Consider the following 57671-nt stretch of genomic DNA (forward strand, 5'->3'; position numbering starts at 1 on the left):
GTTGTACCCAAAAACCTTTGCCCAACCCTCAACGCTTGGAATAATGGCATTAATTCCATTTAAGTCAACTTCTTCTTCTACTCTACCAGTAAACTTGCTACCAATGAAACTTTCGTGTATAAAATCCTCACCCATTTTAAGTTTTCCTTTGGCGTGCCACTGCGCCATACGGGCAGATGTTCCTGTTCCACAAGGCGATCTATCGATTGCCTTATCGCCATAAAAAACTGCGTTTCTTGCAGTAGAAGTAGGATCGATTGTTTTACCAGTCCACAAAACATGGCTACAACCATTAATAGTCGAATCCAGTGGATGAACAAAAGTGTACAGTTCATTAATGCGTTTACGAATGGTTTGGCTCCAGGTAATCAACTGTGAAGCGGTGTAGTTTTCCAAACCGGGGAAATTCTCTTGAGGATCAACTATGGCATAGAAATTTCCGCCATATGCGACATCAAAAGTTAACCTTCCTAAATCAGGGCAATCGACTTCCAAATTTTCGGCAGCTAAATACGAAGCTACGTTTCTCAGTTTAACAGATTTAACTTTTTTACCCTCTTGTTTGTATTCGATTAAAACCAAACCCGCAGGTGCTTCCATCCTTATCACACCCGGAATTTTAGGTTGAATTAATCCCTCTTCTATTGCAATAGTGATGGTACCAATAGTGCCGTGGCCACACATCGGCAAACATCCACTGGTTTCGATAAACAAAACAGCAACATCGTTATTGGGATCGTGAGGCGGATAAAGAATGCTTCCCGACATCATATCATGGCCACGAGGTTCGAACATTAATCCCGTTCTTATCCAATCAAATTCCTTAAGAAAATGTTGGCGTTTTTCGCTCATGTTGGCACCAATTAATTGAGGTCCGCCGCCCGCAACTAAGCGTACCGGATTACCACAAGTATGCGCATCTACGCAAAAAAAAGTCTTACTCATGTGCGTTCGTTAATTTTTGATCAACTTTTCTGAAAATCCCCAGTGGGTTTCCGTCTTTTAACTCATCTGGCAAAAGATCTTGTTCCCAATCTTGGTAAGCCAATGGACGAACAAAACGATATACTGCATCTGTTCCAACCGAAGTAAAACGACTATCGTTGGTTGCTGGAAAAGGACCTCCATGTTGCATGGAAGCACAAACCTCTACACCAGTTGGCACGCCATTCAATATAATTCTGCCTGTTTTATCAGTAAGTTTATTAATCAGTGATTGATATTCTTTAAGCTCTTCTTTTTCGGCCATTAACGTTACCGTTAACTGTCCTTCGAGAACTGCAATAACTTCTTCTAATTCTGAAATATCTTTTGAAACCACTAAAAGTGAATATGGACCGAAAATTTCTTCACGAAGTTTAGGATTTTTGATAAAATCACTTGCTTTAACGGTGGCAATTCTGGCTTCAGACTGATTTTGAAGTTCCTCATTTTTAACTGTTGAAACCGCAAGAAGTTCAACGCCAGTTTCAGTAATTACTTCCTCAGCGAGTTTGCTGAAATTCTTTGCAATACCTGCTGTAAGCATAGTAGCAGATGGAACAATCGAAATAGCATCACTTAATACTTTCTTAAATAACTCCAGTTGAGTAGATTCGATCGCCAACATTAAACCTGGATTGGTACAAAACTGACCTGCACCAAGAGTGATTGAAGCTGCATATTTCTTCGCCAATTCCTCGGCTTGGTTTTCAATTGCCTTTGGAAGAAAAACAATGGGATTGATACTTCCCATTTCTGCAAAAACAGGAATTGGGTGTTCTCGTTCTTGAGCCAGATTTACCAATGCCATTCCACCTTTAAAAGAACCTGTAAAAGTTACCGCCTTTGTTAATGGATGTCTAACCAGTGCTGCACCGATGGCATATTCGTCATCATATAACATCGAGAAAACACCTTTAGGCATGTTCGTTTTCTCGATTGCCTTGATAATCGCACCAGCCACTAACGCACTTGTACCGTAATGTGCGGGGTGTGCTTTTACCACAACCGGGCAGCCAGATGCTAATGCAGATGCGGTATCGCCACCAGCAACTGAAAAAGCCAAAGGGAAATTACTTGCGCCAAAAACAACCACCGGACCGATAGGAATTAGCATTCTTCTGATATCCGACTTCGGCAAGGGTTGTCTTTCTGGTTGAGCGGTATCGATAATGGCATCAACCCAAGAACCTTCTGCAACCAAATTAGCGAATAACCTCAATTGCCCTGTTGTTCTACCCAATTCGCCTTGCAAACGCCCTAAAGGCAAACCGCTTTCTGCTGATGCCCGATTAACAAGTTCCTCGCCCAAAGCTGCAATTTCATCGGCAATGGTGTTTAGGAATCTGGCTTTTATATCTTTATTTAAGCTTCTATAACTTTGAAAAGCTGTTTTTGCTGCTTTTAGAGCATCATCCACTAAACTTTCATTGGCTTTCGAAAATTCGCCATCTAACAATAAACCCGTTGCCGGATTGATTGCTTTCAGATTTTTTTCACTTACATCAACCTGCTCGGCTGCTACAATATTTCTTCCGTTCATATTTGGTTTTTAAACTATTTGCCCCAACTACCTGCAGGTAATTCCGGACGAACAGCTAATGCATCGTTAATAATTTTTAATACGCGTTCACGTTCTTCGCCAACTACTGCTAAACGTGGTGCACGAACAGTTTCTGTACCCAAACCGGTAGCAGCTTCTGCCATTTTAATATATTGAACCAATTTTGGATGAATATCGAGCTCAAGAACCGGTAAAAACCAACGGTAAATAGTCAAAGCTTCAGCAATGCGATTTTCTTTAATCAACCTGAAAATTGCGACAGTTTCCTTTGGAAATGCATCAACCAAACCAGCAACCCATCCATGTGCCCCCATTACAATACTTTCCATTGCCAATGGATCAACTCCGGTAAAAATCTTAAAACGATCGCCGAAACGATTAATCAATCTGGTTATATTAGAAACATCGCGAGTTGATTCTTTAATTGCCTGAATATTATCATATTTTGTTAACACTTCGAACATGTCTAAAGTTACCTCAATTTTATAATCAACTGGATTGTTATAGATCATAATTGGCAAGCTTGTGCTCTCCGCTATCGCACCAAAGTATGCAAGTGTTTCATCAGATGAAGCATTGTAACGCATTGGTGGCAAAAGCATTAAACCTTTTGCGCCTAATGATTCTGCCTTTTGAGCAACTTCGATTCCTTTCTTAGTGGTAGATTCTGCAATGTTTAATAAAACTGGAACTCTCCCATTTACAACCGTTAAAGTGTGAGAAAGCAATTCAAATTTCTCTTCCTCTGTCAGTACGCTAGCCTCTCCTAATGATCCGCCTAAAATAATTCCCTCGGCACCAGCTTCTAACTGTGCTTCGATATTCAAGTCGAAAGTTTCAAAATCAAGCTCATCATTCGCCGTAAACTTGGTGGTTACAGCAGGGAAAACCCCAGTCCATTTTATACTCATTGTAGTCTTTTTTTTATTGATTAAGGTTAAAAATTCATTACAGAAATCGATTATCGAAAATAGTTTTCAAATCATAAAATTGCCTTGTGTGATGATTGAGGCAATTCTATTATTTTCAAAGTTAATAGATCGAGATTCGGTAATACTGTCGGATTTTAACCAATATCAACTGTAAATACACAACTTTATATATAAAATACGGTTCGTTAAAATGATTTAAATTCTATAAAATGTAACGTCTGACTGAAAACTATTTTACGTTTTTAACCTGAAGATAATACATGAATTCGATAGCAGTTTTAGTAAACAAAGAATCTTGACCTGACGATAAGTTTACTTGTTGCCAATTATTCGTAGGAAGAATTTTAACCGTTTTAACACCAGCTTTTGTAAGCGATAAAGGCAGATTGAATCCTTTAACACAATCTGTATAGCGATAGAAAGCTTTTCCATCTTTTAAGTAATATTCCAAAGTTGGAATTTGGGTTGTTCGTAAATATTGATCGAAAACTTTTGCGTAAGGGTATTTAGCAACTCTAGAAATATAATCTTCTACTTGTTTGGTAGTTACCGTTTGATGGTAAAAGTTTTTATTTAATCCTCTCAGTATAGACCTGAAAAGTTCATCGTTGTTTAAACCATGCCTAATCGAGTGCAGCATATTGCCACCTTTTGGATACATATCTCCGCTTCCTTGTGCATTTACACCGTAAGAAGGAATAATTGGCTTATCATTTTTAATTCCTTTTCTGATTCCAAAATTGTATTCATTTCCAGCTTGATTACCAAAAGTATAATCAACAAAAAGCGTTTCGCTATAATTGGTAAAACCCTCATGCACCCACATATCCGCTAAATCATTCGTGGTGATGTTATTTCCAAACCACTCGTGCCCGCTTTCGTGAATGATGATGAAATCCCACTTTAAGCCCCAACCATCGCCAGACATATCTCTGCCCATGTATCCAAATTTATATCGATTGCCATAAGAAACAGCCGATTGATGCTCCATTCCTGTGTGTGAAGCATCAATTAATTGGTAGCCGTCTTCATAAAATGGATAAGGGCCAAACCAATGCTCCATACTTTTCATCATTTTATGTACTTGATCTGGCATATAGGTTTTGGCTTTGGCGTAATTGTAATCAAGCACCCAATAATTAACATCCAGCGGACCTTTTTCGCCAGCATATGTTTCCTTAAAATTCACATATTTACCGATGTAAGGGATGATACAATAGTTGCTAATCGGGTTTACCACATTGTATTTGTAGGTTGTGGTGCCATCTTTATTAGCTTTCTTGAAAACTAATCTTCCATTTGCAATAGCGGTTAAGCTATCGGGAACCGTCATGGTTAATGATGCACCTAAATTTGGTTCATCGCTTTGATGATCCTTATTCGGGTACCAAACAGAAGCGCCAAGTCCTTGGCAGGCCACGGTCATCCACGGGCGAGAAAGTGAATCGGTAGTGAATATAAAACCACCATCCCAAGGTGCTCGCTTAGCTTGATGCACCTTTCCGTGGTAAAAAATAGCCACATTATTTTGTGCAGCTAGCTTTTGCGCTGGTACATGAACATACCAAACGCTGCCCGTGTGTTCAAATTTTAATTTCGAAGATCCATTGTAAAGTACGCTATCAATAATTAAGGGTTCTTGAAGATCGATTTGCATTTTCGTACTTCCGGTATTAGCCTTAACGACTTTATAAGCAATTGTATTTGAACCAACTATACTCTTATCCTTATAATCTGGCTTTATGTAAAGTTCGTACCGCTGAACATCCCACCACGTACGCTCCGGATTCAGACTCCCACGTAAAGTATCAGCTAAAGTGTAAGCTGGTATTTCTGTTTGTGCCTGCAATCTGTTGTTCAACGTTAGCAAAAGCAGTAATAGTGTGGTACGAATTAAGATCTTCATATTTATTTTTTAAGCTTGACTTCTGATATCTTCAATTTCTGTGGTGGTTAAGGCCAAATGTTTACCTAACATTCTACCACCATTTTCGGTAACTAGAAAATCGTCTTCTACCCTAATTCCAGTAAAATACCTAAACTGCTCCAACTTATCGTAATTGATAAATTCTGCAAATTCGTAAGTTGCTTTCCAAGGGTCGATCAATTCGGGAATGATGTAAACTCCGGGCTCAACGGTTAACACATAACCAGCTTCCAGTTCTTTGCCTAGTCTAAGAGATTTCAATCCAAATTGGGTGGTATTTTTGATTAGCTCCTCGGTGTAACCAACATATTGCTCACCTAAATCTTCCATATCATGTACATCTAAGCCCATCATGTGGCCCGTTCCGCATTGAAAAAACATGGCGTGTGCTCCTGCCGCAACAGCGTCGTCAACATTGCCTTTCATTAAACCTATATCTTTTAAACCTTGCGCCAAGGTTTTGCATGATGTAAGGTGAACATCGAGATACCTCACCCCTGGTGCTAAAAGATTTTTCGCATTGGTATAAGCCTGAAGTACAATATCGTAAACATCTTTTTGTTCTGCTGAAAATTTTTTACCTACAGGAAATGTGCGAGTTAAGTCGCCGGCGTAACCCATTTCGGTTTCCACACCAGAATCGTTTAATACCATTTGTCCATCTTTAAGCAAATTGCCATGGTTATGGTTATGCAAAATCTCTCCACGAACAGTCAGAATAGCTGGATAAGCAAGATTTCCGCCAGAAGACAAAGCGGCTTCTTGAATTTTGGCAGCCAGTTCACGCTCATACATTCCAGGTTTCGCCTGTTGCATAATCATTAAATGCATATCAGCAGATAACGACGCAGCTTTATCTAATTCAGTAATTTCCTCTATAGATTTTATGGAGCGTTGCGCCACAACAGCTTTGATAAATGGTATGGATGCAGCAGATTTTAGCTGATCAATTTTCAGGTTGAGCCAAGCAGAAAGTTTGATTTTATTTTCTGAGCGATAAGGTGGCAAAAAATGTATAGCTCTATTTTTTTGTTGATATTGAGAAAGGTAAAAAGCAAGTTTCTCAGCTGGCTGAACATTTTTTAGACCAGAATCTTCACTCTTTTCTTGCAATGTTTTTTGTCTGCCCATCCAAACGATATCATCAATTCCCATTTCGTTACCGAAGAGCATAATTTCGTCTTCATCAAGATCAATAACAGCAGCCAAGTTTGGTTCACTAATTCCAAAATAATACAAAAACGTACTATCCTGTCTAAAATGATAGGTATTATCCTTGTAATTCATCGGACTATCCTCATTACCTAAAAAAAGTAATATCCCTGAATTTAATTGTGATTTTAATGCAGCTCTTCTTTGGATGTAAACTTGTTTATCGAACATTTTTTTCTTGTGTTAGGCAAATATCCCAAAAGCAATCTTCATCTAAAAAACTTTATCATGAATGGCTAAAATATGGGTTGTATCTGCGAATTATAAGCTATGGTTATGGTATAAAAATCGCAAATATTTTCATTAGAACAGCAAATAAGGGTAAAATCTGCACAAAAGTTGCAAATTATGATACTTTCATGTTATAGGTAATTAGCTAATTTTATTTTCCTTTAATGAGAACAAAACCGAATTAAAAATGAATAAATCCCTTGCCAAAAATATCATAGCCTGCAGCTTCCTTTTTGCCTTAAGTGCGAATGCCCAAAATTATTTTCCGCAGTTTAATGATAGCAGAATAAAGGTGAAGAATACAACACCCATAAGAGCTTATGCATTTGATTTATCGCAGGTAAGCCTTTTGGAAAGCACTTTTAAAACGGCAATGAAAGCCGATGAAGCCTATTTACTTATCCTTGATTCGGATCGTTTACTGGCAGGTTTTAGAAAAAATGCTGGATTAACACCAAAAGCAGAAATTTATGGTGGATGGGAATCTGACGGTTTAGCCGGACATTCATTAGGGCATTATCTTTCAGCGATTTCCATGCAGTATGCATCTACCAAAAACCCAGTTTTTCTTCAAAAAATAAATTACATCGTCGATCAATTGGAAGAATGCCAAAAGGCACGTAAAACGGGTTACATTGGCGCCATTCCAAAAGAAGATACAATGTGGTCGGAAGTTGCTAAAGGAAATATTAAATCTGGTGGATTTGATTTAAATGGAGGTTGGTCGCCATGGTACATGGTTCATAAGATTATGGCTGGATTACTCGACGTCTATTTATACACTGGCAATAAAAAAGCACTTAACGAATGTATGGGCATGGCGAATTGGACACAAAAAACAATTGGCGGCTTGAATGATGAGCTTTTGCAAAAAATGCTATTTTGCGAATATGGTGGAATGGCTGATGCATTGGTTAATCTATTTGCCATTACTGGAGACAAGAAATTTCTCGATCTATCTTATAAATTCTACGATAAACGTATTTTAGATCCACTGGCACAGCAGCAGGATATTTTACCTGGCAAGCATTCGAATACGCAAATTCCAAAAATTATTGCAAGTGCTAGGAGACATGAAATTACGGGAGATAAAAACGACAAAGCCATTGCCGATTTCTTTTGGAAAACGGTTGTTTACCATCATTCTTATGCCACTGGCGGAAACAGTAATTACGAATATTTAAGCGAGCCTGATAAGCTAAATGACAAGCTCACTGAAAATACCACCGAAACCTGCAACACCTACAACATGCTTAAGCTTACGGGGCATTTGTTTAGCGAAAATCCATCAGCAGAATTATTTGACTATTACGAAAAAGCGCTTTATAATCACATTTTAGCCTCCCAAAATCACGATGACGGAATGACTTGCTATTTCGTGCCTTTGCGAATGGGCGGCAAGAAAGAGTATAGCGATAAGTTTAATACGTTTACCTGCTGCGTAGGAACTGGCATGGAAAACCATGTTAAGTATAATGAGAGTATTTATTTTAGAGGAAATGATGGAAGTTTATATGTCAATCTTTTTATTCCATCGGTTCTAAATTGGAAAGAAAAAGGAATAAAAGTAACGCAACAAACCGCTTTGCCACAAGGCGATCAAACGACTTTAACGCTAACACTTACTAAATCATCAACCTTTTCTATTAGGGTACGTAAGCCTAAATGGTCTGTAGAAACTACCATTGCCGTTAATGGAGAATTGCAAAAGATTACGCCAAATGAAACGGGGTATTATGTGATTAATCGCAAATGGAATAACAATGATAAGATCACTTACATAACGCCGGAGAAACTGTACACCGAATCTATGCCAGACAATGCCAACAGAAGAGCAGTGTTTTATGGTCCAGTTTTACTAGCTGGTGTTTTAGGAGCTACAGAACCTGATCCAATCAAAGGGGTTCCTGTATTTGTAAGTGCCAATAACGATCCGAAAGAATGGCTAAGTGTTGTTAACCAACAAGATCTTAGGTTTGAAACTAAAAATACTGCCCAACCTCAAGAAGTGACGATGATTCCATTTTATCAAACCAAAAACCAATATTATAGCGTTTATTGGGATGTATTCACACCGGAAAAATGGACCGTTCAGCAAAAGGTATATGACGAAGATAAACGTAAGCAGAAAGAGTTAGAAGACAAAACGACTGATATTTTTCGCTTTGGTGAAATGCAGCCAGAACGCGATCATAATTTTACTGCTGCTAAAGAATCTATGGGTGAAGAACATGGAAAAAAGTGGCGGATAGCTGGCGAAGATGGCTTTTTACAGTTCGATGTAAAGGTTGATCCGAAAGCACAAAATACTATCATTGCATCTTATTGGGGCATGGATAACCGAGGAAGAATCTTCGACGTGTTAGTGGATGGCGTGAACATTGCAACAGAAGACTTGAACAAATATAAGGAAAGTAGATTCTATGATGTTTCCTATAAAATTCCGGTGGAGCAAACGAAAGGCAAAAATAAAATAACGGTTAAATTATTGCCAAAAACAAGAAATAGCGCTGGTCCGATTTATGGAGTAAGGGTGATTAAAGAATCGTTGTAGGTTTTCCCAAAGATTTAAGGTTATTAGAATCACAGATCGACGTTCTTGTTTTTCTTCCCTGCGAGTCCAGATTTTTCATCGGATGGGGCAATCTATTTGCTATTTTCAAAGTGCAAGCAGCAATGAGGTTGTCACAAACTATGAAGAATAGTTTCTCGCAATGACGACCGCCCTAGACATCACTCAAATTGATTTTATGAAATAATTAACACTCAAATCGACACATACCTTGCTGTTTAATTTCATCTTCTTAAATCTGCGTACCTTTTCTGCAAAATCTGCGGGAAATGAATGACTATAATTGATGAATAACTAGTGTTGTTTTATGTTCAGTTGAAAGTAAAATCTCATAGGCTCCACGTTCTTTAACAACATGATCCTTAACTGAATATGTACCAACATTTTCAATTTTAGCAGGCTGAGATAACCTTAAAATTGCATTTGGTGAATATTGATTTGCCTTGCAAAGCTTCAAGCTGATTTCTTTAGTTGCAGCATTGTAACTGACTTCTTCTATTGTTCCAGCATCTAGTGTAATCCAAAGTCCTGCTGGTGCAACATATACTGAAGATTTTGCAGCAGTTGTAAGCTTAACATTAATTATCTTTCCTTTTTGAGTAAGATTACCGCCATGAGCCAACCAACCAAAATCCTTATGCTGAACTAGATATGAGGATGTATTAACAGTATAACCAAAGAAACCTGAGCCGTAATCTCCCGTTATACCGTCGTTTTTTAAAGTTGATGGGTATGCATGAAATGCCGCGGGTGCAAAACCATCTTCGGTGATATTAGAGATAGAGCCTAGCAACCCACCGTAACCCGCACGTAAGAGATAAAAATCATCAGGGTTTTTGCGATAGTCCATCAACACCGGAATCGCATTAAGTGCAGATCCATAATGGTGAATCATCCTTTCTATTCTTTGGAGTTTACCACCATAAAGGAAATCCCAATAACGACGGGCATTTCCATTATACGCCCAATGTGGGATTACTGGCATGTAGGCCAAAATCGCATCGAGGGTAACTTGTGCTTTATCCTGGTAGCCAAAATAATCCGACCAAACATATACTTCCTCCTGCCCTGTCGAATCCCATGGCATTTCGCTGCCAAAAGGATAAGCTAAGGAACGCCAATGATTGGCACGTTTTTTCATTTCGGTCTCAAGCTTTATAGCCTCCTCTGTTAAACCCTCATTTTTAAGATCTGTTAAAATCAGATAGAAAATTGTTCCCTCCATTTGGCCAAATTGCGCATAGTATGGCGCCAGTTTTACCATTGCCAAACCTGTTTGCGCGGCATTAAGCAAATGTTGCTTCCAAGAATTTTCATCAACTAAACCTTTATAATTTCTTGCCAGGCGATACATTACCCAATGTGCAGCAGCAACGTGAGGATAATTGTAAGAACGCTCCAAATTATCAGCTTCCTTTTTAGGCCAAGCCGACCAGGTTTTAAAGTTAATGTCTTTAGCATAGGTATCTTTAGGCATCGAATCTGGTGCGTAATAAAATAAACTCTTTCTTACACCATATTTTTTAGGCCCATCCTTAAGTTGAATTCTGCCAAACATTACCGTATCTACAAATTGCTGTAACTTACCTACTTCTTCCTTGTCAGGATGTACAAATTGCTTCATCATGGCCCCAAGCCAGGAACCTGCTCCACCTTCATCGCTTAAACCAGCAATCCATGCACGGTTATCTTGTGTTACTTGCTGTTGCTTATCATAATCGTAAGTAATTGGCGCAGGACTACGTTTAAAAATATCATTCGGTTGATTGAACCATTGTTCAGTAGTTAGAAAATGACCATAATTTGCAATCACCTCACTTTCGGGAGCGATAATTTTATAATTAATCGTTTGCTCCAAACCATCAATATAAGTTATGGATAACCTTGCCCTACCCCAAGTATTGCCTTTTACGGAATAGCTTTTCCAGCCATTTTTGGTGACATCACCAGCTTTGAACGTCAAGGCATTTTCAGGAAAAACAGTTATAGATTTAATCTTTTTATTATAATTGATGAATAACTTTCCATCTACATCTTTAGGCAACACATAGCCTGGAACCGACATGGCAACTGGTCTATTGTTTTCGATAAGCTCACTTTCAATATCTTTTGCCGTTCCTGATAAAATGAATTGTAGTGCATAACTTTTGATTTCACCAGGTTTTACCAAAATAGACGTTGGAGTATTCCATTGAGACGCATTTTTCCACTCATTTTCTGCGTAAGCTTTACTGGAAACCATCCATTCGTAAAAACCCTCAAAGGCAATTCCTCGTGGAGTACGATCATCATTTAAGGGATTGTAAGCTTCGAAAGGCGTATGACCTATTGGCGCAACAATCAACGATGGTGCATGTCCGCTTAATCGCGTTACTTGCAGATAACCAGCGTCGTTACCAATGTATGGGTCGTAAAAAACGTTTTTAGCATGTGCTTGCTCAAGCGTTCTTCCCTCCAAAATATTATCAAAAATCATGGGAATACCTAAAGCACCAATCTCAATTGACATATCAGATTTATTTTTCAGTTCGAAACGAAGCACTAATTTTCCTTTTTGAATCTCCCAAATTCTATTGATTTGCAAGGGAATATCGAGTGGTAAGGTTGGCGTTAAATCTGCAGCAGCTAATGTATTGGCGATAACAATACTTTTCACAGGACTTCTTTTTGCAGCGGTACTATAACTTTTCCAAGCTTGATCATCTGCAAAACGCAGTCTTAAGTTGATGTCTCCCAAATGATAAAGCCCATCAGAACTTCGAACCTTAAGGCTATCGCTTGGAACAAAATCAAAGTCCTTAACCGATTTTGGCTGTAAGCTGGCAACGGTTTGCGATGATTTCACCAGTTTTAAGTTAAATGCTCCTGCATCGAGAGTAATAAATCCATTCTCTAGCCCTAGTGTTGATGGCTTTTTTGATAATGGAACCCAAGGAGATTGAGCAAATGTTAAACCTAAGCCCAGCAACCAAAATACAATGCTAAAAATTATTATTGATTTAAATTTAATCGTTAGAGGCTTAGTAATCATAGAAATTAGGTATTGCAATGCTGATATAACGCAATACTCAAAAGTAAGCTTAAAAATTTTTAGGCCGAACCATTATTGCAAACAGGGCAAAATCGGTAAAGTATTGGCGTATTTACAGTTGGTGTTTAACGAGCATAACTAGGAGGATTACCTATTACAGGATGAAGAATCAAGAAATAAACTATCAAGAAAGCTTATTTAATTTCTTGCAGTATGCCAATTAAATAAACCCAATTGTAGCGGCAGCCCCGATTTTTTCTATCGGGCTACAGCGAAAAATGGGACTAACATTGTTTTGAAACACAGGTTTTGCTTTTCTCATAAAAATCAGAAGTTATTTGGCAAGAATAATAGCCATTAATTTTTACAACGGAAATAAATTTAGTGTAAATAGAAAATTATCAATCATTTGTGCATTTAGCATAAATATTTCAGCGCAACTACTATAAAATACCTATTACTTTCACAACATTTCACAATTTGATGTTGAATTCTTTTTGCTTAGCAGACCTTTGTAAATTTGATTGATATTAAGAATTGATACTTCAGAATATTGTATTAAACAGCCTAAACCAAAAATTATGCGTACCGGAATAATATTAACGTTTAATCTCGTTTCCCAATCTGGCGTGATTAAAGATCATAATGATCAAAAAATAAGGTTTCGAATGGAAGGATACTTTCAAAACTTTAAAAGATTTGATGTTGTACAATATGAAATTTCGATGGGTAACTCTGGATTAGTGGCTGTTGATGTTAAAATGGTTAGAGATAAACGTGGTGAAAAGGTTAATCTTTGCGCATTATCTAATTAATGAAGAAAGAGTGGATAGAATTTACGGGCAGATGGAACAAGCCTTGCCATGTTAAGGTAAGTCATTTAAAAAATATTGAGCCTTTGAAGAAAGGTACTCGGGTGACTTTAAAAAACGATGAGGTTTTAGAGTTTAAAAACGACTATGAGAGCACTGTATTTTTGTTGAGGAGCAATGGTTATCATCAGTTTTAAAAGAATAAGATTAAATATAAACCAAAAAAAAGCCATGCACCTCTGCATGGCTTATCACATTATTAAAATTTTATTATGCTTTAGCTTGAATTAAAGATTGAATTTCAGTTAATGCATTTTGAATACCATCTCTCTGTCTGTTCAATAAATCAAGATGATCGGCATGGGTTTTGGGATCTTTAAGCACCATGTCGTATTTTTCTACTGCTGCTTTCTCACCCGTTTCAATAGCTCCTAAAACCGCTGCATCTTCCTTGCTGCTTAGTGCTTCTTTAATATCAATCCACGTTCTGTGGATAGCTCCTAATATACCGCCACTTTCATTTTCTGATTCTCCACCGTGTGTAGCAACATGTGCTTTTAATTCTAGCTCATAAGCTTTACGTTCTGCCGCATATTTCAAAAAGATTGCTTTTAATTCAAAGCTGTCAGTTGTTTCGGCAGCCGATTCGTAACCTTCTTTACCGTCGTTTACAATTGACACTAAACCTTTAAGGTCGCTGATAATTTCATTATTATTTTCCATGGTATAAATTAGTTTAGTTAAAGAACCACAAAAAATTGAAAAAAGTTTGAAGTTTTACAAATTCAATACCAATCGATTAGAAAGGCTGCTAAGCTTTGGTAGAATGTAAAATACTAAAATGGACTTGTACGATGAACGTTATTTATGCAGTACAAATTGATAAAATATTAGTAACAATCAAAAAACTAAATTTATCAGGAGGATCACATCAAGAACTTCTAAAGTTTCAATTTAGTTCAGTACGACATTACACCAACAATTTAATCTTAATGGCATTGAATATCGAATCGATATGATAAAAGAAGAGGTATAGGGTAAAATTAAATCAAATGATTGTGGCTTACTACTCTATCAATTTAGCATGTGGAAGCGAAGAATAAACCTTTGACGGCCCATTTGCTTTAGGTGCTAACTGAAAAAATAACAACCAATAAGTTAGTGCCATAACCAATATACCTAGTAATGCACTGATCATATCTTTATTTCTCATAACAGCACTGTTACAAATACAATGCCGATACCCCAATTTTAGGGTATCAAATGCTAACACAATTTTGTTTACAACCCCATATACACTTTCTGTGAACATTGCATACGCAAAATGATGTTGAATATTAGTCGGGATAAATTTCATTTCTATTAAACTGATCATAAATTCTTACCTTAAGAAAAACATTTTGTATTGGATGATGTTTAAATTTCAAATCAGATAAACCTTTATGACAAACAATTTACCGCTAACTGTTAAAAGATCTATTGAGCTGCTTGGGCTCATGGCCATAGTTGCCGTAATGGTAATCGCCAGAGATATTATTATGCCAATGTTAATGGCTTTTTTCATTAGCATTATGTTATTACCTGTTTATCGTTTTTTAAAAAGAAGAAAAGTTCAAGAAACACTATCCATCATACTGCCGATACTATTGGTTGCATTATTTGTGGGCTTAATTGTTTGGTTTTTTTCCAATCAGATTGGCATTTTGGTAAAGGATTTCCCACAGATAAAGGCAAACGTTACCCAGCACATTAACTCGTTAAGTGATTGGATTAGCCGAATTACCCATTACGATGATAAAGAACAAAAAGCTTTCATTCAAGATAAGAGTGATGATTTGATGAACATGGGCACATCATTGGCGGGCGGGGCTGCTGTTACCTTAAGTGGCATATTTGTGTTCATTGGCCTGTTACCAATCTATATTTATTTAATGCTTTTCTATAAGGATATTTTACTGCGTTTTATATTTATGTGGTTTAAAACCGATGATCACCCAAAAGTGAAAGAGGCGATTTACGAAACTGAATCAATCATTAAAAGTTACCTAATTGGCCTATTGATACAAATAACGTACATGACTATTTTATTGGGCGGTATTTTGATGTTAATAGGCATAAAACACGCTTTACTAATTGGTGTAATCTTCGCCATCTTAAATTTGATTCCTTATGTTGGTGCATTAATAGGAAACCTGATAGGTGTTTTGCTAACGTTAACATCATCTCAAGAGTTATGGCCAGTAATTACCGTTTTATGTGTTATCGCTTTTGTACAGTTTTTAGATAATAATATATTGATGCCAAGAATTGTAGGCTCGAAGGTAAAAATAAATGCCTTATTTGCTATTCTTGGCGTATTTATTGGCGGAAGTATTGCCGGAGTGTCTGGTATGTTCCTCGCTCTGCCTATAGTTGCGGTTTTGAAAATTATTTTCGATCGTACAGAAATGTTTAAACAATGGGGTGTTTTGTTGGGTGATGAACGCCCAGCCAGAAGCCCAATGACATTTCCAATTTTCAGGAAAAAGAAACCCGTAGCAGTAAAAGCTGGAACAGAAAAAGGATAAATTGGATTGTATTACCTTTCACTACCACTCGATTTATAAAAAATAATTTAATAATGATAAAAACAAAAACATTACTGATTTGCTCTACCCTGTTTTTAGCAGCATGCAGTTCATCAAGTAAGGTATCGGATAAAACAAACACTGTAGATTCCTCCGGTAACGCATCAGCTCAAGTTATAGATCAAAGCACTATGGTAGGCAAACTGTCTTCACCAAAAAACGTTAAACTGGGCGAGCCTATTAATGTCAAATTTTCTGTACACAATACTGCCGATACTTCAGCAAAATTTTGCAAATGGCATACCCCTTTTGAGCGATTGATGAGTAAGTATTTAGATGTTACTTTAAGCGATGGAACTGAAGTGGATTATAAAGGGCCAATGGCTAAAAGAATTATGCCGCCTCCCGCTGATAGTTATATTTCACTTAAAGCTAAAGATAGCACAAGCGTAGACTTTAATCTTCTTGATGCTTATTCCATATCAAAAGCTGGAACTTATACCGTTAAATACAATTCGAGCAATATTAGCGGAGTAGTAGTAAAGGATAGTATAATGATCACTGTAGGAAATTAACACAAAATTGTTGTAACTAAAACCTTTAGCCTAAATCTAATGTTATATTAACAAATAAAATTGATAAGAAAATGGGATTTTTAAAAACAGCAATGATAGGCGCAGCGATTTATGCGGGCGTTAAATATATCACCAAAAAAGATCCGATCACAGGAAGATCGGTTGTAGATGACATAAAGGACAAAGCACCTGAATGGATGGAAAAAGCGAAAGATTACAAACGCGAATTTGAAACCAAGGCAACTTATGCCAAGGAAGATCTTGGAATTTAGTTATTAGTCATTAAGATAGAATGCAAAAAGCATCATCGGTTAAAACCGATGATGCTTTTTTTATTGAATCCATAAAGAGCATTATTCTTTATTATTGATTAAAATTACTTGATAAGGATGTCGTACGCAAATCTTAGAATTGTTCCGAAAACAACGATAAGAAAAAATACCCTAACAAATTTGTTGCCTTTCAACAGCGCAAGTTTGGTACCGAAATAAGCACCACCAACATTAAAAATAGCCATTGGGATTGCGTATTGAAAGAGAATATGGCCTGTAGAACTGAAGTAAATAATGGCAGCTAAATTAGTCGCGATGTTTACAATTTTGGCATGTGCACTTGCGCCAATAAAATCGAAGCCCAAAACAGCAATAAAAACTAAGATCAGAAAAGAACCAGTTCCTGGGCCAATCAATCCATCATAAAAACCAATTAGCAATCCAAATAGCGCAGCCATTAAAACCTGCTTTTTTACAGAATGATTTTTCTCTTGATGAATACCGAATTGTTTATTGAAATAGGTATAAAGTGCCACCAAAATCAGCACCACCAAAATAACTGGCTTTATTACGGCATTATCAATTCGGCTGACCAAAAAAGCACCCAAAAGTGCGGTACAAAATGCAGCACTTGCACAAGCAATCAGTATCTTAAAATTAAACTTAACTTGCTTGGAATATTTAAATGCAGCCAAAGATGTTCCTGCGATAGAGGGGATTTTGGTAGTCCCTAAAAGTGTGGCAACTGGATAATGTGGCAAAATGAGTAAGGTGGCAGGCGTTTGCAATAAACCACCGCCACCAACAATAGCATCTATAAAACCTGCTGCGAACGCAACAAGGCAAAGTAAAACCAACTCGTACATTAAGGAATAGAATTTATAGGATGGTCGGATTTCAAGATCATATCATTAAAAAAACCTAATTGAAAAGCACCATCTTCCATCATCCATTTTCCATGCAACCTTACATTCTTTCCGGAGAAGTAATTCCTAATATCAGCATCCCTGCATTTAAAACATCTGCTGTTTTCTTACTTAAATTTAAACGAAACTGTTTCTCATCACCAGCTTCTGTTTTAACAATTGGCGGAACCTCATGGTAAAATTTGTTAAAAAGCTTAGCCAGCTCATATATATAATTGGCCAAACTCGCCGGACTGTCAGCTTTAGCAGCTATTGCAATTTCTGATGGATATTTAGCCAAAAGAAGAATGATTTCCAGTTCAACTTCAGATATGCCTGAGAACTGCTCGCTGTTAGGTGCAAACTGATAATCGGCTTTGCTCAGTAAAGATTTAATCCTAGCATGTGTGTATTGAATAAACGGACCTGTATTTCCTTGAAAATCGATACTCTCAGCAGGATTAAACAGTAAACGTTTCTTAGGCTCAACTTTCAATAAGAAATATTTTAATGCTCCTAAGCCGATGTTTTTATATAATTCCTCTTTTTCCTCTTCAGTAAAATCATTGGTTTTACCCAATTCTTCCGTTTTCTCACGGGCAGTGGTAATCATACTTTCGATCAGTTCATCAGCATCTACAACAGTTCCCTCGCGGCTTTTCATTTTTCCGTTAGGCAAATCAACCATCCCGTACGATAAATGATAAAGTCCTTTTGCCCAGCTTTTACCTAATTTTTCAAGAATTAAAAACAGCACCTTAAAGTGATAATCCTGTTCATTTCCAACCACATAAATCGACTCATCCATATCGAAATCGTCGTGTTTCATTTCTGCAGTTCCTAAATCTTGTGTAATGTAAACGGAAGTTCCATCAGCACGAAGCACCAATTTTTGGTCTAAGCCATCAGCCGTTAAGTCAATCCACACCGAACCATCATCTTTCTTGAAGAAAACACCGCTTGCCAAACCTTCTTCAACCGTTCCCTTACCCAATAAATAGGTGTTGCTTTCGTAATAATATTTATCAAAATCAACCCCAAGGTTTTTATAAGTTACCGCAAACCCATCATAAACCCAGCCATTCATTTTGGTCCAGAGAGAAATAACATCTACATCGCCGGCTTCCCAATTTTGCAACATATTCTGCGCTTCCTTAATTAAAGGCGCATTTTTCTTGGCTTCATCTTCAGTTTGCCCCTCTGCTTTTAAAGCCTCAATTTCCTTTTTGTATTCCTTATCAAAAATCACATAGTACTTTCCAACAAGGTGGTCACCTTTTAAACCTGTGCTTTCCGGTGTTTCGTCATTACCCCATTTTTGCCAAGCCAGCATCGATTTACAAATGTGGATTCCCCTATCATTTACCAAATTAACTTTAACCACATCGTAGCCATAAGCTTTTAGCAACTCAGAAACGGAGTAACCCAATAAATTATTACGAACATGACCTAAATGTAAAGGCTTGTTGGTATTTGGAGAAGAATATTCTACCATTACCTTTTTTCCATTCGATGGATAAACGCCGAAATCAGTAGCTAAGATTTCTTTATTAAATTGGTTTAAGAAATAACTTTCCGCAATGCTTAAGTTTAAAAAGCCCTTTACAACGTTAAATTTAGTTATATCCTCAACGTTGGCGACCAAATATGCGCCAATTTCACTGGCAGTTTGCTCAGGCGATTTTTTCGAAATCTTTGTAATCGGAAAAACAACAATCGTTGCTTGGCCTTCAAATTCTTTACGGGTATCTTGTATGTTAATGACACTTTCGGCAACTTCTTCCTTGTAAAGTTCAAGAATGGCTTTCTGTGTTTCGGCAATAATAAAATTCATGGCGTAAAAATAGGGAAAAAGTCCGAAAGTCAGGAGTCAGAGGTCTGAAGTTCAATTCTCGATTATATTTTATAAGTGCGATGACACCATCTTGATACATAGTTGATAGTTTTTAGTGTAATCCGGATTTCCAATACATCGTTTTGATTAGGCTCAACATCTTCTGACTTCGGTCTTCGGACATCGGACTTTTAAAAAATTCTAATAGCTTTGTATCACTAACTTATTTATGAGCGGAGAAAATCAAAATTTTAAAGTCAACGTAAAGACCGAAATCGGCAGGTTGCGTAAGTTGTTAATCCACAGTCCAGATAGTGGTTTGGGCAAAGTAGTACCATCGAAAGCACAAGATTGGCTTTTTGAGGATATTGTGCATTTAGATACCATCCGTAAAGGCGAATACGATTATTATATTAAGTTATTGATGTACTTTCTTGATCCTGAAAAAATAAAAGGAAAGTTGGCTAAGATAGATTCCGAAGAAGATAATCGAAATTTCTACAAACCGAATCATCCAGATTTTCATAATTCAACTTCGGTAATCGAGATTCAAAATCTTTTAAGCGAAATGCTGGAGAATGAATCTATCCGTAAGAAATTAGTAGCGGCGGTTTGCGCAATTGAGGGCTGTACTTATAAGGTACAAATGGAGTTGACCAATACCGACCCAAAACAATTGGCAGAGATTTTCATTTCAGGAACGCTGGCAAACGATACCATGATTTTTGCGCCAATCCCGAATTTAATTTTTACCCGTGATGTAGGAACGACAATTAATAATCATATTTTATTAAACAAGCCCGCAAAAAAAGCCCGCGTTCGCGAAACCCTTTTAATGCGTTATATTTTCTTCAATCACCCCCTATTCGAAAATTACAGAAATAACATTCTGGAAATACCTGATGTTACCATGCACTTTTTACGCCCCGGAGATGAACCAGCTTTTAGCACCACTTTAGAAGGTGGCGATGTAATGATGGTAAGTCCGAACCATGTATTAATAGGCTGTAGTGAGCGAACATCAGAACATGGGGCAAACGAGGCCATAAAATTGTTGTTCGATAATGATGTGGTGGAGAAAGTAACTGTAGTTAAAATTCCGAGCAAACGCGATTACATGCACTTAGATACAGTTTTTACGCAGGTTAAACGCAATACTTGGGTAATCTTAAACTCAATTGCCCATTCACCAAAATACAACCCTTACGAACCAATTAACTTTTTAAAGGAACCAGAAAGATTAGAATCAACTACGGCCATTCAGTTTACAAAAGCAAATCCTGGGGAGCCAAAACACTTTGAACATGTAGAGGCTTTGTTAAACGACATTAGTCAGAATGATTTAAAAAGCAGTGAGCCTACTAAAATTATCTACAGTGGAAACAATCAGTTCCCTTACGATTCGAGAGAACAATGGACAGATTCTTGCAACCTCCTTGCCATTAAAGAAGGTGTGGTTTTAGGATATGATAGAAACGATAAAACGGTTGATGCCTTTAAAGATGCAGGTTTTACAATTGTGGATGTAAAAGATCTAATTCAGGATTTAGAAAGTGGAAAAGCAAATACCGAAACCATTACCGATACTTTAATTTTAATGCCATCGGCAGAATTATCTCGTGCCCGTGGTGGTTTCCATTGTATGAGTTTACCGATTTTAAGAGATGATTTGTAAATGTGAAATGTAAGATGGTTGATGGATAATGGTGAACTGGCCATTTAAATCTTGATACTTGATACTAAATACTTGATACTAAAATGCAAATAACCAATCACATCCTAATGATTCGCCCAGTTGATTTCAAATTCAATGAGCAAACAGCAGGCAATAATAAATTTCAAGTTGCATCAACCGAGAGCGATGTACAAACACAAGCATTAAAAGAGTTTGACGGCTTCGTTACTTTGCTTGAGGAAAATGGAGTTGATGTAACCGTTGTTGACGATACTTTGCATCCCGAAACACCAGATTCTATTTTCCCAAACAATTGGGTTTCTTTTCATGAAGATGGTTCTGTTTTTCTTTATCCGATGTTTTCTGAGAACCGCAGATTAGAGCGTAGAAAAGAAATATTGGATGGCTTAAAAGATAAATTTGAGGTGAGCCATATAAGCGATTTGAGTTTTTACGAAATGCAATATGCTTTTTTAGAAGGCACTGGAAGCATGGTTTTAGATCGTACAAATAAAATTGCGTACGCATGCTTAAGCGTTCGAACAGATGAAGAGGTATTGAATAATTTCTGTATGCTCACAGGTTATCAGCCCGTAGCATTTCAAGCGGTAGATAATACAAATTTCCCCATATACCACACCAATGTAATGATGTGCATTGGCGATAAATTCGCTGTGATTTGTTTAGATAGCATCAAAAACTCGAAAGAAAGAGAACAGGTGGCTTTGAACTTAATCGACAGCGGAAAAGAAATTATAGAAATTAGCTTGGATCAGATGAATCATTTCGCTGGGAATATGTTACAGGTTTCGAATGCAAGCAGTGAAAGTTTATTGGTAATGTCTGAGCAAGCCTATTTGTCTTTAGCCGAAGAACAAGTAATTAAACTGAAAATATACAACAGAATTATTTATGCACCGCTTTACACCATTGAAAAAAATGGTGGCGGTAGCGCAAGGTGCATGCTTGCAGAAATTCATTTGCCCATGAGATAGTTATATGCTAAAGCCAATCGGAATGACATAAGATCAAATTTTAAAACACTTTGCATAACGCTACAAGATTTACAGAAAAAGGAATTACAGTTAGCGGGTTTCATGAGGGAAATTTCAGAATACTGCTATTCAGCTGGATGGATGTTGAATTTAGAATACGCATTGTGGGATGCCTTACTGAATGGAAAAAGAAAATATGGACAATCCATTATCTCGGAAATTGATATTGAAATCCTGATCAAACTCTAAACTGATGCTGACGCTTGGATCATATTTGATGACCAGAGAGAAGAAACGACAATAAGCTTAAAAAATTGGAATGAAAAGTTTGAAAATGAACTACAGAAAGACAAAAGGATTATTAATGGTTAATCCAACGGCTGGTTGGTGAACCATCAACCATGGAATCCACTATTATTCGCACATGCCATTTCTTTACCGTCGGTTTCAACCGAGGATTTATTAAAGTGTTTTGCAATTAAAACATAAATAGTAGCGTATACAGATTTATTTAAACCTGATGGATTGAGCACAAATCCCGATTTTTCAATCGGGAGAAGTAAAACGGACAGCAGGACGAACATAAATCGAAATACAGGTCTCCTATCAGCTGGTGTCCTCACTCGCCGAAATATTCGCCCAACCACAATTTATCCAATCTACACGTCACAATTTATTCCGAATAGTTTTCTTACTTTCGCCAAAAACCAAGCAGTTTATATGTCTTTAGCACAAGAATTACAATCACGATCGGGTAACAAATGCGAATTGTGCACTTCGGAGATTGCACTAGTTATTTACGAAGTACCTCCAATGAGCAATGCGAATAGCGATAATAGCATTTTGGTTTGTAAAACTTGCTTAGATCAGATTGAAAAAACAGAACAACTTAACGCTGACCACTGGGAAATATTGATCGAAACCATGTGGTCTGAATTTTCTCCTGTACAGGTTGTTGCTTGGAGAATGTTAAGTAGATTGAGAAGTGAAGGGTGGGCAGCTGATAGTTTAGATATTTTATATCTTGAAGATGAAACACTAGAATGGGCTAAAAAAACCGGCGACCATGAACAAGATGGAACAGTAGAATTCCATCAAGACTGTAATGGAACACGTTTATATGAAGGAGACACGGTTGTATTAGTAAAAACATTAGATATTAAAGGCTCAACTTTGAGCGCAAAGCTAGGAACTGTTGTCAAAAACATTCGATTGGTGCAAGACAATGTCGAACAAATTGAAGGCAAGGTAGACGGACAAACAATTGTAATTTTGACTAAATACCTAAGAAAGGGTTAGCATTTGTTTTAATCAAGTCGGTATCCCGAATTTATTTTGGCCTCAAGGAAAGAAAAACATTAAATTAAACATATTCCCCTAATTTAATATTACTAAGCTGATGGGGCATAAAAATTCCTCAAATTTTCGCAGTTAAATCCAAACTTTGTTAGCAAGGAAACCGCATCGCCGATTTTATCAAGGCTAGAATCTATCCTTAGAATTTTATCAGCTTCTGTTAGATCTACACTCCAAGTTGCTCCCAAAAGCAAATTATTTAAATGTTTAGCAATTTTATTAAGCTCCACTCTTGTTTGAATATTGGTTTTAAAAAAAGAAATCATGGGAAAATTTTTAAGGTTTCTATAGTTTAAGACGAATGAACGTTAGAATTACTTTAAATAACTTTAGGAAATCAATTTAGTTTGATTATAGCTAAATAAATACAATTGTTTATCTTAATATGTTGTTGTGGTTGAGTCCAGATGAGCCTCATCGCTATCCAAAATCTTTAATAGCTGCAAAAACAGTATTGATTAAACCCGATGGAAGTGAGCACGTTGCCGATTTTCTCGGCTTCGTAAAATGGACAGCGGGGCCAGAGTAACCGATATCTATTGGACCCTGCTTTTCAAATAAAAAACCATTCTGATATCTAAATTTATAACGAAAACAATTTCTACAAAAAATTTGTCTTTAGCCCAAGCGTTTCTCTACAGTAAAAATATTTTCAATAAAGATTAATTCTCGATTTAAAATTACATTTTTGCAAAAAATATTTAATAAGTAAATGCAGAGTTACTCAGAATTTCTTGATCTAAGTGTTGGCTTTCCACAGGAAGGTTTTGATGTTATAGATGATGAATTATATTTTCAGGATTTGAACCTGATGGAAATGATAGAAACGTATGGTACTCCTCTGCGTTTCACGTACTTACCAATGGTAAGCAAGAAAATTCAACAAGCGAAGATTCTTTTCCAAACTGCCATTTTAAAGAATAATTATCGTGGCGATTACAAGTATTGCTATTGTACGAAAAGTTCGCACTTTAAACACATTGTAGAAGAAGCACTTAAGAACAATATTCACCTTGAAACTTCATCGGCTTTCGACATGCCGATGATTGAGGCACTTGAGAAAAAAGGTGTTTTAAGTAAAGACACAACCATTATTTGTAATGGTTTTAAAACCTATCAATACAAGCAATATATTATTGATATGTTGCATGATGGTTATACGAATATCATCCCTGTATTGGATAACAAAGAGGAATTTAACCTTTTTGATGATGAAGTTGACATTGATACGCCCTGTAACTTAGGTATACGCATTGCAGCTGAGGAACAACCAGACTCGCAATTTTATACTTCGCGGTTGGGCGTTCGTATGGAAGATATTATCGATTTTTATAACAATAAAATCGTCCATAATCCGAATTTCAGGGTGAAATTACTGCATTTCTTTATCAACTCGGGTATTACCGATTCGCCATATTATTGGAACGAATTAGAGAAATATGTAACGCTTTATTGCAAGTTCAAAAAGATAAATCCTGATTTAGATACTTTGGATATTGGTGGTGGTATGCCATTTAAAGATTCGTTGGTTTTCGATTTCGATTACGAGTATATGGTAAACGAAATTGTAAAACGAATTAAGGAAATTTGTGCCATCCATGATGTTATGGAGCCAGATATTATTACCGAATTTGGAAAATATACAGTTGCTGAAGCTTCTGGAATTTTATACAAGGTTTTAGGCCGTAAGCAACAGAACGATCGTGAGCGTTGGTTAATGTTAGATGGTTCTTTCATTACGAATTTACCTGATGTTTGGGCTTTGAACCAAAAATACATTTTATTGCCAATAAATAATTGGGATGCTGAATACGAACGTGTAAACTTAGGTGGTATCACTTGCGATGGTCAGGATTATTACAACCAAGAGGCACACATGAACAGTGTATTTATGCCTAAAACACGTAAAGTACAATACTTAGGATTTTTCCATACCGGTGCTTATCAGGAGGTTTTGAGTGGTTACGGAGGTATTCATCACTGTTTATTACCTAGCCCGAAACACGTTTTAATTCGCAGAAATAGAGATGAGAGTTTTAATTTCGAGGTTTTTGGTGAAGAGCAGAATAGTAAGCAAGTGCTGAAAATATTGGGCTATTAAGTTTTCTAGTTTTAACCGCAAAGAACGCTATTTTTTTAACTACGAAGACGCAAAGAACACAAAGGTGGCCGCTTAGAATAGGTTTTACAACGAACGCTAAGAGTAGTTTAACCGCAAAAAACGCTAAGCATATTTAACCACTAATACGCAAAGAACACAAAGTTAGGCGCTTAGTTTTTTGGAGAAATCTTCATTCCTTCTATTCAAGGAGAGGGACAATAAATAATTTGCCAAACCACAAACTTTAATATGATGAGGTTTTATAACGAACGCTAAGAAATAAAGCAAAATGCAATATTTCTTAGCGTTTTTTACGTTCGTAATTGAACAGCCTGCCTCGACTTTTCGCGAAAGCAATTTTCAACGTTGGGTTTAAAGCGATGGCATTAAGATTACTTCATGCTTTTTAATTAGTGGATTTTGCAAAATATTTTCTTTGTGTTTCTTTGCGAAATTTTCTTTGCTAACTTAGCGGTTAGTTAAAGAACTTGATATGCAATTCGGTAAAGTAGAAGACCCATCGATTATAGATTTCACACTTCCTGCAGATGCTCCTGAAACTGCAGGCATATTGGCAAAAAACAAACCTAAGCAAGATTTTCAGGCTTTTGTTGGTTGCGCCAAGTGGAATAAAGCCGATTTAAAGGGGTTTTATCCGAAAGGAACAAAAGATGAGCTGACCTACTATTCCACGCAGTTCAATTCAATTGAATTAAATGCAACTTTTTACGGGATGCCAAGCAGCGAACAGGTAATTACCTGGACAAACAAAACACCTGCTGATTTTAAGTTCTTTCCTAAACTAACCAATACAATTAGTCATTTTAAAAGATTAATTAACGTTAAGGAGCCTATTGAACAATACTGTGATGCCATTAGTAACTTCGAGGATAAACTTGGAATGGCTTTTCTTCAGCTGCATGATAACTTTAAACCAAAGGATTTTGAAAGGCTAAAAATCGTTGTTCAAGAATTCCCGAAAGTAATTCCATTGGGGGTTGAGGTAAGAAATGAAGAATGGTTTTCCAATCCTACAATTGCAAATGAATTCGCTAATTTATTTGAAGATAAAGGCATTGCGAATATAATTGTAGATACTGCTGGTCGCAGAGATATGCTACACATGAGGTTAACTACGCCAACTGCTTTTATTCGCTATGTTGGCGCAAATCATGAAAGTGATTATGCTCGTTTAGATAAGTGGATTGATAGAATTGTTAAGTGGAAAGAACAAGGTTTGCAAAATCTATATTTCTTTGTTCACCAAAATGTAGAACTGGCTTCGCCCTTATTATCTGCGTATTTTATAGAGAAATTAAATAAGGCTGTAGGCACAGATTTGGATATTCCAGTGATGGCTAGTGGCAATACTCCGCAAACCTTATTTTAAGAATATTATCATTTTGAGCTTGTCAGATAGTTTAAAAAAGCAGTTTCGACGAGCTCAAATGGCTATATTACTCTGGTCAGTATGGTTTCTAGTGCTTTTGTTTCTTCTTCACCAGGCATGATATTATAAGCTAAAAAGACAATCTCATCATTACTAATAATCTGCAGTTCGGTACGCCAGCCAAAAAGCTGATCGCCATATTCGGGATTTCCCCAAGATCCTAAAATGGAAAAGCCATTTTCAGTTGCATCACCTGTTGCCTGCATAATCTGCGTGCCCATGTGGAAACTATCTATCCAGCTAAAAGTAAATTTCTGATAAGGAATATCGAAACCAATAATCATTTTACCCGCTAAAGGCTTCCTTTCTAAGCTACTTCGATAATCGTAAGAAATAAATCGACAATCTAAAATTGATGAAATTTCTGCTTCTGTTGGAGATTCATCAACTAAAACATCTTTCTCAAACCAAGTTTTAGAAGTTCCTTTCCAACTACCTACCAAACTTTTAATTTGCTGATGAGCACCATCTTCTAGTGATTGCTCGAATTTGCTTTTTGCCATACTCAAACTTATAAAAATTTAAACTGGTTTGAAAACTGATAATTGACAAGTGTAAATTTATTTACTTATCTTGTTTTATGCTAAAAACGCTAGACCTTAGTCAAGTAATTGTGCTCGATATAGAAACTGTTCCACAGTATTCATGCTATGATGATGTACCTCCCTATTTGCAAGAGCTTTGGGAACATAAAACTTATTTTCAAAGAAAACCAGATCAAGGAGCGGATGAATTTTATGAAAGAGCTGGGATATTTGCAGAATTTGGTAAGATCATTTGTATCAGCTTGGGCATTTTTAGCTATCAAAATAAATCTTATTCACTTCGAATCAAATCAATAGCGGGGCACGATGAAAGAGAAATTTTACAACAATTCTCAAATTTAATGGATAAACAAATTCCGACATTAAAGTTTTGCGCACATAATGGAAAAGAATTCGACTATCCTTATTTATGTCGAAGACTAATTGTTAATGGAATTGAAATACCTATCCAATTGCAAATATCAGGTAAAAAGCCATGGGAAATAAATCATTTAGACACTATGGAACTTTGGAAATTTGGCGACTATAAAAATTTCACCTCGCTAAATCTTTTGGCGGCAATATTAAACATCCCTACTCCAAAGGATGATATAGATGGTGGCCAGGTTAGGCAAGTTTATTACGAAGAACAAAATTTAGATCGCATTGTAACTTACTGTCAAAAAGATGTAGTAACTACAGCACAAGTGCTGCTAAAATTTAAGGGAATGGAAATAATTCCAGTAGAAAACATTACCATTGTATCCTGATGCTAAACGTTGAAAACTTAACTATCGATTTCTATAATCAAGATGAAAAAACTTGGTTTAAAGCTGTAAAACAGATCAGTTTTAATGTTAAAAAAGGTACGGTTTTAGGTATTGTTGGTGAATCTGGTTCAGGAAAATCGGTAACTTCCTTTTCCATTATGCGTTTGCATGATGAAAGATCGGCAAAAATTACTGGCGATATTGATTTTGAGGACATCAGTCTTCTAAAATTAAGTTCAAACGAAATTCGTCAAATTAGAGGAAACCAAATCTCGATGATTTTTCAGGAGCCCATGACCTCACTCAATCCTGTTTTTACATGTGGCGAGCAAGTAGCAGAAGCCATCATTTTGCATCAAAAAGTTGATAAACAAACGGCCAAACAAAAAACCATTGAGCTTTTTAATGAAGTTCAACTTCCTCGGCCTGAAAAGATATTTGATAGCTATCCACATCAAATTTCAGGGGGACAAAAACAAAGGGTAATGATTGCGATGGCTTTAAGCTGCAACCCGAAACTATTAATTGCCGATGAGCCTACAACTGCACTCGATGTAACCGTTCAAAAAACCATTCTTCAATTGCTTTTAAAGTTGAAGGAAGAGCGTAATATGGCGATGATCTTTATCTCACACGATTTAGGTGTGGTAAATGAAATTGCCGATGAAGTTGCGGTAATGTATAAAGGTGAAATTGTAGAGCAAGGGCCTGCAAAATCCATATTCGAAAATCCTCAACATCCATACACAAAAGGATTGCTCGCTTGTCGCCCATCGCCAAGTCTGCAATTGAAAAAGCTACCAGTTGTAGCAGATTTTTTGACAGGAAAGATTGATGATGCATCGGCTCATCTACAGGCATCGAATCGATTAACGGCAGAAGAAATCGCATCACGAAGAGAATTGCTTTATGCCCAAAAGCCATTATTACAAATTAAGGATTTATGCACATGGTATCCTATAAACAATGGTTTATTTGGTAAAACGAAAGATTATGTAAAAGCTGTTGATCAAATTAATTTTGATGTTTTTCCAGGAGAAACACTCGGCTTAGTTGGCGAATCTGGTTGCGGTAAAACAACGCTTGGAAGAACAATTTTAAGGTTAATCCAACCCACAGTAGGAAGTATAATTTTTAACGATGAGAATATCACGAACATCAGCAGAGCTGAATTAAGAAAGCTGAGAAAAGATATACAAATCATTTTTCAAGATCCATATGCTTCACTAAACCCAAAACTTAGTATTGGTCAATCCATCTTGGAGCCTTTACAAGTTCACAATCTATTTAAAAATGATGCTGAACGAAAGCAAAAGGTTTTAGAATTGCTTAATAAGGTAGGTTTAAAAAAAGAACATTTCAATCGCTATCCTCACGAATTTAGCGGTGGCCAAAGGCAGCGGGTGGTAATTGCTCGAGCGCTAGCATTGGAGCCTAAATTCATCATCTGTGATGAATCGGTTTCAGCCTTAGATGTTTCTGTTCAAGCTCAGGTTTTAAACCTCCTTAAAGATCTTCAACGCGAATTTGGGCTAACATACATTTTCATCTCTCACGATTTAGCCGTGGTGAAACACATTTCCGATCGTATCTTGGTAATGAATAAAGGCAAGATTGAAGAAGAGGGATTTCCAGAACAGATATTTTATGCTCCAAAAGCTGAATACACCAAGAAGTTAATCGAAGCTATTCCAAGCTCTTGATGGAAAATGTATTGATGTAAGATGGATAATGGATATCGTTTTCCTTTCATCTATTTCACCTATCAATCTTAAATTTTCATCTTATTATAGTCATTCATCAACCATCTCACATTATCCATTTTACCTATTCCCTCTCCCATCCTTCTCCTTCATTCATCATCCATTTTCCATCTTAAATTAACCATCCTTTACATCTTTTCTGTATCTTCGATAAATTCAGTTTTAGCGTATGGCAAAGAAAAAATCTGCAAATATAAAATCGGTTCTAAATCAATTGGTTAGTGGTGTATTTGAGAAAAATGATAATCAAGCACTTAATTACAAGCAAGTTTCTGCCAAGTTAAACCTGAACGATCAGGAATCGAGAGATACCATTCTCGAAATTTTAAAAGATGGAAAAGGTGCCGGCGTTTATCTGGAACCAGAAAAGGGAAAATTCAAACTTAAGGATCTTCAAACATTTATTGTTGGCAGAGTTGATATGACTGCTGATGGTTCTGCCTATATCATCCCTGATGATGAATTTGAGAAAGACATTCGTGTTGCTCCTCGCAAACTTAAAAATGCGCTTCATGGCGATACCGTTAAAGTGTATGTATTTGCAAAGAAAAATGGCAGTAAAAGAGATGGTGAGGTTTTAGAGATTATTAAAAGAGCTAAATCAGATTTTACTGGTGTGATCAAAATATCCGATCGTTTTGCATTTGTTATCGCAGATGATAAGAAAATGATGCATGATATTTTTGTTCCACTTTCAGATACGCTTAATGCAAAAAACGGTCAGCGTGTGTTGGTCACCCTATCCGATTGGCCTGAAAGTGCAAAAAACCCAATTGGGATTGTGAAACATGTGCTTGGAAATCAAGGCGAAAATAATACCGAGATGAATGCTATTTTAGCTCAATTCGGTTTTCCTTTAGAATTTCCTCCGCAAGTAGAAAAAGAGGCAAACGCTATTCCAGAGGAAATTCCAGCTGCAGAAATTGCTAAACGAAAGGATTTTAGAAATATATTGACTTTTACCATCGATCCAGCGGATGCTAAGGATTTTGATGATGCCATCTCCTATCAAAAACTTCCAAGTGGAAACTATGAGATAGGCGTTCACATTGCGGATGTTTCACATTATGTAATCCAGGGAACCGAATTAGATAAGGAAGCCTACAGTCGGGCTACTTCCGTTTATTTGGTAGATCGTGTGATCCCGATGTTACCAGAACGATTAAGTAATGGCGTTTGCTCACTTCGCCCTCACGAAGATAAGTTGTGTTTCGCTGCCGTATTCGAATTGGATGAGCAAGCAAATATAGTTAATGAATGGTATGGCAGAACTGTAATCCATTCTGACAGAAGGTTTAGTTATGAAGAAGCTCAAGAGGTTATTGAAAATAAAGCTGGCGATTACGCTACTGAAATATTAAAGCTAAACGAGTTGGCCAATATTTTACGTGATCGTAAATTTAAAAATGGCGCCATCAGTTTCGAAAGTACCGAGGTTAAATTTAAGTTAGATGAATCTGGCAAACCAATCGGCGTTTATGTTAAGGAACGTAAGGATGCACATAAATTGATTGAGGATTACATGCTTTTAGCCAACCGAAAAGTGGCCGAATATGTAGCCAAAAAGGTTAAAGGAGAAAAGAAACTCACGTTTGTATATCGGGCACATGATTCTCCAAACATGGAAAATCTAAATTCTTTTGCAACTTTTGCTTCCCGGTTTGGCTATAAGATTAATACAAAATCTGATAAGGAAATCGCAAAATCATTAAACTATTTAATGGCAGATGTTGAAGGCAAAAAAGAACAGAATATATTAACTTCATTAGCTATTCGCTCTATGGCGAAAGCTATTTATTCTACTAAGAAAACAAGTCACTACGGCTTGGCTTTCGAATACTATACGCATTTTACCTCTCCTATTCGTCGCTATCCAGATGTAATGGCACATAGGTTGTTGCAAACATATCTAGATGGTGGCAAATCAGCAGATGCAGAATTTTACGAGGTGGCTTCGGTACATTCTTCTGCTATGGAGAAAAGAGCGGCAGATGCCGAAAGGGCATCAATTAAGTACAAACAGGCAGAATATTTAGAAAATAACATTGGCACCGAATACAAGGGTATCATTTCTGGTGTTACAGAATGGGGCATGTATGTAGAAATAGAGGAGAATAAATGTGAGGGAATGATTCGTTTACGCGATATCTCTGATGATTTTTACGTACTTGATGAGAAGAACTACTGCATCGTTGGACAAAGAAAAAAGAAAAAATATCAACTCGGAGATGAAGTGATGATTAGGGTTAAGAAAGTAGATCTTTCTAAACGTCAAATTGATTTTACACTAATTCCCGATTAAAAATTAAGACATTTGTGCCCTAAACACATTGTTTACGTAAAACATGCATACAACAGAACAACTACAACAAATTCTAGATAAAGCAATACAAAACTTAAGATTTCCAGATCAGCCTAAACAGCTTTACGATCCGATAACTTATATCATTAATCTTGGCGGAAAACGTATTCGTCCGCTATTGGTTTTAATGGCTACTGAATTATTTGGCAAGGATGCACATGATTCCATCCATGCGGCTATGGCAATTGAGGTTTTCCATAACTTTACGCTGGTGCATGATGATATTATGGATAATGCGCCTTTACGTAGGGGAAAAGCAACTGTTCATGAAAAATGGAGTACAAACACGGCCATTTTAAGTGGCGATGTAATGATGGTTGAGGCGAATAAAAACCTTGCAATGGTAAATCCAATCTTCCTTAAAGATGTTTTAGATACGTTTAATGCGACTGCCCAAGGCGTTTGTGAGGGTCAGCAACTCGATATGGAATTCGAGGATCGTGATGATGTGAGCATTGAAGAATACATCAACATGATCAGGTTAAAAACTGCTGTTTTATTGGGAGGTGCATTGAAATTGGGTGCCATCATTGCAGGTGCATCAGAAAAAGACGCTGACCTTATTTATCAATTTGGAGTGAATATTGGCATCGCTTTCCAACTTCAAGATGATATTCTAGATGTTTACGCAGACCCAGAAAAGTTCGGCAAACAAGTTGGCGGAGATATTATTGCCAATAAGAAAACATTTTTGTTATTGAAAGCATTCGAATTGGCTGATGGTGAAACAAAAGAATCATTAGATACCTGGACCAGTTATAAAAACTTCGACATTAAGGAAAAGGTAGAAACGGTGAGATCGGTTTATGATATCTTGGATATTCAAAATATCGCAAAAGAAAGTATGAATAAATACCTGAATATGGCATTGAGTGTATTTGCACAAATCAATGCCAGTGAAGAACGAAAATCAAATCTTTTAACGCTTACCAATCAATTAATGGCGAGGGAATATTAGCATCATTAAAGAGATCATTGCGAGGCATGAAGTAACCCTAATACTTTAGAGTTCTAGAATAGTTCAGAAAGATTGCTTAGCAACTTCGCAACAACAAATTTAAAAAAGCTAATGCTACGCATTAGCTTTTTTAGCTAACCGAAAAAATCAGGGCATAAAAAAAGTCCCGATAAAATCGGGACTTTTAAATATTGAGTAATACTAATTATTCTGCTGGTGCAGCTTCTTCAGTAGTTTCTTCTTTTTTTGCAGCTGCTTTTTTAGCTTTTGCTGGAGCTGGAGTAGCTTCAACTTCTTCTACTAAAACTTCTTTAGCTTCAGCTTCTTTTTTAGCAGATGGCTTTTTAGCAAGTAATGCATCAATTTCAGCATCTGTAATAGGAAGTATAGAAACATAAGATTTGTTATCTTGTTTCTTTTTGAAAACTACAGTACCATCAACTAAAGCGAATAAAGTATGATCTTTACCAATACCAACACCTTTATCTGGGTGATGTTTTGTACCACGTTGACGTACTAAAATGTTTCCAGCGATAGCTAACTGACCACCGAAAATTTTAATACCTAAACGCTTACTATGCGATTCACGTCCGTTTTTCGAACTACCGGCTCCTTTTTTGTGTGCCATGATTTTATATTTTGTAACCTACTAAAAGCAAGTTATTGGGTTAAAGATTAATTATAACGTGATATCAGAGATCTGAATTTTTGTGAAAAACTGGCGGTGACCATTTTTCTTTTTGTAACCTTTTCTACGTTTTTTGTGGAAAATAATTACTTTATCACCTTTTAAATGAGATACGATAGTAGCTGAAACTTTAGCACCCTTAACTGCAGGAGCCCCTACAGTGATTGCACCACCATTATCAACCAACAATACATTATCAAATTCAATACTAGCGCCTTCATCTCCTTGTAACCTGTGTACAAAAAGGTGCTGGTCTTTAGCAACTTTAAATTGCTGCCCTGCTATATTTACTATTGCGTACATTGTTTAAATATTAGTTTTTTAATTTTTATTTAACGAGGTGCAAATATAGAACAAATTCAATTAACTCACAAACACATATCGAAAATATTTTTTACTAAAATCCTCCGTCACCAGGATTTTAAGAATTTATAAATTTACAGATCAATGCGCCGTACTTTTTTATGATTATTTGAAAAGAAAGGCTTGATAGTTCTTGGACAACACCTACCCTGCTATCCATTACTCCGATGAAAAATCGGGATTCATTTCCATCAGGTTTATTTAACGCAGGCTGGTATTTCAAACTGGTGTTAGCTTCCCTCAAATTTAACATACTATTTTTTTAAATGTGGCTGCTTTAGAAAGCAAGCCTTTGTTTATAAACCCGATTGCAGTGGAAGCCGCCGCTTTTTCTGCGGCGCTTATAACGGAAAGCGGGACTGAAAAATCAAAAAGGTTACAGAACGCTCATTTTCAAAGGAAACAAACGGTAAGCATTGCATTTTATTCCTTAAAAGCTGACTTGTCTATTTATTACGAATCTATCGCAAATACGAAAACATCAGAAATAGAAAAAGACTTTAACAATGTACTATCGCTAGCTAATTATTTAAAGTCTATCGATAATTAATCTTGCTTATCTATTTACCCGATCGCTTTTCTACTTGTATCAAGGTTTCTTGTATAATCTTTCTCATTTGCATTGCTGCATCCAATAATTTCGGGTTGCCATCGAAATCTCCATAAACTACTACGTGCTTAGATTTTTCCTTATAATTAAAAGTCATATCGTAACGAGGAACAGCTTTAGATTTATCACTCTTTTTGCCAATGGTATCAGGAAAGTTCCAGAGCCCAATTTCATTTGCCTTTCTATGTAAATACAAAATATCATCGCTCTTTAAAAAAACCTTTTTCCTTAAAACAGAATCCTTACTATTTACATATTGGTATGCTCCTGTGGCAGAATTGTAACTATTTTCCAAGGTATCTTTTAAACCGTAGCTAAACTGCATGCTCACAAAATCAGCTTTTCTAAAGGGCGCATTTTGTATAATTGGCTTATAATAGATGTAACAATAAATAATCATCGGGAGGATGATGGTAATGGCTAAGAATATCTTTTTTCCTTTAGTTGACACTTTATTTAATTATTGAATGAATGATTTGTTGAATGAGAGAATGATAAAGTAAAACCTATAAACGCCGCAAAGTTTATATTTTTTTCAGAAAATCCAAACATCCCAAAATCATATAATCACTTAACTTTACTATTGTTTACAGACTTACGAGTCTTTTAATTCTCCCTCCCACTTACTTACTACAGCCGTAGCGATACTATTTCCAACAACATTGGTTGCAGAACGGCCCATATCTAACAAGGGATCTATACCAATTAATAAAGCTAATCCAGCCTCGGGAATATTGAAACTTGCAATTGTACCAGCAATAACCACAAGCGATGCTCTTGGAACACCAGCAATGCCTTTACTGGTGAGCATTAAGATTAAGAGCATAGAAATTTGTTGCTCGAAACCTAAATGTATGCCATAAGCCTGGGCAATAAACAAGGATGCAAATGTCATATACATCATTGAACCATCTAAATTAAACGAGTAACCTAATGGTAAAACGAAACTCACAATCTTATCCTTGCAACCAAAACGTTCTAGCAGCATCATCGTTTTTGGATAGGCAGCCTCACTACTTGCCGTACTAAAGGCGAGAATAGCCGGCTCTTTCATATCGCTTACTAATCTAAATACGCGTTTTTTAAGGATTAGGAAACCAATAAAAATTAACATTGCCCAAAGTATGGCAAGGCCGAAATAAAACTCGCCTATAAATATTGCATAGGTATTTAAAACATTTAAACCTTGTTTAGCCACAATAGCAGTCATGGCACCAAACACTGCTAAAGGGGCAAAATTCATTACATAACCAGTCATTTTTAAAATTACGTGAGCAATTGCATCAAAAGCCTTGATTACGACTTGCCCCATATCCCCAATTGCAGCAGTTGCCACACCGAAGAATAACGAAAAAACTACAATCTGCAGAATCTCATTAGTAGCCATTGATTCGGCAATACTTTTAGGAAAAACATGGGCAATAAAATCTTTAACGCTCATGGCTGCCTTTTGTATGCCAGTATTAACCAATTGATCGGGCAAGGTTAGGTTCATGTGCTTTCCTGGTTCGAAGAGGTTCACCAAGATTAACCCAAGCACTAAGGACATCAACGACATGGCCATAAACCAGCCTAATGTTTTTCCGCCAATTCTACCTACAGCCTTAATATCGCCAACTTTTGCAACGCCTACAACCAACGTAGTAAATACTAAAGGCGCTACAATCATCTTAATCAAACGGAGAAAAATATCACTCAATAAGGTGAAGTATTCTAGCTTTTTCTCTCGAATATCCTCATTGGTTTTTTTGATAGCTGCATTCACTTTTCTATCAGCCTTAAGTTGTGTAAAAACCGCCGAGGTTGTATCAGCAGTTTTCTTAATGCTAACCTCTATGCTTTTTACCTTTGCATCGGCATTCAGAATATTCTGATTATAGGCGTCTATTGAGTTAACATTTAAAATATAGCCCAGTGCAATACCAGCAATCAGCGCTATAAAAATAAAAAGCGTGAGTTTGTTTTTCTTCATGAATATAAAAAGTTTTTGGCGTTGTTAATTTGGTAAAACTACGATATTTACGGAGTGTAACAAATTTAGATTTTGGCCATGATAAATTTATGCTAATTTTGAATCTCCTTGTAACAAAAAAAGCACAACTCCATCTAAAAAACAACTACGCAATCGTAAATGGAACAAAAAGACAAGTTATTTAAGCAGATCTTCGATTCAAATTCCAAAAAGATATTCCATTTATGTTATGGTTATACTGGCGATACCGATTCCGCCAATGATCTTTTACAAGAAACGTTTTTAAAGGTCTGGCAAAACTTAGATAAATTCAGAAACAAATCACTTATATCAACTTGGATTTATAGAATTGCCGTTAATACCTGCTTAACTTATTTGAGATCTGAAAAAAGACAGGCAAAGGATGAATTAACAGACAACATTATCGAGAATAAGATCGAGGAATTTTCGGAAAAGAATGAGCAGGTAGCATTACTTTATACATGTATCTCCAAACTAGAGGAGAACGATCGTTTGATTATAACCATGGTTTTAGATGAACTTCCATATCATGAAATTGCTGATATCTCCGGCATAAGCGAGGGCAACTTGAGGGTAAAAATTCATCGTATTAAACAAAAATTAACAGAACTATATACACAGTATGCAAGCGTTTGATCAAATACAGGAGTTGTGGCAAAAGCACGAGGTAGAAGTTAAGGTATCTGCTGATGAAATGTTGCAACAAGTTAAAAAAGAGGTAAATGGTTTGAAACTCAAATCGGCTTTGAATATTTTGGGTATGCTTACCTCATTTATCGCCATTGCTGCTTTATGGGTTTTTTATCATTTTGAATCATGGACAACCCACGTTGGTATTAGCATTACGCTGATTGCCATTGGTGTTTATACCTTAATATTATATCGCGACCACAGATTAATTTCTAAAAGTGATTATACCGTTCATCCAAACGAATATTTAAACAACTTAAAAACCTACCAATTAAATCGTTACAAGCTTTATAATTCTCTTTATTGGTTTTATACCGTTGCGCTTTCATTAGGTATCATTTTCTACTTTGTTGAAATTCTTGCTCATTTCAATTTCATTCAACAGGTAATTGCTATTGGACTTACAGCACTATGGATTATTTTTTGTTCTACCATCTTAAGAAAGGCAGTTATCAAAAGAGAAAAAGAAAGAATTGCGTTATTAATTGAGAAGTTTGAACGCATAAGCGGACAGATTTCTACCAGGAATTAAATTTTAGGCACGGTTTTTTCATTGGTAAAAATACTAATGAGAAGACTGATTATACCCATCCTTTTTTTGCTAGCCTTGCCACCTACGCTTGCCTTTAAACAAGACTTTACTGAGCCAGTTCAATTGGATTGGGAAACCTATTTTAAAGGCAAGCCAGATATGAATTCTCCATTTTATGCCTTAACGGCCATGACTTGGAAATACAGCTACGAATCTACCACCTACCGAAATCGTGTTGTCATAAACCTGAAGAATGAGGTTACCATAGACAAAAATAGATCATGGGTAAAATGGGATAAAATTAAAGATCCGGAGGTTAGGGCAAGTCTTTTACACCACGAACAAGGCCATGCAAATATTCAATACATTTTACTTTCTGAGGCAGAAAGGGTTTTAAAGAATAGAAATTATTCAGTAAAAAACTATAAAGCACAAATCTCTCAATTAGCGAACGAGATAAGTGATTATTTCGATACCATGCAACGTAATTATGATGAAGAGACCGAGCATGGTAGCAACCATAAAATGCAGGGCAGATGGGATAAAATTATTGAGGATAAAATGACGGAATCTAGAGCAGCAATGTTAGAGACGCAAAAGTAATTTTGGGATAAAAACAATTGCTCCGACTGCAATAGCCAAAAATGCCGCAATTAAAACAGCGGCAGCAGCTAAATCCTTTACTACTTTAATTTTTGGATGATAATCAGGATAAATTACATCGGCCAATTTCTCTATAGCAGAATTTATTATTTCGGCAACCATTACTGCAGCGATAACGCTAAGAATTGCAATCCATTCGAGGTTAGATAGTTTTAAGTAAAAAGATAATGCAATCGCTGCTATTGCGGCAAAAAGATGAACTCTTCCATTGTGATCATTAGCAAAAAACAATCTCAATCCATTAAAAGCATACTTGAAACTTTTAATTCGATCCAAAACTGAAAATTTCTTTTCTTCTTCCATCAGTTATTCCTCAGTTAGATTATGAAATAAGCTCGATAACTTCAACTGGACATGTTAAAGCTTTATTCTTGCTTAATTTCATCAGTAGAAAAGTTATTTCCACTTAATTTATATTGATAGGTTTTTGTGATTTTTTTAGCACTGTCGGCTAAATCTCTTATAGGAAAAGACCTAAATAAATCACCATTTTTGATAAAAAATTTATCGTTACCAGAATATATTTTTTTCTGAGCAGCATTTAATGAAGGGAAACTAATTTTATTAAAATCACCACCAGAATATTCAAAAACGTTAAGATCGGAAACATTCATTTTACTTACCAATTGAATGTATAATTTGGATTTCCATCGTTATCTAAATCCATATTCCAAGCATCGCTGATGATCCCTTTACGATCAATTGCCACTGAGCGATAATTATTCTTAACAGAATCCGACATCAGAATTTGATATCCTCCAATAGAATCTACTCCCTTTCCCCAACTTAAAATTTCGAAATTTAGTCCTGGTCGTATTTCAATATCCTTATAAAAAGGAAAAGGATTTTTTTCACCCTTTACGCTTTCTATTTTTACTTCTGCGGTTTTTTCTTCAGTGCAGGCAAAACAAAACAGCATCCCTGTTATCAACAAAAGATGCTGTAGTGTATATCTCGATATTTTCATTGCGGTTTGGGAAATTTTTTGTTTGTCCCAATTTAATGATTTTAGCTATCGAAAGCAAGCTATTTTATTTCTTTGCTTCTGGTTTAGTATCTGGAGCGCCATTATTTAATATAGTTTCGGTGGTAACACTTCTTCTGCCACTAGGTGCAATAACTATGGTTTTCATCACACGTTTTTCTCCTTGAGGAACTATAACCTTAATTGGAGCTGAATATAGAAACGCATTTTCCGATGGACGAGATCCATCAAGCGAATAATAAATTTTACCACCAGAAATTGGAACTTTCAAATCAATTGTAAAATCTCCACCTGTAAGTGGCTTATCGCTTTGCCCGATTGGCGTTGGCACCCACAAATTAACATTCATTTTATCTAAACGAGCAAGATGGTTTGGTAAGCGTTCTTCTGTAAAGTTTTTTAAATTCTTACGTTCCACAGGCGACCAAGCAATTTCTGCCAAGGCTAATAAACGTGGAAAGGCTTGATTTTCGCCTTTTTCTGGCGTTTTAACGTATTCTGTCCACAAGTTTGCCTGTACACCTTTTACATATTTTCTTTGATCAGCCGTTAGCACTTTTGGAATTGGATCGTAAGCATATATTTTTTGGTAAGGTGCTAAACCACCAATGGTTACCGGTTCATCGGGCGACATAGATTGTCTTTGATCGATATATAAACCCATAGAACCTGGTGTCATAATCACATCATGATTTTGTTGAGCCGCAGCAATACCGCCCTCCTCTCCACGCCAGCTCATTACCGTTGCATTTGGCGCTAATCCACCCTCTAAAATCTCGTCCCAACCTATAATTGATCTTCCTTTTTCGTTCAAATGTTTTTCTATTCGTTGGATAAAATAACTTTGCAATTCATGCTCATCTTTTAAGCCCTTTTCTTTCATCAAAGCTTGGCAAAATGGAGATTCTTTCCAGTATGTTTTCGGAGCCTCATCTCCACCAATATGGATATATTTTGATGGAAAAATAGCCACAACCTCATCTAAAATATTCTCTAAAAATATAAATGTGTTATCACTAGGAACAAAAATATCGTCGAAAACGCCCCAAGTTTGCTGAACCTGTTTGCCTTTTTTTGTCCCTGCCCACGGAGTTTTGTCACTCACAAAAGTATCACGAGCTGGGAAACAACTCAACTCCGGGTAAGCCGCAATTGCTGCTGATGCATGTCCGGGCAATTCTATTTCAGGAATAACTGTGATGTAACGATCTGCAGCATATTTTACAATTTCCTTGGCTTCCTCTTGAGTGTAAAAACCTTTAACCTCAGTTAAATAGTTTCCGCTACCAGGATAATTACCAATAATAGATCCATTTCTCGTCGATCCTACGGTTGTTAATTTAGGATATTTTTTAATTTCCAATCTCCAACCTTGATCATCAGTTAAATGCCAATGAAAGGTATTAATTTTATAATAGGCTAATTGATCTATGTACTTTTTAATAAATGGGATTGGAAAGAAATGGCGACAGACATCAAGCATGGTTCCGCGGTAATTGAATCGAGGATAATCTTTAATATCAACAGCTGGAATGGTAATTTTATCAGCAACTTTGTCGGGCATCATCTGCATAGCCGATTGAACAGCGTAGAAAAGCCCTGCCCCTTTTCCAGTTAAAATGATTTGAGTGGATGTAACCTTAATGGTATATCCTTCGGCTGGTAATTTATCTGCTCCAACAGATGTTAAAATTATTGCTTTCTGATTTGCCTGAGTAACCTTGGTTTCCCTTAAGGCAAAGCCTGCCTTAGTAACGATAAAAGCGTTTAATAAATCTGCAATCTTTGCGCCGTCGATGCTTTGATTTACTAAAACTGTCGTCTTATCTAAAATGAAATTTCCATTCGCCCTGGTAATGGCTACAGGTGCTGGTATAATTCCCATGTTGGAATCTCCTTGCGCAAATGCACTCGTACTGATTAATACTCCAATAAAAATCGATAATGCCTTGTTCATGTTTAAAATTGTTGGTTTTAAATAAAATTTAATATTATTTGAACCAAGATAAAGATTAAACCATTATTAAGATACCTACATTCTTGTTACAATGATTAACAAACGTTTGATTTAGTATTTATAAAACATTTTTATTCGGCATTTAATTGCTTTTCGGTTTTTAGGGGAAACCGCAACTAAGGATTACTTGAGAAGTAATTTAAACAGGATTGGAGTGATATACTTTTTTGTTATCTACCGCTGTTATTTTTGCTGGCTTCGATAAAAAAGATAAAACGGAAAGCCAGACTGCTGCGACCGATATGGATAGTACCTGCCTTTACAAAAAAAGAGAAACCATATTATGATTTCTCTTTTTAAAAACATGAAATAAGGATTTTAGGCTTCTACTGGATGTTCTTTAGCAGCTAAATATCTTTCTGCATCCAACGCAGCCATACAACCCGAACCAGCAGCCGTAACTGCCTGACGGTAGTACATATCCTGAACATCGCCGCAGGCAAAAACGCCCTCGATATTGGTTAAGGTAGAACCTGGCTTAGTTAATAAATAACCGGTTTCATCCATATTCAACTGTCCTTTAAAAATATCGGTGTTAGGCTTATGGCCAATAGCTACAAAGAAACCCTCAACATCAATATCGGTTTCAACATTAGTTTTATTATTTAGAACCTTAACAGCTGTTACATTTTTACCGTTTCCTAAAATCTCTTGGGTTTCGGTATTGTAATGCACAACAATATTTGGGGTAGCTAAAACTCGTGCAACCATTGTTTTTGAGGCCCTAAATTCATCACGACGAACCAATAAATGCACCGTTTTACAAAGCTTAGCTAAGTAAGTTGCTTCCTCAGCAGCGGTATCTCCAGCACCTACGATGGCAACATCTTGTCCTTTAAAAAAGAAACCATCGCAAACAGCACAGGCAGAAACACCAAAACCATTGTACAGTTGCTCACTTGGTAAGCCCAACCATTTTGCGGTAGCACCTGTTGCAATAATTACCGTATCGGCAGTGATGGTCTTAATTTCATCAACAACAATTTTATGGGGTGTTGATGAAAAATCTACTGAACTGATGTATCCAAAACGAATATCCGTGCCAAAGCGCTCTGCTTGCTTACGGAAATCTTCCATCATTTCGGGACCCATAATTCCTTGCGGATAACCGGGGAAATTTTCTACATCGGTAGTTTGTGTTAACTGACCACCAGCTTGCATGCCAGTGTACATAATTGGTTTTAAATCGGCTCTTGCTGCATAAATTGCTGCTGTGTAACCTGCAGGACCAGAACCTATAATTAAACACTGGACGTGTTCGTTTTCTTGTGACATTATGATGTGTGTTTGAAATTCATTTATCGTAGCGCAAATTTAATGCATTAAATAATTGTTAGCAAATGCGCATTGTCAACATAGTTTACTTATTAACATTGCAATTTACCGTCATTGCGAAGCTCGAAGCAATCTTAGTGCTTTTTTTTTAAATCAGGCTATTTCCCTTTATTCTCCCGAATCAACCTTACCACATTACCACCAAGAATTTTCTTGATATCGGTTTTTGAATAGCCATTTTTAATTAATTCTGCTGTAATTTTTGGATAATCGGCTACACTATTCATTCCCAAAGGAAAAGATTCGGCACCATCAAAATCGGCACCCAAACCAACATGGTCTAATCCGATTAATTTCACCACGTGATTAATGTGTTTTACCAATAAGGAAATTGGCGGACGAGTTGCATCAGCATCGGCCTGATGATTTGCTATTAAAGTATCAATAGCATTACTTCTACGGTATTTATCTGAAAGCGATTTTAATTCAGCATCATATTTAGCAAAAAAAGTTTTCTGTTTATTATTGAAAGTTGAATCTAAAAAGCCGCTATAAAAGTTGATGCAAACTACACCCCCATTTTTACCAACAGCCTTAATTTGTTCATCCTTTAAATTTCGGGGAACAGGATTTAAACTGTAAGCACAACTGTGCGAAACAATTATTGGTTTAGAACTTGCAGCAATGGCATCGTAGAAAGTTTTTTCACCTACGTGAGATAAATCAACCATCACGCCCAGCTTGTTCAATCTTTGCACAACCTGTTTTCCAAACGCACTTAAACCTGCATTTTCAGGTTTCACTTTTCCTGATGTCTCGTCGGCAGCAGAACTCGACCAAGGTGTACTGTTATTCCATGTAAGCGTAAGATAAGCCATTCCGCGTTTGGTCAGGCTATCGATATAATCTAAGCGATTTTCTATCATATGGCCACCCTCAACGCCAATCATTGCAGCCAATTTTTGTTGCTTAACTGCTTTTTCTAAATCAGCAGCCGTTCTTACTAACTGAATTTTATTCGGGTACCTTTTGATCAGACTATATAACGAATCTATCTCCCTGTTAGCCACCACATAACTGCCTGTTTCATCGCACCAGATGGAAAAAAACTGAACATCTAATCCACCCTCTTTTGCCCGAACCAAATCGAAATTTCCTTTTGGTTGTAACTTTCCAATATCAATTCCCGATTTAATTTGATTGAAAAGTATATCGCCATGCGTATCGATTACAATAGCATCTTCATGAATTTTGCTTGGAGTTTGAGCGAAGAGATTGAGTTGCAGAAAGGCAAGAAGAGCGAACAAAGGAAGAATTTTCATGAAATAAATTTAAGCATTTATCAGAAATATAAATCTGATAAATGCTTAAATCTTCATACTTTATTACTTAATCTTTGTTGCGTAACTGCCCGCTCCTGCAATACTTGAAATGGCTTTACCATTTTTGTTTGGACTTGATTTATAGGTAACACCACAATCAGCCCCATGAATACGAATTACTTTTACACTTTGTGCTTTCACTTTTATTGCTGCTCCGGTCACAATTATTGTATTACAATTTCCAATAATTACTACATTAATGTCGCTACCTTCAATATTAATATTTTCATTTCCAGTGGCCTCAATGGTTCTGGTAATTCCGCTACCAGCAACGTTGATTGTTTCAGCAGTTTCTTTATTTGTTTTTTGAGCAACGGAAACAAATGGTAGGGCAAATAAAAATACAAGGGTTAATAATGAAGTGATTTTTTTTAAATTTTTCATATTCTTAGAATTAAGTCTTCAAAATTTACCCAAATATCATACCATTAGGGTTTTATGTTTGGATTACCCCAACATTGAATCTCTTTGTAATCGGAGATTGATTCGCTGCTTCAATCCCCATAGAAATTACCTTTCTTGTTTCTAACGGGTCGATAATTCCATCAACCCAAAGTCGTGATGCTGCATAATAAGGTGTGGTTTGACTATCATATTTATCGGTAATTTCTTTCAGCATATCGGCTTCTTTTTCCGGTGTAATTACCTCTCCCCTTGCTTTCAAAGATGCTTCTTGGATTTGCAATAAGGTTTTAGCTGCTTGAGAACCACCCATAACCGCAATTTTTGCTGTTGGCCAGGCGTAAATTAATCTTGGGTCGTAAGCTTTACCGCACATGGCATAATTGCCTGCACCATAAGAGTTGCCCATAACAATAGTAAATTTTGGAACGACCGAATTGGCCACAGCATTCACCATTTTAGCACCGTCTTTAATGATACCACCATGTTCCGAGCGACTGCCGACCATAAAGCCTGTTACATCTTGTAAGAAAACTAATGGGATTTTCTTTTGGTTACAGTTCATAATGAAACGCGTCGCTTTATCAGCACTATCAGAATAGATTACACCACCAAATTGCATCTCCCCTTTTTTGGATTTTACAACTTTACGCTGATTAGCCACAATGCCAACCGCCCAACCATCAATACGACCTAAGCCACAAACGATGCTTTGTCCGTAGCCTTGTTTGTATTCTTCAAATTCAGAGTCATCAACCAAACGATTAATGACATCCATAATTTCGTACTGCTTATCCCTGTTTTCAGGAATAATGCCATATAATTCTTCTTCATTTTCTTTGGGCTTGACGGGTTTAATTCTATCAAATCCAGCATTTTGTGGTGCTCCCAACATGCTCATTATATTGCGAATACTATCCAAGCAAGCTTCATCATTAGGATGTTTGTAATCGGTAACGCCAGAAATTTCACAATGTGTGGTTGCGCCGCCTAAAGTTTCGTTGTCAACTTCTTCGCCAATGGCAGATTTTACCAAATAAGAACCCGCTAAAAAGACCGAGCCAGTTTTATCTACAATCATCGCCTCATCACTCATAATCGGCAAATAAGCGCCACCCGCAACACATGCGCCCATGATTGCTGAAATCTGTACAATTCCCTCTGATGACATCATTGCGTTATTTCTAAACATTCTTCCAAAATGTTCTTTATCAGGAAAGATTTCATCTTGCATCGGCAAATAAACACCTGCGCTATCTACCAAATAGATTACTGGCAAAAGGTTTTCCATGGCGATTTCCTGCGCCCGAAGATTTTTCTTGGCGGTCATCGGGAACCAGGCGCCTGCTTTTACTGTCGCGTCATTAGCTACAATCATACATTGCCTGCCACTTACATAACCAATTCCGCAAACTACTCCTGCCGATGGACAGCCACCTTGTTCGGCATACATTCCATCTGCTGTAAATGCCCCGACCTCTAAAAAATCGGAGTCTTTATCAATTAAATAAGCAACACGTTCACGAGCTAATAATTTGCCTTTTGCTTTTTGTTTGGCCGCGTTTTTTTCGCCACCACCTAAATATATTTTTTTGAGTTTGGTTTTCAGCTCATATACAAGCTGTTTATTCACATCCTCGTTTTTGTTGAATTCGATATTCATGGAGGCAATTTAAATTTATTTTTATAAAAAGCGTGGAGACCAAATTGGTTTCTGGTCTACCTTGGATTTTAACCGCAAAGAACGCAGAGAAAATATCGCAAAGTCCGCAAAGAATTTAATCGCCTAGGGTACAAAGAAAACAAAGAGGGCATTGAGGAAATATTTGATGGTAATATCAAGAACCTTATCTATTAAAGTTAGTAGTAATTGTTCTTTATTGCAGTCCCTCTCCTTGAAGAAAGGGAAACAAAGACAGTTTTAACCACAGAGTACACAGAGAAAAAATCACAGAGAGAACAGAGAAATTAGTCGCCTAACTTTGTGTTGCTCTGTGAAAATCTTCGTGTATCGTAGGAAAATAAACCTCACCCTGTTAAAGTTAGCAGTAATTGTCATGCTATCGCAATCCCTCTCCTTGAAGAGAGGGAAACAAAGATAGTTTTAACCACAGAGTACAAGGAGAAAAAATCACAGAGAGAACAGAGTAATTAGTAACCCGACTCTGTTTTTCTCTGTGAAAACTTTGTGTGCGCTGTGGTTAATATTTAATAACTAATCTAAGCACCCAGCTTTGAACTCTTTGCGAAAAACTTAGTGCCCTTTGCGGTTAAAACCATTTAAAATAATAATTTTGGATAAACCACCCAAAATGGAACTAACCGTAAACATCCCTGCATTATTATTTCCTGCAATCAGCTTAATTATGCTGGCTTATACCAACCGTTTTTTGGCATTGGCAGCTTTAGTTAGAAGTTTGAAAGCGAAGTACGAAGAGGGCGAGAAAAATGTCGGCTTACAAAATCAGATTAAAAACCTAAGATATCGATTGAGGCTCATTAAAAACATGCAGGCTTTTGGCGTTTTAAGTTTTTGTCTTTGCCTTTTCTGCATGTTTTTTATCTATCTGCAATGGAATGTTGTTGCTGAAATACTTTTCGCTTTAAGTTTGATTTTCTTTACCATCTCTTTAATTATCTCCTTAATTGAAATTCAAATTAGTACGAAAGCACTCGAATTAGAATTAAGCACCTTAGAAGATTTGGAAGATGAATCGCTTGGTGGATTCATCAAAAAGAAATTCAGAAAAGATTAGTTTTGAATTTAATCGGTTATGAAGTGATATAAGAAAACGACCTCGCCTGTGAATGCAGGTTTCTTTTCGTTTTCTATTTCCATTTCAATGCCCATGTGTACTTTGGTAACACCACGCAAATTAACAATTGAGGCCAATTTTGCTTTCAATCTAATCTTGCTATTTACTTTTACGGGCTGCGCAAACCTTAAACTTTCTATCCCATAATTGATTTCCATTTTCAGGTTTTGGATATCAACAATTTCTTTCCATAAATAAGGAATTAACGCAAGTGTTAAATAACCATGAGCAATAGTAGAACCAAAAGGTCCCTCATTTTTTGCCCTTTCTTCATCGGTATGAATCCATTGATAATCTAAGGTTGCGTCGGCAAATTTGTTGATTTGTTCTTGCGTAATGGTGTGCCAAGAAGAAACACCAAGCTCCTTACCTAAATGTTGTTCAAATTCTGCGTGAGAAGAAATAATTTGCATTGTAATTTTTTTTATTGCTAAACTGTTTTATTGTTAAATTGTTGACTATCGAAATTAAAATTATAAGACTAAATTAAATTTCTTTCTCTAAACCAAACTTCGTCTGGAATAGCTGAGAAATTATCCATTTTGTCGATTAAAGTCTCTGCATCTGCCTCGTTGAAAACCAAATCGCGATTTGCAGGTTTTAGGAATTTACTTTGAACCATCATTTCCATTTGTGCAAACAATGGGTCGTAAAAGCCATTTACATTTAAAACACCGATTGGTTTGTTATGCAGGCCTAGCTGTAACCAGGTAAGCACTTCGAAAAATTCCTCTAAAGTTCCAAAACCGCCAGGCAAAATAACGAAACCGTCACTTAAGTCGGCCATTTTTTGTTTACGCTGATGCATGTTCTCGGTAATCAGCATCTCCGTAACACCTTTGTGCCCAACTTCTTTATCCATCAAAAATTGAGGAATTACACCGGTAACTAAACCGCCAAGTTCCAAAACATCGTTGGCTAAAACACCCATTACGCCAACGCTTCCACCACCGTAAACCAATCTAATTTCTTGTCTTACAAGTGTTTCCGCCAATTCTTTTATGGCTTTACGTAATTGCACATCGCCATTAAAGTTTGAGCCGCAATACACGCAAACCGATTTAAGCTTATTCATTTAAATAAAAATTTACCGAAGTTAATATTTTATCGGCTTTTAGTAAATTTTAATTCTGCACAAACCTGTTACAGTAACATTTTTTATGGTTTGGAAAGCAATAACAGTAGTTTATTTTAAGGTTCGTCCTTTTATCTCTTCAAGTCCTCGCCCCCGAGAAAACCTGTGAAACAAGCAAGCACACAATAAAAAACAAATATTAGTGCTTAAATCGGGGACTGCGGGCTTTCCGTTCTACAAGGTTTATACAGTTTGGCCGGCAAAAGAAACAATGGCTGGGGTAAAATAGACCTGATGGCAGTGAAATACTTTTTGTTAGCAGCAACCCTGAATTCACTGTCTTGCTGAGGTACGAAGCATCTGCAACCGATGAAACAGATGCTTCGTACCTCAGCATGATAGAATCTCAAAAAAGATTGAACGTACAGCAGGACTAATGCAACCGAAAAGTACAGGACCTTGCTCTTCTAAAAAACCTTTCAATTGAGGCAAAACAAAAAGCGCCGAATAAATCCGACGCTTTTTAACCAAATATAAGAGAGAAAAAAAATTAATTTAGAAAGAGAATCTTAATGTTGCGCCGTAAGTTCTTGGGTCGCCGAGTACACCTGCATATAAGCCGGAGTTACCTGCGGCTGCTTGCAACTGCTCGTAGTAATTCTTGTTTCCAATGTTTCTGCTCCAAACGAATGCAGAGAATTTTTCGGACCTAAAACCTAATCTGGCATTAAATAACGAATAACCTGCAACATTTAAAACAGCTGATGGTGTAGCATTCGAAGAATAATCAGAACGGTAACTTGCATCGCCAGCAATGAAATAGCGACCAGGTTTTGTAGCTAAACTTCCCGCAGTGCTTAATTCTGCTCCGCCTGAAATGTTCCATTTAGAAATACCTGGCAAACGTCCGCCAGAGGCATCTTTAAATGCCACTTGCGTGGCTACACCATTAATTGTTTCTGTATGTCCTGTTTCTTCTAGCGGCAAAGGTGCATTTGTAAACGTTACATATTTGCCATCTAAATAAGAAAGCGCAGCGTTCAACGATAAAAATCTTTCTAATTGATAAGTTCCGTCAATTTCCAAACCCCTTACTTTAACTTTTTCTGCATTGGCTAAATAGCCTCTATTTACACCCAATTGTGGCGATTGAACATTCGTTTGGTAATCTTTAATATCGGTATTAAAAGCCGTGATGTTCAATATTGCACCTTTGAAAGGTTTTGTTTTAACACCTAATTCATAATGCTCAACATATTCTGGTTTTACTACCGCTAAAGATAAATCTGCCTGTCCGTTTGCTAAAGTTGGCAAACCACCAACATTCACACCTACGGGCTTGTAGGCCGTAGAAAAAGTTCCGTAAAGATTTAACTTAGGCGTTGGACGGTAAGAAACCGTAAAATTTCCTGATAAATTATTGTTATCTACGTTAGTTGCAAATTGTTGATTCGCATAAACAGCTGCTTTTAGTGCAAGCAAGGCAGCATCTGTTGTTTGCAAACCGCCATAGGTTGCCCTATCATAATCCACATCCTTTTTATCATAAGTGTATCTTAAACCGGGTAAAACGTGAAGATTTTTAAGAACTTCCCAATCTACCTGACCGAAAACAGCCGCACTTAATGATTTGATTGTAGAGTTAGTTTTGATACCAAAACCATCTAACAAACCTGGAGTAGAATATAATGCCTGAGCTCCTGTTGCACTCGTTTGCACGAAACGCCATTGGTCTTTACCTACCTCTTCGGTTTGGTCGAGTCCTTGCAAATTCTGACCAAGTACGAACACGCCAACAACCCCACTTAATTTTTCGGTGATATTACCAGCATATCTAATCTCCTGCGAATATTGGTCGTGGCGGGAGTTACCCTGCGATTTTGTTAAAGCCGCTAACTCAGAGAAATCTCTGTCGTTTGTCGGGTCCCAATTCCAGAATCTCCATGCCGTTGTTGAAGTTAAAGTTCCATTTCCAATTTTATAATCAACATTTACCGAAACGCCACCAATAGATTGATTATGCCTCCATGGTGTGTTAGTATTGATTTCTCTTGCAAACGGGTCGATGTTTGGTTGTTGATAACCTAAAGCGGAAACAATAGTTGAGTATTGGCGATAAGCACTTCTTTCCGTTTGAGTTACACCAGCGATTACCAACGGATAACCTGCAGGATGTTGCACACTCACATCGCCACTTAATAGAATCTGCAATCTATCTGATGGTGTATAATGCAACTGCCCTTTGAAACCAAGATTGTTTTGTCCGCTATATTTGCGCTCTTCTCTGGTGTTCCAGATTGTTCCATCGCGTTGCGTTCCTGATAAGGAGATTTTTGCCGCAAGGTTTTTCGCTAAGCCACCCGAGACAGATGCTTTAGCCTGAAGAAAATTATAATTGCCTACACTCATTTCTACTTTTGCAGTTGGTGTTTGCGTGGGTTTAGTTGTGATAATGTTAAATGCACCAGCAGTGGTGTTCTTGCCAAATAATGTTCCTTGCGGACCGCGGATAACTTCTATTCGTTCAATATCAAGGAAATCGGTAGAGGTTGCAGCAGGACGGGCATGATAAACGCCATCTACATAAAAACCAACTCCGGGGTCGATACCATCGTTAGTTAAACCAAAAGTTGAACCCAAACCACGGATGTTAAGCGTGGTATTACGAGCATTTGAAGCATATAGTTGAACGGATGGTACTAATTCCTTTAAACGGTTTACATTAAAAGCGCCAGCATTTTCTGCTGCTTGTCCGCCAATAACTGTGATTGGGATTGGCACATCCTGTAAAACTTCAGAACGTCTTCTTGAGGTTACTACGATTTCATCAAGCTGAGTATCTTCCACTAAATTGAGCTCGATTGGGGTTTCCTGTAATTTCAGAATCTGAAAATCCTGAGGTTTATAGCCAACATAACTGATACGGATATAAAAAGGAGGTTGTTGTTTGGCATCGATAGTAAAAGAACCGCTAGCATCACTGGTTATTACAATATTTGTACCTCTTACGCTTATTGTTGCGCCGGGTATTGTGGTATTGTTTGCACCTTTTACTACACCAGTCACCGTATTTTGAGCGAATAATGCACCGGCTGAAAGTATTAAAGAAAATAAAATAAGTAAACTTTGTTTCATGATTGTATTAATGTGTTTGGGTTAGATTTTTAATTATATCCTCGTTCGGAATGGCTTTAAATTATTGTTTGAGTGACAACAACAGCATGTTTTCTTATTCATATTGATTTGCTTCATGATTAATTATATAAATCCTATAGATTTAGTCGACAAATATATTAAAAAAAAGTATTTGCCAAATTTTATTTTGTGAAAAAATTAAAATGATAGAAAGCCATGGTATAAATACCCATTTTTATTATATTTGCGCATCACTCCCTATTGACGCTCATATCCCATAAATCGAAAGTTTTAGATTTTTATTTTCATGGGAAAGTTCTGTGCTCTTTTTTTTATTTTTTGTTTTGTTTTTGTTGATGCCTTTTCACAAATTGGCTGTGCAGTTGGGGGAACACTATACACCTCACGAAGAGGTATGAGTAGAAATTTTGATGATACACCAAGTCAAACACTAGCTTTAGGATGTTATTTTACATATACTTCGGGGAGTAATAACTGCACGGTAAAAAGTTCACCTGACTTACCTGGCTTCTTAGTTGATTCGATCGAATGCCCTATTGACGAAAGCTATGCATTACTTGGCTTTGGAATATTAATCTCTGTTGTATCGCTAAAAAAAAATAAAATCATCCAAGCGGAAGTCATCAAAAATTTGACCTTAATTAATACTTTATTACTATCAATCCTATCGGTTGGTGTCTCACCGACCGACTATTTGCCTTTTATTTTTTTAAAACTCGAGAAATAGATAAGACACAATTCATCAAAATAGTCTTTCACGCCTAGGCGGAAATCTTTAAGCGGTTTTTCAAAAACCCAAAGTTTCAAGATTCCCTATCAAGAAAGGAACGACGAGGTGTATATCTTTCCAGTGTTCAAGACAAATAATAAAAAAACAGGGCTATCGTAAACAATGCCCTGCTTTTCTATTTAATAAGATTGCTTCGTGCCTCGCAATGACGATGGAGCAAAGGCCTATCTCGTATAATTCGGAGCTTCTTTAGTAATTGTAATATCATGCGGATGACTTTCACGCATACCCGCAGCCGTGATTTGTACAAATTGTGCTTCTTGTAAAGCTTCGATATTTGCTGCACCACAATAGCCCATACTTGCTCTTAAACCGCCAATGTATTGGTACATTACTTCTGCTAAAGTACCTTTAAAAGGTACACGACCAACAATTCCCTCTGGAACTAATTTCTTGATATCATCTTCTACATCCTGGAAATAACGGTCTTTAGAACCTTGCTCCATTGCTTCGATAGAACCCATTCCACGGTAAGATTTAAACTTACGTCCTTCGTAGATAATGGTTTCGCCTGGTGATTCTTCAACTCCTGCGAATAATGAACCTGCCATAACCGTGCTTGCGCCAGATGCAATTGCTTTTGCGATATCGCCTGTGTGTTTAATACCACCATCGGCAATAACCGGAACGCCCGTACCTTTTAATGCTTTGGCACATTCGTAAACGGCATATAATTGAGGAACACCAACACCAGCGATAATTCTGGTGGTACAAATTGAACCCGGACCAATACCAACCTTAACCGCATCCGCACCTGCATCTGCTAAAAATTTAGCAGCGGCACCAGTTGCGATGTTACCAACAATCACTTGTAAATCAGGATATTTTGCTTTAACTTCTTTTAATTTATCAACCACACCTTTAGAGTGTCCGTGAGCAGTATCGATTGTAATCACATCCACTCCTGCATGAACCAAAGCATCCACACGTTGAAGTGTATCTGCAGTTACACCAACTGCAGCACCAACGCGTAAACGACCACGTTCATCTTTACAAGCTGCCGGATAATCCTTAACTTTTGAAATATCCTTGAAAGTAATTAATCCACTTAAATAGCCATCCTTGCTAACTACAGGCAATTTTTCGATTTTATAATTTTGGAGAATTTCTTCTGCTTGAACTAGTGTTGTTCCCTCAGGTGCTATGATTAAATTTTCTTTCGTCATTACCTCCACAATCGGCCTTTTCATATCCTTTTGGAAACGTAAATCGCGATTGGTAATAATACCTACTAATTTATTGTCGCTGCTAACCACTGGAATACCACCAATTTTATGCTCTTTCATTATCTTGAAAGCATCGGCAACAACAGCAGTTTCTAATAAAGTAACGGGGTCCTGAATCATTCCGCTTTCCGAACGTTTCACTTTACGAACTTCTTCTGCTTGTCTGTCGATCGTCATGTTTTTGTGCAGCATACCAATACCGCCGTTTTGCGCAATGGCAATGGCAAGTTCAGCTTCTGTTACCGTATCCATAGCAGCAGAAATCAACGGAACGTTAAGCTTAATTTTTTTTGTTAAGAAAGTGGCTGTATTTACATCACGGGGCAGAATTTCCGAATATGCGGGTACTAAAAGTACGTCGTCATAAGTTAAACCTGTAGCAATAAATTTTGTGGAGTCGAGTTGCATAGCAAATAAATTACGATTTATTATTTGCCAGGCAAAGATACAATAAAACCAGGGAAATAAAAGTGCAAAGCTGAATATGCTTAAATATTAATGTTAGCTGACAAAAAGAAATTTTATTTAGAAGATTCTTGATTCAAGCAAAGCTTAACTATTATTGCGGTATTAAAAACTAAAAACATGATCAGTGAAAACATATACTTCGATGGAAATGTAAAATCCTTAGGCTACGAAACTGTTGAGGGGAAATCTACCATAGGCATTATTAATCCTGGTGAATATGAATTCGGCACAGCCCAAAAAGAAATTATGAATATTGTTGAGGGAGAATTATCTGCCATGCTGCCCAACCAAAAAGAATGGCAAATATTTTCTGCCGGAACCAGCTTTGAAGTGCCGGCCAACTCATCTTTCAAAGTAAAAAAAGAAATCCAGACGGCATATCTTTGTCAGTACAGATAAAAAAAACGAGCAGAAAATATCTTTCTGCTCGTTTAAATATTAATTGCAATTTGAAACTACTTCTTCCCTACCACAACTTCAGTAAAATCATCAACTGCTAAATATTTATGAGCGAGATCCTTTATTTCTTCAGCAGTAATTGTTTTTACCTTTTGGATATAGTTGGAATAATAATCGTAGTCTAAACCTGCGAAATAAATATTCTTAAATTTATCGGCATGGGAGAATACATTTTCCAAGCTTCCCAACATCGAGCCTAACATATAATTTCTGACCAGATTTAATTCTTCCTCACCAACCAATTCATTTTTCAACAAATCAATTTCCTTATAAATTTCTACCAAGGCAGCAGCGCAAACATCGGCACCAACTTCGGTGGCAATGTATAAATAGCCAGCATTTTGCAGCGAGGAAATTCCAGATCCGATTCCATAAGTGTAACCCTTATCTTCACGGATATTGTTCATCAATCTCGAGCCAAAATAACCACCCAAAAGCGTATTTAAAATCTGCAGGCCAGGAAAATCCTTATGCTTACGATTAACTGCAATTTTCCCCATTCTTATTGCAGATTGAAGTGCTTCGGGTTTTTCCTTGTAAACAAATTGCTGTGGCGTAGGCGAAAAACTAAAACTGTTTTTTACTGAAGTGCTTTTCTCCCAGTTTTTACCGAACTCTTCATTTAATAACTCAAAACTATCATCCTCAAACTTTCCAGAAACCACAATGGTACAGTTGTTTGGTGCATAAGCTGCTTTAAAATAAGCTACTAAATCATCACGCTTTAAAGCATCGTAATGTTTTGCCTGAATATCAACTCCGTAAGCGGTGTTACCAAATAAAGCATGCGCAAACTCTTTTCGAGCAAGAATATCGTTCTTTTTTAAGTTTACCTGTAACTTTTGTTTTTGATTCTGGATGTAAATGTCTAGCTCTTCCTGTGGGATTTGGCTGTTGGATAAAACATCTTTAACGATTGGTAAAACCGATGCCAAATGTTTATTCAAAGTATATAGCGTAACCGAGGATTGATCTTGTGCATATTCAGTTTGAAAAAACGCACCATAAAAATCGATTTGCTCTGCAATCTGCTTTGAGGTTAATTTAATGGTCCCGCTGTTTAACAGTGCACTAACCGCAATGGCTTGTAAGGGTTTTTCGAGATCCCAATTTACATTATCGAAAATAAATTCGATGCGCACCAAATCTTGTTCACCAGAATAAATGGTAAAAACCGGAACGCCATTGGTTAATGTCTTTTTATCGGGATGAATAAAATTTATGGTGGAAACCTGCTTAAAATCAGGTGCCTGTTGTCTATTGAGCATTTTCTTCGGTTAAATAATACAATGTTGATGATGAATTTTGGCTGAAAGTTTCATTAGAAATCCTTTTAATATCTTCAGCCGTCACTTTTAAAAATTCTTCAGCTTCCTGATTTAGCAATTGTGCATCACCCAATAATTCGTAATAAGCTAAATTCATAGCCTTATCCAGTAAACTCATTTCTGAAAAAACGAGAACAGATTCTACCTTATTTTTCACTTTCGTAAGTTCGTTATCCGTTACTAATACTGATTTTAATTTATCCAACTCCGCCCAAATTGCCTTTTCTGCAGCTTCTATTGTTATACCCTCAACCAGTTTTCCTTCTATAATAAATAAGCCTGGATCTAAACTACTCGATATGTAAGCATTAATATCGCTGAATAATTTTTGCTCTTTCAACAGACTGTTATGTAATCTGGATGATTTTCCGCTAGATAAAATATCCGACAGTAAATCAAATGCATAATAATCAGAACTTAATCTCCCTGGCATTTTAAAGGCTACATAAATCGCATTTAAGGGCACATTTGCTTTAATTGTTTCTTCACGTGCCTCAGTTTGCGGCTCTTCCTGCACCAAATCTCTTACGTATTTATCTCCTGCGGGAATTGGCTCGAACCACTTTTCGGCAAGTTTTTTAACAGCCTCCGTATTCACATTGCCACCAACAACCAAAATTGCATTCTGTGGCGTATAATGTTTCTTAAAAAACGCCTTTACATCACCCATGGTAGCATGTTCAATGTGAGAAAGTTCCTTACCGATGGTTGCCCAACGATAGGAATGCTTTTTATAAGCCAGCGGGCGTAATTTTAGCCAAACATCGCCATAAGGCTGATTAAGGTAACGTTGCTTAAACTCTTCGCTCACCACATTTCTTTGTGTATCCAAACTTTTCTCTGAGAAAGCCAAACTTAACATGCGATCGCTTTCCAACCAGAATGCAGTTTCGATATTTTCTGCCGGCAAAGTGATGTAATAGTTAGTAATATCATTGCTTGTGAAAGCATTGTTCTCTCCTCCTACACGTTGCAAAGGTTCATCATAATTGGGAACATTTACAGATCCGCCGAACATTAAATGCTCAAACAAATGCGCAAAACCTGTTTTTTCTGGGTCCTCATCGCGAGCACCAACATCATATAAAATATTTAAAACCGCCATTGGAGTTGTTGCATCTTCATGCACCAAAACCTTTAATCCATTGGCAAGTGTAAAACGATTAAAATCTACCATATTATTTTTTAGAACCGTAAAGATATTATTTTAAGGGATAAGGTACGATGGAAAATGTAAGATGTAAGAAACAAATTTAATGGGATTTGGGATAGTTTATTTTGAACTGTAATTGTTTGACCAAAGACTGACGACTTTAGACTTTGGACTTAGGACTTTTACCTATATTTGTACTATGAATACAGCCGATTTACTGCAACGGGCACT

General features: G+C 36.8%; 53 protein-coding genes (2 of these 53 running past the window's edge). 24 read left to right on the forward strand and 29 right to left on the reverse strand.

What is annotated here, in order from left to right; genetic code table 11:
• The 5 genes from EZ449_RS09225 to EZ449_RS09245 form a co-directional block, all read right to left on the reverse strand.
• Nucleotides 1–945, reverse strand: partial view of a 4-hydroxyproline epimerase gene (locus EZ449_RS09225; RefSeq protein ID WP_131557945.1) — the 5' portion only. Its footprint begins 57 nt before the window's first position; 945 of the gene's 1002 nt are visible here — the first part of the coding sequence; its start codon is at nt 943–945; the stop codon falls past the left edge of the window.
• Nucleotides 938–2524 carry an aldehyde dehydrogenase (NADP(+)) gene (locus tag EZ449_RS09230; protein WP_131557948.1) on the reverse strand — a complete coding sequence of 529 codons (1587 nt, stop codon included), beginning with the start codon at nt 2522–2524 and terminating at the stop codon, nt 938–940. Before EZ449_RS09230 ends, EZ449_RS09225 begins: the two co-directional genes overlap by 8 nt.
• 14 nt (nt 2525–2538) lie before the next feature.
• The gene (locus tag EZ449_RS09235; protein ID WP_131557950.1) at nt 2539–3456 is read right to left on the reverse strand and encodes a dihydrodipicolinate synthase family protein; all 918 of its coding nucleotides are present in this window, start codon (nt 3454–3456) and stop codon (nt 2539–2541) included.
• 250 nt (nt 3457–3706) lie between these two features.
• Nucleotides 3707–5383, reverse strand: a complete 1677-nt coding sequence (locus EZ449_RS09240; RefSeq protein ID WP_131557952.1) for a M1 family metallopeptidase — start codon at nt 5381–5383, stop codon at nt 3707–3709.
• A 9-nt stretch (nt 5384–5392) separates the two neighbouring features.
• Nucleotides 5393–6787 (reverse strand): aminopeptidase P family protein, encoded by a 1395-nt coding sequence (locus EZ449_RS09245; protein WP_131557954.1) that lies wholly within the window; start codon nt 6785–6787, stop codon nt 5393–5395.
• A 247-nt stretch (nt 6788–7034) separates the two neighbouring features.
• On the opposite strand from EZ449_RS09245, the gene EZ449_RS09250 reads away from it, so the two are divergent.
• Nucleotides 7035–9401 carry a glycoside hydrolase family 127 protein gene (locus EZ449_RS09250; protein WP_131557957.1) on the forward strand — a complete coding sequence of 789 codons (2367 nt, stop codon included), beginning with the start codon at nt 7035–7037 and terminating at the stop codon, nt 9399–9401.
• Between the two features lie 295 nt (nt 9402–9696).
• Here EZ449_RS09250 and EZ449_RS09255 read toward each other — a convergent pair whose 3' ends face one another.
• Nucleotides 9697–12450, reverse strand: a complete 2754-nt coding sequence (locus EZ449_RS09255; RefSeq protein ID WP_131557959.1) for a DUF5695 domain-containing protein — start codon at nt 12448–12450, stop codon at nt 9697–9699.
• Between the two features lie 668 nt (nt 12451–13118).
• Here EZ449_RS09255 and EZ449_RS23030 point away from each other — a divergent pair.
• Both EZ449_RS23030 and EZ449_RS09265 read left to right on the forward strand, forming a co-directional pair.
• Nucleotides 13119–13265 carry a hypothetical protein gene (locus EZ449_RS23030; RefSeq protein ID WP_225872275.1) on the forward strand — a complete coding sequence of 49 codons (147 nt, stop codon included), beginning with the start codon at nt 13119–13121 and terminating at the stop codon, nt 13263–13265.
• On the forward strand, nt 13265–13459 hold the full coding sequence (locus tag EZ449_RS09265) for a hypothetical protein (protein ID WP_131557963.1): 195 nt from the start codon (nt 13265–13267) through the stop codon (nt 13457–13459). The genes EZ449_RS23030 and EZ449_RS09265 overlap by 1 nt, the downstream gene beginning before the upstream one ends.
• A gap of 73 nt (nt 13460–13532) precedes the next feature.
• Here the strand turns inward: EZ449_RS09265 and EZ449_RS09270 are convergent, their stop codons facing one another.
• On the reverse strand, nt 13533–13985 hold the full coding sequence (locus EZ449_RS09270) for a ferritin-like domain-containing protein (protein WP_131557965.1): 453 nt from the start codon (nt 13983–13985) through the stop codon (nt 13533–13535).
• Nucleotides 13986–14704: 719 nt separating this feature from the next.
• Between EZ449_RS09270 and EZ449_RS09275 the strand changes: the two genes are divergently transcribed.
• The 3 genes from EZ449_RS09275 to EZ449_RS09285 all read left to right on the forward strand — a co-directional run bounded on the left by EZ449_RS09275 (nt 14705) and on the right by EZ449_RS09285 (nt 16676).
• Nucleotides 14705–15829, forward strand: a complete 1125-nt coding sequence (locus tag EZ449_RS09275; protein WP_131557967.1) for an AI-2E family transporter — start codon at nt 14705–14707, stop codon at nt 15827–15829.
• A 53-nt stretch (nt 15830–15882) separates the two neighbouring features.
• On the forward strand, nt 15883–16404 hold the full coding sequence (locus tag EZ449_RS09280) for a protease (protein WP_131557969.1): 522 nt from the start codon (nt 15883–15885) through the stop codon (nt 16402–16404).
• A gap of 71 nt (nt 16405–16475) precedes the next feature.
• Nucleotides 16476–16676: a YtxH domain-containing protein gene (locus EZ449_RS09285; RefSeq protein WP_131557971.1), complete on the forward strand. Its 201-nt coding sequence runs from the start codon at nt 16476–16478 to the stop codon at nt 16674–16676.
• A 104-nt stretch (nt 16677–16780) separates the two neighbouring features.
• On the opposite strand, the gene EZ449_RS09290 is transcribed toward EZ449_RS09285, so the two are convergent.
• A complete protein-coding gene (locus tag EZ449_RS09290) occupies nt 16781–17542 on the reverse strand; it encodes a sulfite exporter TauE/SafE family protein (RefSeq protein WP_131557973.1) in 762 nt (253 codons plus the stop codon).
• Between the two features lie 100 nt (nt 17543–17642).
• Nucleotides 17643–19415 (reverse strand): arginine--tRNA ligase, encoded by a 1773-nt coding sequence (gene argS, locus EZ449_RS09295; protein ID WP_131557975.1) that lies wholly within the window; start codon nt 19413–19415, stop codon nt 17643–17645.
• 229 nt (nt 19416–19644) lie between these two features.
• Here argS and EZ449_RS09300 point away from each other — a divergent pair, with 229 nt between their 5' ends.
• The 4 genes from EZ449_RS09300 to EZ449_RS09310 all read left to right on the forward strand — a co-directional run bounded on the left by EZ449_RS09300 (nt 19645) and on the right by EZ449_RS09310 (nt 23384).
• A complete protein-coding gene (locus tag EZ449_RS09300; RefSeq protein WP_131557977.1) occupies nt 19645–21090 on the forward strand; it encodes an arginine deiminase family protein in 1446 nt (481 codons plus the stop codon).
• An 83-nt stretch (nt 21091–21173) separates the two neighbouring features.
• Entirely contained in the window at nt 21174–22085 is a 912-nt protein-coding gene (gene ctlX, locus EZ449_RS09305) for a citrulline utilization hydrolase CtlX (RefSeq protein ID WP_131557979.1), read from the forward strand.
• Nucleotides 22086–22187: 102 nt separating this feature from the next.
• A complete protein-coding gene (locus tag EZ449_RS22635) occupies nt 22188–22334 on the forward strand; it encodes a hypothetical protein (RefSeq protein WP_165499728.1) in 147 nt (48 codons plus the stop codon).
• Between the two features lie 276 nt (nt 22335–22610).
• On the forward strand, nt 22611–23384 hold the full coding sequence (locus EZ449_RS09310; protein ID WP_225872276.1) for a PhnA domain-containing protein: 774 nt from the start codon (nt 22611–22613) through the stop codon (nt 23382–23384).
• A 92-nt stretch (nt 23385–23476) separates the two neighbouring features.
• Here EZ449_RS09310 and EZ449_RS09315 read toward each other — a convergent pair whose 3' ends face one another.
• Nucleotides 23477–23707, reverse strand: coding sequence for a hypothetical protein (locus tag EZ449_RS09315; RefSeq protein ID WP_131557981.1), 231 nt, complete (start codon nt 23705–23707; stop codon nt 23477–23479).
• Nucleotides 23708–24153: 446 nt separating this feature from the next.
• Here EZ449_RS09315 and EZ449_RS09320 point away from each other — a divergent pair, with 446 nt between their 5' ends.
• Both EZ449_RS09320 and EZ449_RS09325 read left to right on the forward strand, forming a co-directional pair.
• Nucleotides 24154–25542 carry an arginine decarboxylase gene (locus EZ449_RS09320; protein ID WP_131557983.1) on the forward strand — a complete coding sequence of 463 codons (1389 nt, stop codon included), beginning with the start codon at nt 24154–24156 and terminating at the stop codon, nt 25540–25542.
• A gap of 493 nt (nt 25543–26035) precedes the next feature.
• Complete coding sequence (locus EZ449_RS09325) at nt 26036–26932, forward strand: DUF72 domain-containing protein (RefSeq protein ID WP_131557985.1); 897 nt, start codon at nt 26036–26038, stop codon at nt 26930–26932.
• Between the two features lie 62 nt (nt 26933–26994).
• Here EZ449_RS09325 and EZ449_RS09330 read toward each other — a convergent pair whose 3' ends face one another.
• Nucleotides 26995–27495, reverse strand: a complete 501-nt coding sequence (locus EZ449_RS09330) for a DUF1579 family protein (RefSeq protein ID WP_131557987.1) — start codon at nt 27493–27495, stop codon at nt 26995–26997.
• 77 nt (nt 27496–27572) lie between these two features.
• Between EZ449_RS09330 and EZ449_RS09335 the strand changes: the two genes are divergently transcribed.
• From EZ449_RS09335 to EZ449_RS09350, 4 genes are all read left to right on the forward strand, one after another.
• Complete coding sequence (locus EZ449_RS09335) at nt 27573–28286, forward strand: 3'-5' exonuclease (protein WP_131557989.1); 714 nt, start codon at nt 27573–27575, stop codon at nt 28284–28286.
• Nucleotides 28286–29989, forward strand: a complete 1704-nt coding sequence (locus EZ449_RS09340) for an ABC transporter ATP-binding protein (protein ID WP_131557991.1) — start codon at nt 28286–28288, stop codon at nt 29987–29989. Before EZ449_RS09335 ends, EZ449_RS09340 begins: the two co-directional genes overlap by 1 nt.
• A 229-nt stretch (nt 29990–30218) precedes the next feature.
• Complete coding sequence (rnr, locus tag EZ449_RS09345; protein ID WP_131557993.1) at nt 30219–32351, forward strand: ribonuclease R; 2133 nt, start codon at nt 30219–30221, stop codon at nt 32349–32351.
• 43 nt (nt 32352–32394) lie between these two features.
• Complete coding sequence (locus tag EZ449_RS09350) at nt 32395–33369, forward strand: polyprenyl synthetase family protein (RefSeq protein ID WP_131557995.1); 975 nt, start codon at nt 32395–32397, stop codon at nt 33367–33369.
• Nucleotides 33370–33574: 205 nt separating this feature from the next.
• On the opposite strand, the gene rpmA is transcribed toward EZ449_RS09350, so the two are convergent.
• Together rpmA and rplU are read right to left on the reverse strand one after the other, a co-directional pair.
• Nucleotides 33575–33997, reverse strand: coding sequence for a 50S ribosomal protein L27 (gene rpmA / locus EZ449_RS09355; protein ID WP_131557998.1), 423 nt, complete (start codon nt 33995–33997; stop codon nt 33575–33577).
• Between the two features lie 51 nt (nt 33998–34048).
• Nucleotides 34049–34360: a 50S ribosomal protein L21 gene (gene rplU, locus EZ449_RS09360; protein WP_056090270.1), complete on the reverse strand. Its 312-nt coding sequence runs from the start codon at nt 34358–34360 to the stop codon at nt 34049–34051.
• Nucleotides 34361–34688: 328 nt separating this feature from the next.
• Here rplU and EZ449_RS09365 point away from each other — a divergent pair, with 328 nt between their 5' ends.
• On the forward strand, nt 34689–34970 hold the full coding sequence (locus EZ449_RS09365) for a hypothetical protein (protein WP_131558001.1): 282 nt from the start codon (nt 34689–34691) through the stop codon (nt 34968–34970).
• A 10-nt stretch (nt 34971–34980) separates the two neighbouring features.
• On the opposite strand, the gene EZ449_RS09370 is transcribed toward EZ449_RS09365, so the two are convergent.
• Both EZ449_RS09370 and EZ449_RS09375 read right to left on the reverse strand, forming a co-directional pair.
• Nucleotides 34981–35481, reverse strand: a complete 501-nt coding sequence (locus EZ449_RS09370) for a hypothetical protein (protein WP_131558003.1) — start codon at nt 35479–35481, stop codon at nt 34981–34983.
• Between the two features lie 144 nt (nt 35482–35625).
• On the reverse strand, nt 35626–37002 hold the full coding sequence (locus EZ449_RS09375) for a dicarboxylate/amino acid:cation symporter (RefSeq protein ID WP_131558005.1): 1377 nt from the start codon (nt 37000–37002) through the stop codon (nt 35626–35628).
• A 159-nt stretch (nt 37003–37161) separates the two neighbouring features.
• Here EZ449_RS09375 and EZ449_RS09380 point away from each other — a divergent pair, with 159 nt between their 5' ends.
• From EZ449_RS09380 to EZ449_RS09390, 3 genes are read left to right on the forward strand one after another with little or no spacing between them, the layout of a single operon-like run.
• Nucleotides 37162–37659, forward strand: a complete 498-nt coding sequence (locus EZ449_RS09380; protein ID WP_131558007.1) for an RNA polymerase sigma factor — start codon at nt 37162–37164, stop codon at nt 37657–37659.
• On the forward strand, nt 37646–38245 hold the full coding sequence (locus EZ449_RS09385; RefSeq protein ID WP_131558009.1) for a hypothetical protein: 600 nt from the start codon (nt 37646–37648) through the stop codon (nt 38243–38245). Before EZ449_RS09380 ends, EZ449_RS09385 begins: the two co-directional genes overlap by 14 nt.
• 36 nt (nt 38246–38281) lie before the next feature.
• Entirely contained in the window at nt 38282–38848 is a 567-nt protein-coding gene (locus EZ449_RS09390) for a DUF922 domain-containing protein (RefSeq protein ID WP_131558011.1), read from the forward strand.
• On the opposite strand, the gene EZ449_RS09395 is transcribed toward EZ449_RS09390, so the two are convergent.
• From EZ449_RS09395 to EZ449_RS09425, 8 genes are all read right to left on the reverse strand, one after another.
• A complete protein-coding gene (locus EZ449_RS09395) occupies nt 38831–39211 on the reverse strand; it encodes a diacylglycerol kinase family protein (RefSeq protein WP_131558014.1) in 381 nt (126 codons plus the stop codon). The genes EZ449_RS09390 and EZ449_RS09395 overlap by 18 nt on opposite strands.
• Nucleotides 39212–39273: 62 nt before the next feature.
• The gene (locus EZ449_RS23035; RefSeq protein ID WP_225872277.1) at nt 39274–39522 is read right to left on the reverse strand and encodes a hypothetical protein; all 249 of its coding nucleotides are present in this window, start codon (nt 39520–39522) and stop codon (nt 39274–39276) included.
• A gap of 5 nt (nt 39523–39527) precedes the next feature.
• On the reverse strand, nt 39528–39875 hold the full coding sequence (locus EZ449_RS23040; protein ID WP_225872278.1) for a hypothetical protein: 348 nt from the start codon (nt 39873–39875) through the stop codon (nt 39528–39530).
• Between the two features lie 64 nt (nt 39876–39939).
• Entirely contained in the window at nt 39940–41850 is a 1911-nt protein-coding gene (locus EZ449_RS09405; protein WP_131558016.1) for a beta-N-acetylhexosaminidase, read from the reverse strand.
• Nucleotides 41851–42228: 378 nt separating this feature from the next.
• On the reverse strand, nt 42229–43185 hold the full coding sequence (gene trxB, locus EZ449_RS09410) for a thioredoxin-disulfide reductase (RefSeq protein ID WP_131558018.1): 957 nt from the start codon (nt 43183–43185) through the stop codon (nt 42229–42231).
• 158 nt (nt 43186–43343) lie between these two features.
• Nucleotides 43344–44507: a dipeptidase gene (locus tag EZ449_RS09415; RefSeq protein ID WP_131558020.1), complete on the reverse strand. Its 1164-nt coding sequence runs from the start codon at nt 44505–44507 to the stop codon at nt 43344–43346.
• Between the two features lie 63 nt (nt 44508–44570).
• Nucleotides 44571–44951: a DUF3060 domain-containing protein gene (locus EZ449_RS09420; RefSeq protein ID WP_131558023.1), complete on the reverse strand. Its 381-nt coding sequence runs from the start codon at nt 44949–44951 to the stop codon at nt 44571–44573.
• Nucleotides 44952–45003: 52 nt separating this feature from the next.
• The gene (locus tag EZ449_RS09425; protein WP_131558025.1) at nt 45004–46632 is read right to left on the reverse strand and encodes an acyl-CoA carboxylase subunit beta; all 1629 of its coding nucleotides are present in this window, start codon (nt 46630–46632) and stop codon (nt 45004–45006) included.
• Nucleotides 46633–47281: 649 nt separating this feature from the next.
• Here EZ449_RS09425 and EZ449_RS09430 point away from each other — a divergent pair.
• A complete protein-coding gene (locus EZ449_RS09430) occupies nt 47282–47725 on the forward strand; it encodes a DUF2721 domain-containing protein (protein ID WP_131558027.1) in 444 nt (147 codons plus the stop codon).
• A gap of 8 nt (nt 47726–47733) precedes the next feature.
• Here the strand turns inward: EZ449_RS09430 and EZ449_RS09435 are convergent, their stop codons facing one another.
• The 3 genes from EZ449_RS09435 to EZ449_RS09445 all read right to left on the reverse strand — a co-directional run bounded on the left by EZ449_RS09435 (nt 47734) and on the right by EZ449_RS09445 (nt 51995).
• Nucleotides 47734–48198: a MaoC family dehydratase gene (locus tag EZ449_RS09435; protein ID WP_205942975.1), complete on the reverse strand. Its 465-nt coding sequence runs from the start codon at nt 48196–48198 to the stop codon at nt 47734–47736.
• Nucleotides 48199–48266: 68 nt separating this feature from the next.
• The gene (locus tag EZ449_RS09440) at nt 48267–48860 is read right to left on the reverse strand and encodes an LOG family protein (RefSeq protein ID WP_131558031.1); all 594 of its coding nucleotides are present in this window, start codon (nt 48858–48860) and stop codon (nt 48267–48269) included.
• Nucleotides 48861–49415: 555 nt separating this feature from the next.
• On the reverse strand, nt 49416–51995 hold the full coding sequence (locus EZ449_RS09445) for a TonB-dependent receptor (protein ID WP_131558033.1): 2580 nt from the start codon (nt 51993–51995) through the stop codon (nt 49416–49418).
• Nucleotides 51996–52302: 307 nt separating this feature from the next.
• Between EZ449_RS09445 and EZ449_RS09450 the strand changes: the two genes are divergently transcribed.
• Complete coding sequence (locus tag EZ449_RS09450; RefSeq protein WP_131558035.1) at nt 52303–52743, forward strand: hypothetical protein; 441 nt, start codon at nt 52303–52305, stop codon at nt 52741–52743.
• A gap of 227 nt (nt 52744–52970) precedes the next feature.
• Here the strand turns inward: EZ449_RS09450 and guaB are convergent, their stop codons facing one another.
• Nucleotides 52971–54440 (reverse strand): IMP dehydrogenase, encoded by a 1470-nt coding sequence (gene guaB, locus EZ449_RS09455; protein ID WP_131558037.1) that lies wholly within the window; start codon nt 54438–54440, stop codon nt 52971–52973.
• Nucleotides 54441–54617: 177 nt separating this feature from the next.
• On the opposite strand from guaB, the gene ppnP reads away from it, so the two are divergent.
• Entirely contained in the window at nt 54618–54899 is a 282-nt protein-coding gene (ppnP, locus tag EZ449_RS09460) for a pyrimidine/purine nucleoside phosphorylase (protein ID WP_131558039.1), read from the forward strand.
• Between the two features lie 56 nt (nt 54900–54955).
• Here ppnP and EZ449_RS09465 read toward each other — a convergent pair whose 3' ends face one another.
• Nucleotides 54956–56227, reverse strand: a complete 1272-nt coding sequence (locus tag EZ449_RS09465) for a M16 family metallopeptidase (protein WP_131558041.1) — start codon at nt 56225–56227, stop codon at nt 54956–54958.
• Nucleotides 56217–57464 carry a M16 family metallopeptidase gene (locus EZ449_RS09470; protein WP_131558043.1) on the reverse strand — a complete coding sequence of 416 codons (1248 nt, stop codon included), beginning with the start codon at nt 57462–57464 and terminating at the stop codon, nt 56217–56219. Before EZ449_RS09470 ends, EZ449_RS09465 begins: the two co-directional genes overlap by 11 nt.
• 175 nt (nt 57465–57639) lie before the next feature.
• Between EZ449_RS09470 and mqnC the strand changes: the two genes are divergently transcribed.
• Nucleotides 57640–57671, forward strand: partial view of a cyclic dehypoxanthinyl futalosine synthase gene (gene mqnC, locus EZ449_RS09475; RefSeq protein WP_131558045.1) — the beginning only. The gene runs 1093 nt beyond the window's last position; the window shows 32 of its 1125 coding nt (coding positions 1–32); it begins with the start codon at nt 57640–57642; the stop codon falls past the right edge of the window.

The sequence above is a fragment of the Pedobacter frigidisoli genome (genome assembly GCF_004331675.1).
GTDB classification, from domain to species: domain Bacteria; phylum Bacteroidota; class Bacteroidia; order Sphingobacteriales; family Sphingobacteriaceae; genus Pedobacter; species Pedobacter frigidisoli.

Bases quoted from the DNA above. Each gene is read 5' to 3' on its own strand.
- EZ449_RS09230 (WP_131557948.1), bottom strand. From the start codon at position 2,524: ATGAACGGAAGAAATATTGTAGCAGCCGAGCAGGTTGATGTAAGTGAA.
- EZ449_RS09235 (WP_131557950.1), bottom strand. From the start codon at position 3,456: ATGAGTATAAAATGGACTGGGGTTTTCCCTGCTGTAACCACCAAGTTT.
- EZ449_RS09240 (WP_131557952.1), bottom strand. From the start codon at position 5,383: ATGAAGATCTTAATTCGTACCACACTATTACTGCTTTTGCTAACGTTG.
- EZ449_RS09245 (WP_131557954.1), bottom strand. From the start codon at position 6,787: ATGTTCGATAAACAAGTTTACATCCAAAGAAGAGCTGCATTAAAATCA.
- EZ449_RS09250 (WP_131557957.1), top strand. From the start codon at position 7,035: ATGAATAAATCCCTTGCCAAAAATATCATAGCCTGCAGCTTCCTTTTT.
- EZ449_RS09255 (WP_131557959.1), bottom strand. From the start codon at position 12,450: ATGATTACTAAGCCTCTAACGATTAAATTTAAATCAATAATAATTTTT.
- EZ449_RS23030 (WP_225872275.1), top strand. From the start codon at position 13,119: ATGGAAGGATACTTTCAAAACTTTAAAAGATTTGATGTTGTACAATAT.
- EZ449_RS09265 (WP_131557963.1), top strand. From the start codon at position 13,265: ATGAAGAAAGAGTGGATAGAATTTACGGGCAGATGGAACAAGCCTTGC.
- EZ449_RS09270 (WP_131557965.1), bottom strand. From the start codon at position 13,985: ATGGAAAATAATAATGAAATTATCAGCGACCTTAAAGGTTTAGTGTCA.
- EZ449_RS09275 (WP_131557967.1), top strand. From the start codon at position 14,705: ATGACAAACAATTTACCGCTAACTGTTAAAAGATCTATTGAGCTGCTT.
- EZ449_RS09280 (WP_131557969.1), top strand. From the start codon at position 15,883: ATGATAAAAACAAAAACATTACTGATTTGCTCTACCCTGTTTTTAGCA.
- EZ449_RS09285 (WP_131557971.1), top strand. From the start codon at position 16,476: ATGGGATTTTTAAAAACAGCAATGATAGGCGCAGCGATTTATGCGGGC.
- EZ449_RS09290 (WP_131557973.1), bottom strand. From the start codon at position 17,542: ATGTACGAGTTGGTTTTACTTTGCCTTGTTGCGTTCGCAGCAGGTTTT.
- argS (WP_131557975.1), bottom strand. From the start codon at position 19,415: ATGAATTTTATTATTGCCGAAACACAGAAAGCCATTCTTGAACTTTAC.
- EZ449_RS09300 (WP_131557977.1), top strand. From the start codon at position 19,645: ATGAGCGGAGAAAATCAAAATTTTAAAGTCAACGTAAAGACCGAAATC.
- ctlX (WP_131557979.1), top strand. From the start codon at position 21,174: ATGCAAATAACCAATCACATCCTAATGATTCGCCCAGTTGATTTCAAA.
- EZ449_RS22635 (WP_165499728.1), top strand. From the start codon at position 22,188: ATGAGGGAAATTTCAGAATACTGCTATTCAGCTGGATGGATGTTGAAT.
- EZ449_RS09315 (WP_131557981.1), bottom strand. From the start codon at position 23,707: ATGATTTCTTTTTTTAAAACCAATATTCAAACAAGAGTGGAGCTTAAT.
- EZ449_RS09320 (WP_131557983.1), top strand. From the start codon at position 24,154: ATGCAGAGTTACTCAGAATTTCTTGATCTAAGTGTTGGCTTTCCACAG.
- EZ449_RS09325 (WP_131557985.1), top strand. From the start codon at position 26,036: ATGCAATTCGGTAAAGTAGAAGACCCATCGATTATAGATTTCACACTT.
- EZ449_RS09330 (WP_131557987.1), bottom strand. From the start codon at position 27,495: ATGGCAAAAAGCAAATTCGAGCAATCACTAGAAGATGGTGCTCATCAG.
- EZ449_RS09335 (WP_131557989.1), top strand. From the start codon at position 27,573: ATGCTAAAAACGCTAGACCTTAGTCAAGTAATTGTGCTCGATATAGAA.
- EZ449_RS09340 (WP_131557991.1), top strand. From the start codon at position 28,286: ATGCTAAACGTTGAAAACTTAACTATCGATTTCTATAATCAAGATGAA.
- rnr (WP_131557993.1), top strand. From the start codon at position 30,219: ATGGCAAAGAAAAAATCTGCAAATATAAAATCGGTTCTAAATCAATTG.
- EZ449_RS09350 (WP_131557995.1), top strand. From the start codon at position 32,395: ATGCATACAACAGAACAACTACAACAAATTCTAGATAAAGCAATACAA.
- rpmA (WP_131557998.1), bottom strand. From the start codon at position 33,997: ATGGCACACAAAAAAGGAGCCGGTAGTTCGAAAAACGGACGTGAATCG.
- rplU (WP_056090270.1), bottom strand. From the start codon at position 34,360: ATGTACGCAATAGTAAATATAGCAGGGCAGCAATTTAAAGTTGCTAAA.
- EZ449_RS09375 (WP_131558005.1), bottom strand. From the start codon at position 37,002: ATGAAGAAAAACAAACTCACGCTTTTTATTTTTATAGCGCTGATTGCT.
- EZ449_RS09380 (WP_131558007.1), top strand. From the start codon at position 37,162: ATGGAACAAAAAGACAAGTTATTTAAGCAGATCTTCGATTCAAATTCC.
- EZ449_RS09385 (WP_131558009.1), top strand. From the start codon at position 37,646: ATGCAAGCGTTTGATCAAATACAGGAGTTGTGGCAAAAGCACGAGGTA.
- EZ449_RS09390 (WP_131558011.1), top strand. From the start codon at position 38,282: ATGAGAAGACTGATTATACCCATCCTTTTTTTGCTAGCCTTGCCACCT.
- EZ449_RS09395 (WP_131558014.1), bottom strand. From the start codon at position 39,211: ATGGAAGAAGAAAAGAAATTTTCAGTTTTGGATCGAATTAAAAGTTTC.
- EZ449_RS23035 (WP_225872277.1), bottom strand. From the start codon at position 39,522: ATGAATGTTTCCGATCTTAACGTTTTTGAATATTCTGGTGGTGATTTT.
- EZ449_RS23040 (WP_225872278.1), bottom strand. From the start codon at position 39,875: ATGAAAATATCGAGATATACACTACAGCATCTTTTGTTGATAACAGGG.
- EZ449_RS09405 (WP_131558016.1), bottom strand. From the start codon at position 41,850: ATGAACAAGGCATTATCGATTTTTATTGGAGTATTAATCAGTACGAGT.
- trxB (WP_131558018.1), bottom strand. From the start codon at position 43,185: ATGTCACAAGAAAACGAACACGTCCAGTGTTTAATTATAGGTTCTGGT.
- EZ449_RS09415 (WP_131558020.1), bottom strand. From the start codon at position 44,507: ATGAAAATTCTTCCTTTGTTCGCTCTTCTTGCCTTTCTGCAACTCAAT.
- EZ449_RS09420 (WP_131558023.1), bottom strand. From the start codon at position 44,951: ATGAAAAATTTAAAAAAAATCACTTCATTATTAACCCTTGTATTTTTA.
- EZ449_RS09425 (WP_131558025.1), bottom strand. From the start codon at position 46,632: ATGAATATCGAATTCAACAAAAACGAGGATGTGAATAAACAGCTTGTA.
- EZ449_RS09430 (WP_131558027.1), top strand. From the start codon at position 47,282: ATGGAACTAACCGTAAACATCCCTGCATTATTATTTCCTGCAATCAGC.
- EZ449_RS09435 (WP_205942975.1), bottom strand. From the start codon at position 48,198: ATGCAAATTATTTCTTCTCACGCAGAATTTGAACAACATTTAGGTAAG.
- EZ449_RS09440 (WP_131558031.1), bottom strand. From the start codon at position 48,860: ATGAATAAGCTTAAATCGGTTTGCGTGTATTGCGGCTCAAACTTTAAT.
- EZ449_RS09445 (WP_131558033.1), bottom strand. From the start codon at position 51,995: ATGAAACAAAGTTTACTTATTTTATTTTCTTTAATACTTTCAGCCGGT.
- EZ449_RS09450 (WP_131558035.1), top strand. From the start codon at position 52,303: ATGGGAAAGTTCTGTGCTCTTTTTTTTATTTTTTGTTTTGTTTTTGTT.
- guaB (WP_131558037.1), bottom strand. From the start codon at position 54,440: ATGCAACTCGACTCCACAAAATTTATTGCTACAGGTTTAACTTATGAC.
- ppnP (WP_131558039.1), top strand. From the start codon at position 54,618: ATGATCAGTGAAAACATATACTTCGATGGAAATGTAAAATCCTTAGGC.
- EZ449_RS09465 (WP_131558041.1), bottom strand. From the start codon at position 56,227: ATGCTCAATAGACAACAGGCACCTGATTTTAAGCAGGTTTCCACCATA.
- EZ449_RS09470 (WP_131558043.1), bottom strand. From the start codon at position 57,464: ATGGTAGATTTTAATCGTTTTACACTTGCCAATGGATTAAAGGTTTTG.